Below are 56,387 nucleotides of genomic sequence, written 5' to 3'. Positions count from 1 at the left end.
CCACTTCTCGGCCAGCATCCGGGTCTCCGCCGCGCGGTCGAGCTGGTCCCGCGAGAGGTTGAGCAGCGCGATCGCCTTCGGTGTCACGTCCCTCGCCACACCGGCGAGGTACTTCTCATCCACCTCGATCACACCGAACCGGGCGTCCGAGCCGCCGGCCAGGGCCGAGGTGATGCCCGCGGGCATGTTGGCGCCGAGCGCGTTCGACACGACCGGGCCGCTGGCCCGCAGGGCCTCCGCGATGAGCCTGGTGGTCGTGGTCTTCCCGTTGGTCGCAGAGACGAGGACCACGTCCAGGTGCTGCGCCAGCTTCGCCAACAGATCGGGGTCGAGCTTGAGCGCCACCCGGCCGCCGATCACCGATCCGCTGCCTCGCCCGGCGGCGCGGGACACCGCTGCCGCGGCCTTGCCCGCCGTCACGGCCAGCTTGGCTCGCGGCGTCAGGGGCTCCGAGTTGCCTGACATCGTCCTTGATCCTCCTTGCATTGGTCCGGACTCAGCCTATCCAGCTCCGGCCGACGGCCCGTACCGCGGCACCGTCGGAAAAGGTGGAGGTCACGCACGAACGCGGGGGGAACGTACTCTGACGCCATGCGAAACCGGACGATCCCCGGCAGTACCGGACGCGTGAGGCCCATGAGCCTGCTCGCGGATCCGGTGCTGCACGCTCCCTGTGAGACCGTCACCGACTTCGGCCCGCGCCTCGCGGAACTCGTCGAGGACCTGTTCGCGACGATGTACGCGGCGCAGGGGGTCGGCCTCGCCGCGAACCAGGTGGGCGTGGGGCTGAAGGTCTTCGTGTACGACTGCCCCGACGACGAGGACGTCCGCCACCTCGGACACATCGTCAACCCCCGGCTGGTCGAGGCGGACGGCGTCACCGTCCGCGGCCCGGAGGGCTGCCTGTCCCTGCCCGGCCTGGAGGCCGGAACGGAACGCTTCGACCGTGCGGTGGTCGAGGGTGTGACGCTGGACGACGAACCGGTGCGGGTGGAGGGGACCGGCTTCTTCGCCCGGTGCCTGCAGCACGAGTGCGACCACCTGGACGGCCTGGTGTACGCGGACCGGCTGACGCCGTGGCGACGGGGGCGGTTGGCGCGGGCGGCACGGAAGGCGTCCTGGGGGACGCCGGAGCGGGTGGGGCGGCTGCGGTTGCGGGAGCGCGACGCGTGACGCGTGACGCGTGACGCGTGACGCGTGACGCGTGACGCGTGACGCGTGACGTCTGCGGCGGGCCTTTCCCCACCCGCCCTCCCCACAACCGGCTCCGCCCGGACCCGTACCGCGCTCCGCGCGGTGTATTCGGGGGCGCTGCCCCCGGACCCCCGCGCCTCAAACGCCGGCGAGGCTGAAGATGCCCCGCAGCGGCGAATCCGGCCCGGCTCTGGGAACACCCACCGCGGCCAGGCCGTAGGGGGAGTTCGAGGCCACCGCGCGAAGCGCGTTGCACCGCCCGTCAGGGCGGGACGGGGCCGGGGGCCTGCTCCGGTTTCGGGAAAGGGGCGGGGTGGGGGGACGGCTCGCCGCAGGCGGCACACGGACCCCTGCGCACGGCCGCCGGGCGGAGCGCTGTATACGGCCGTCAGGGCGGCAACAAGGCCGCCGGGGGCTGCCCGGTTCGGGAAGGGGCGGGGTGGGGGAACACGTCCCGCTAGAACCCCGGTCCCCCCACACGGTCCTCGACCGCGAACAGTCGCCCGCACAGCAGGTCCGTCAGGCTCGCCACCAACTCCGCCCGCGAGCACGGCCGTTCTCCCAGCCACCAGTCGCCCGCCGCGTGCATCATGCCGACGATGCCGTGGCCCCATACCCGGGCCACCAGGTCGCCTCCCGGGCCCAGGTCGACGCGGTCGGCGATGACCGTGCCCAGCTCCTCGCCGAGCCGACGCAGCAGCGGCGCCGAGTGGCGGCCCACGTCGAAGCCCGCCTCCGAGGGCTGGGTGTCCTCCGCCGGGTGCATCAGGAAGCGGTACACCTGCGGCCGCGCCTCGATCGCCGCCAGATACGTGTCGAGCGTGCCCGCGACCCGCTCGCGGCGGTCGACGTCCGCGTCCACAGCCACCTGCAGCGCCCTGAGCAGGGAGTCCGTGTGCCGCTTGGCCAGGGCCCGGTAGAGCCCGCCCTTGTCCCCGAAGTGACGGTAGAGAATCGGCTTGGTGATGCCCGCTTCCGCGGCGATGGCGTTCATCGAGGCTTGCGGTCCGTCGCGGAGTACCACCCGGTCCGCCGCTTCGAGCAGCTCCCGTCGCCGCTGGTCCCCGGACCGCTGCTGGTTGGTGGTCTCCATGATTGGTCTCTCCCCGCCCTTGCGAAATGCGTGACGCGCAAGGTAACACCCACCTGCGCGGATACGTGATCCGGTGGGGTCGGTTGACAGATGCTACTTACCGGTAACAGACTCTCGTTACCGCAAGTAACGCGCTGGTGGGCGCTGTAGGGCTGGAGGGGACATGACCGAGTTCACGCTCGATCTCAACGACGACCAGAAGCAGGTCCGTGAGTGGCTGAACGGATTCGCCAAGGACGTCATGCGTCCGGCCGCTGCCGAATGGGACGAGCGTGAGGAGACCCCCTGGCCGGTCATCCAGGAGGCCGCCAAGATCGGAATCTACTCCCTCGACTTCTACGCCCAGCAGTTCTTCGACCCCACCGGCCTCGGCATCCCCATGGCGATGGAGGAGCTGTTCTGGGGTGACGCCGGCATCGCCCTGTCGATCGTGGGCACCGGCCTCGCGGCCGTCGGCGTCATCGCCAACGGAACCGAGGAGCAGATCGGCACCTGGATCCCCCAGATGTACGGCGACGCCAGTGATGTCAAGGTCGCCGCCTTCTGCTCCTCCGAGCCGGACGCCGGTTCCGACGTCGCCTCCATGCGCACCCGTGCCGTCTACGACGAGGCCAAGGACGAGTGGGTGCTCAACGGCACCAAGACCTGGGCGACCAACGGCGGTATCGCCAATGTCCACGTCGTCGTCGCGGTCGTCGACCCCGAGCTGGGTTCCAAGGGCCACGCCTCGTTCATCGTTCCGCCCAGCACCCCCGGCCTGTCCCAGGGGCAGAAGTTCAAGAAGCACGGCATCCGCGCCTCGCACACCGCGGAGGTCGTCCTCGAGGACGTCCGGATCCCCGGCAGCTGCCTGCTCGGCGGCAAGGAGAAGCTGGACGAGCGGCTGGCGAGGGCCCGCGAGCGGGCGAAGGCCGGTGGCGGCGAGAGGGTGAAGAACGCGGCGATGGCCACCTTCGAGGCCTCCCGCCCGGCCGTCGGCGCCATGGCCGTCGGCACCGCCCGCGCCGCCTACGAGGTCGCGCTCGACTACGCGAAGACCCGCGAGCAGTTCGGCCGCCCGATCATCGACAACCAGGGCGTCGCCTTCCAACTCGCCGACATGCGCACCCAGATCGACGCCGCGAGGCTCCTGGTGTGGCGCGCCTCCTGGATGGCGACCACCGGCAAGCAGTTCACCTCCGCGGAGGGGTCGATGTCCAAGCTGTTCGCCAGCGAGACGGCCAAGAAGGTCACCGGCCAGGCCATCCAGATCCTCGGCGGCAACGGCTACACCCGCGAGTACCCGGTGGAGCGCATGCACCGTGACGCGGCCATCTACACCATCTTCGAGGGCACCAGCGAGATTCAGCGCCTGGTGATCGCCCGCACCCTGGCCGGCATGCCCATCCGCTGACGGCCGCCCCGCGCACGGCGAAGGCTCCGGTCCCCGACGGGACCGGAGCCTTCGCCCTACACCGCCTCAGGCGGACAGCAGCGCCTCGATCGCCGCCAGGATCTCGGGGGACTCCGGCTCGGTGCGCGGGCGGAAGCGCGTCACCGTGCCGTCGGCGGAGATCAGGAACTTCTCGAAGTTCCACTGCACGTCACCCGCCTCGCCGTCGGCGTCGGCGACCTTCGTCAGCTCCGCGTACAGCGGGTGCCGGGACGCACCGTTCACGTCCGTCTTCTCCAGCAGCGGGAACGACACCCCGTACGTCGCCGAGCAGAACGTGGCGATCTCCTCCGCGCTGCCCGGCTCCTGGCCCGCGAACTGGTTGCAGGGCACGCCCAGCACCGTGAGGCCCCGGTCGCCGAACTCCTTCTGCAACCGCTCCAGGCCCGCGTACTGCGGCGTCAGACCGCACTTGGAGGCCACGTTGACCACCAGGACGGCACGGCCCCGGTAGTCGCCCAGCGAGGCCGCCTCGCCGGAGAGGGTACGCAGCGGGATGTCGTACAAGGTCATCGAAGCTCCTCGGAGGGGACACAGTCGTCACGTCCGACAACACCGCCGGGCACGGCTGTCTTCCCGCGCGGCGGACCCGCTTTCAGCCGTCTACACCGGCCGGAACAGGCCTTCCTGCACCACGGACACCAGCAGTCGGCCCTCGCGGTCGTAGATCCGCCCACGGGCGAGGCCGCGGCCGCCGGTCGAGACGGGCGACTCCTGATCGTAGAGGAACCACTCGTCGGCCCGAAAAGGCCGGTGGAACCACATCGCGTGGTCCAGCGAGGCCATGTCGAAGCCCCGACGGCCCCAGAGCGGCTCGACAGGGATGCGCACCGCGTCGAGCAGGGTCATGTCGCTCGCGTACGTCAGCGCGCAGGTGTGCACCAGCGGATCGTCACCCAGAGGCCCCACCGCGCGCATCCACACCGCGCTGCGCGGATCCGCGTCCTTGATCTCGTCCGACGTCCAGCGCAGCCGGTCGACGTAGCGGATGTCGAACGGCTGCCGGCGGGCCATCCGCTCCAGCGCCTCCGGCAGCTCACCGAGGTGCTCCCGGATCTCGGCCGCCACCGTGGGCAGCGTCTCCGGCGCCGGGAAGTCGAGCCGCGGCGGCAACTGGTGCTCGATGCTGCCCGGCTCCGGCCGGTGGAAGGACGCCGTCAGATTGAAGATGGTGCGCCCCTCCTGCACGGCCGTCACCCGCCGGGTCGTGAACGAGCGGCCGTCCCGCACCCGTTCGACCTGGTACACGATCGGCACGCCGGGCCGCCCGGGCCGCAGGAAGTACGCGTGCAGCGAGTGCACCGGACGCTCGCCGTCGGTCGTGCGGCCGGCGGCGACCAGGGCCTGACCGGCCACCTGCCCGCCGAAGACCCGCTGGAGCGACTCGTTCGGGCTGAGCCCCCGGAAGATGTTGACCTCGATCTGCTCCAGGTCGAGCAGATCGACCAGACGCTCGGCCGGATTCGTCATCCCTTGAGTCCTCTTCCTCTTCAAGCGGAGCGGGCCGATCAGAGCTGTCCGACGGACGTGACCCGCACGATCGCCCGGCCCTCCTCGTCCGAGGCTGCCAGATCGACCTCCGCGCTGATACCCCAGTCATGGTCGCCGTTCGGGTCGGCGAACGTCTGGCGCACACGCCACAAACCGTGCTCCGGGTCCTCCTCGATGGCGAGGAGCTTCGGGCCGCGGGCGTCGGGGCCGGTGCCCAGGTCGTCGTACTCGTCCCAGTACCCGTCCATCGCCTCGCCCCACGCCTCCTCGTCCCAGCCGGACTCGGCGTCCATCTCGCCCAGGGCGCCGACCTGGTCGAGGGCCGCCAGCTCCACCCGGCGGAACATCGCGTTGCGCACCAGCACCCGGAACGCGCGGGCGTTCGCCGTGACCGGCTTGACCTGGTCCGCCTTCTCCTGCGCCTCCTCGGCGGTCTCCACCTCGGGGTTGGCCAGCTGCTCCCACTCGTCCAGCAGACTGGAGTCGACCTGGCGCACCATCTCGCCCAGCCAGGCGATCAGGTCCTGAAGGTCCTCCGTCTTCAGGTCGTCCGGGATGGTGTGGTCGAGCGCCTTGTACGCGCTCGCCAGATACCGCAGTACGATGCCCTCGGTGCGGGCCAGCTCGTACCAGGACGTGAACTCCGTGAACGTCAGCGCCCGTTCGTACATGTCCCGGATCACCGACTTCGGCGAGACCGGGTGGTCACCGACCCACGGGTGCGACTTCTTGTAGACGTTGTACGCGTGCCACAGCAGCTCCTCCAGCGGCTTCGGGTACGAGATGTCCTGGAGCCGCTCCATCCGCTCCTCGTACTCGACCCCGTCGGCCTTCATCCTGCCGACCGCCTCGCCCCGCGCCTTGTTCTGCATCGCCGCCAGGATCTGGCGCGGATCGTCCAGCGTCGACTCGACGACGGAGACCATGTCCAGCGCGTACGAGGGCGACTGCGGGTCCAGCAGGTCGAAGGCGGCGAGAGCGAACGTCGACAGCGGCTGGTTCAGCGCGAAGTCCTGCTGGAGGTCGACGGTGAGCCGGATCGTACGGCCCTCGGCGTCGGGCGTGTCCAGCTGCTCCACCACACCGCCGTCGAGCAGCGAACGGTAGATGGCGATCGCCCGGCGGATGTGGCGCAGCTGCGCCTTGCGCGGCTCGTGGTTGTCCTCGAGCAGCCGGCGCATCGCCTCGAACGCGTTCCCCGGCCGGGCGATCACCGACAGCAGCATGATGTTGGTGACCCGGAAACGGGACGTCAGCGGCTCCGGCTCGGACCCGATCAGCTTCTCGAACGTCGTGTCCGACCAGGCGACGAAGCCCTCCGGGGCCTTCTTCCTGACCACCTTGCGGCGCTTCTTCGGGTCGTCGCCGGCCTTGGCGAGCGCCTTCTCGTTCTCGATGACGTGCTCCGGCGCCTGGGCGACGACGAACCCCGCGGTGTCGAAGCCGGCCCGCCCGGCCCGGCCCGCGATCTGGTGGAACTCGCGCGCCCGCAGCGTCCGCACCCGGCTGCCGTCGTACTTGGTCAGCGCGGTGAACAGCACCGTACGGATGGGGACGTTGACGCCGACACCGAGCGTGTCTGTGCCGCAGATGACCTTCAGCAGACCGGCCTGCGCCAGCTTCTCGACCAGTCGCCGGTACTTGGGCAGCATGCCCGCGTGGTGCACGCCGATGCCGTGCCGCACGAAGCGGGACAGGTTCTGGCCGAACTTGGTGGTGAAACGGAAACTGCCGATGAGCTCGGCGATCCTGTCCTTCTCCTCGCGCGAACACATGTTGATGCTCATCAGCGACTGTGCCCGCTCCACCGCCTGCGCCTGCGTGAAGTGCACGATGTAGACCGGCGCCTGCTTGGTCTCGAGCAGCTCGGTCAGCGTCTCCGTGATGGGCGTCAGCCGGTACTCGTACGACAGCGGCACCGGGCGGGTCGCCGAGCGGACCACGGAGGTGGGACGGCCGGTGCGGCGTGTCAGGTCCTTCTCGAACATCGACACGTCGCCGAGCGTCGCCGACATCAGGACGAACTGCGCCTGCGGCAGCTCCAGCAGCGGGATCTGCCACGCCCAGCCCCGGTCCGGCTCCGCGTAGAAATGGAACTCGTCCATCACGACCTGTCCGACGTCGGCGTGCCTGCCGTCGCGCAGGGCGATGGAGGCGAGTACCTCCGCCGTGCAGCAGATGACGGGCGCGTCGGCGTTCACGGACGCGTCGCCGGTCAGCATGCCCACGTTCTCCGTGCCGAACAGCTTGCACAGGTCGAAGAACTTCTCGGAGACGAGAGCCTTGATCGGCGCGGTGTAGAAGGTGACCTGGTCGTTCGCCAGCGCCGTGAAGTGCGCGGCCGCCGCGACCAGGCTCTTTCCGGAGCCGGTCGGGGTCGAGAGGACCACGTTCGCCCCCGAGACCACCTCGATCAGCGCCTCCTCCTGAGCCGGATAGAGCGTGATGCCCTGGCCCTCCGCCCATGAGGAGAAAGCCTCGAAAAGGGCATCGGGGTCGGCGTTCGGCGGGAGCTGATCGATAAGGGTCACACCCCCATCTTGCCTGTCGCCGGGCCGGATCAGGGAACCGGCCGGGAACGGCAAGATCACGACCGATACGCTGCCCTGTCAACTGGGGTTCACCACAAGAGCAATGGGGCGGGAACGCACATGATGGGACCGGCACACTCGCTGTCCGGGGCGGCCGCCTGGCTGGGGGTGGGCGCGGCGACCGCCGCGGCCGGCCACCCGATGCCGTGGCCCGTCCTCGTCGTAGGAGCACTGATCTGCGCGGGCGCGGCCCTGGCGCCCGATCTCGACCACAAGGCGGCGACCATCTCGCGGGCCTTCGGACCCGTGTCCCGCGGGCTGTGCGAGATCGTCGACAAGCTCTCCTACGCCGTCTACAAGGCGACGAGGAAACAGGGCGACAAGCGCAGGACCGGCGGACACCGGACCCTGACGCACACCTGGCTGTGGGCCGTCCTCATCGGCGCGGGAGCCTCCGCGCTGGCGATCCTCGGCGGGCGGTGGGCGGTCCTCGCGATCCTCTTCGTCCACATGGTGCTCGCCGTCGAAGGTCTGCTGTGGCGGGCCGCACGGGTCTCCAGCGACATCCTGGTCTGGCTGCTCGGCGCCACCAGCGCCTGGATCCTGGCGGGCGTCCTGGACAAGCCCGGCAACGGCGCGGACTGGCTCTTCAGCGCGCCGGGCCAGGAGTACCTGTGGCTGGGCCTCCCCATCGTCCTCGGCGCCCTCGTCCACGACATCGGCGACGCGCTCACCGTCTCGGGCTGCCCGATCCTGTGGCCGATCCCGGTCGGCAACAAGCGCTGGTACCCGATCGGACCGCCGAAGCCGATGCGCTTCCGTGCGGGCAGCTGGGTGGAGCTGAAGGTCCTGATGCCTGCGTTCATGCTGCTGGGCGGAGTCGGCGGCGCGGCGGCACTGAACTTCATCTGACGGGGGCCGCCGCGCCGACGCCCGCCCCCTGCCGGTCGCGGTGTCTGCCCTGCCCGTCGTGGCGCCTGCCCTCGCGGCCCTGCCGCCTTGCCGTGCGCCCAAGGGCTTGTCCCGTAGTCCGCGGCCCGCCGGGGACTACGGGACAACCCTTACCCGTGCCAGGAGCGCCACAGCGCCGCGTAGGCGCCGTCCGCCGCCACCAGCTCGTCATGGCCGCCGAGCTCGCTGATCCGGCCGTCCTCGACGACCGCGATCACGTCCGCGTCGTGCGCCGTGTGCAGCCGGTGCGCGATCGCGACGACCGTGCGGCCGTCCAGGACGCGGGACAGCGAGCGTTCCAGATGGCGGGCCGCCCGCGGGTCCAGGAGCGAGGTCGCCTCGTCGAGGACGAGCGTGTGCGGGTCCGCCAGGACCAGGCGGGCCAGTGCGATCTGCTGGGCCTGGGCCGGGGACAGCGTGACGCCGCCGGAGCCGACCTCGGTGCCGAGCCCGTCGTCCAGGGCCCGCGCCCACCCGTCGGCGTCGACCGCCCCGAGCGCCGCCCACAGCTCGGCGTCCTCCGCCGAGGCCCGCGCGAGCAGCAGATTGTCGCGGAGCGAGCCGACGAACACATGGTGCTCCTGGTTGACGAGCGCCACATGCCTTCGCACCCGTTCCGCCGGCATCCGGGACAACTCGGCGGCGCCGAGGGTGACCTGACCGGTTCGCGGGGCGTAGATGCCCGCGAGCAGCCTGCCGAGGGTGGACTTCCCGGCGCCGGACGGACCGACGAGGGCCAACCGGGTGCCGGGCGGCACCTCCATGGAGACGCGGTGCAGTACGTCGACGCCCTCGCGGTACCCGAAGCGGACCTCGTCGGCGCGGACGTCGCGGCCACGGGGACGCAGCCCGTCGTCACCGGCCGCCGGCTCGATCTCCCGTACACCCACCAGCCGTGCCAGGGACACCTGGGCCACCTGGAGCTCGTCGTACCAGCGCAGGATCAGGTTCACGGGGTCGACCATCATCTGGGCGATCAGCGCTCCGGTGGTCAGCTGGCCGATGCCGATCCAGCCCTGGAGCACGAACACGCCGCCGATCATCAGCACGGAGGCGAGAACGGTCGCATGGGTGAGGTTGATGACGGGGAAGAGGACCGAGCGGAGGTACAGGGTGTACCGCTCCCATTCCGTCCACTCCTTGATCCGCCGGTCGGAGAGCGCCACCCGGCGCGCCCCGAGACGGTGCGACTCCACGGTGCGGCCCGCGTCCACGGTCTCGGCCAGCACGGCCGCGACGCCCGCGTATCCGGCGGCCTCCGAGCGGTACGCCGACGGTGCCCGTTTGAAGTACCAGCGGCATCCGGCGACCAGCAGCGGCACCGCCACCAGCACCGCGGGCGCGAGCGCCGGGGAGGTCACCGTCAGCCCGCCGAGGAGCAGGACCACCCAGAAGACGCCGATCGTCAGCTGCGGCACGGCCTCGCGCATCGCGTTGGCGAGGCGGTCGATGTCCGTGGTGATACGGGAGAGCAGATCGCCCGTACCGGCCCGCTCGAGTACGCCCGGCGGCAGGCCGACCGAACGGACGAGGAAGTCCTCGCGCAGGTCGGCCAGCATCCGCTCGCCCAGCATCGCTCCGCGCAGCCGCACCAGGCGGACGAAGAAGGCCTGGACGACGAGGGCGCCCGCGAACAGGGCCAGGGTGCGCTCCAGGTGCAGGTCGCGCGCGCCGTCCGCCGCCTTCTCCACGAGGGAGCCGAGGAGCCAGGGGCCGGCCATCGAGGCGACGACGGCGACGGTGTTCACGGTGACCAGGAGCGCGAACGCCTTGCGGTGACGGCGCAGCAGCTCGCTCACGTAGGCGCGGACGGTCGCCGGCGTGCCCACCGGCAGAGTGGTCGCCGTGCGCAGGGCCGCCGGGTCGTGCTCCGGCGGTGCCAGGCCGATCATGCGGTCTCCTCGATGTCGTCGGTGCCGGCCTTCGTGACAGCGGCTTCCGTGGCACCTCGCTGGGCGCCGACGAGCTGCTGGTCCGCTTCGGTCTCGCGGGTCACGACCGCGCGGTAGCGGGGTTCGGCGCGCAGCAGTTCGCGGTGCGCACCGATCGCCGTGACCGCGCCCTCGTGGACGAGGACGACCCGCTCGGCGCGGTCGAGCAGCAACGGAGAGGACGTGAACACGACGGTGGTGCGGCCCGCGCGCAGTTTCCGCACGCCCTCCGCGATCCGCGCCTCGGTGTGCGAGTCGACGGCGGACGTCGGCTCGTCGAGCACCAGCACCTCCGGGTCGGTGACCAGCGAACGCGCCAGGGCCAGTCGCTGGCGCTGGCCGCCCGACAGGGAACGGCCGCGCTCGGTGATCGGGGCGCCCATGGGGTCGTGGTCGACGGAGGCCTGCGCCAGGGCGTCGAGGACATCGCCGCACTCCGCCGCCGTCAGTGCCTGTTCGGCCGCCACCACGCCGGACGCCGGAACGTCGAGCAGCTCGGCGAGGGTGCCCGACAGCAGGACGGGGTCCTTGTCCTGCACGAGCACCGCCGTACGGGCCTCGTCGAGCGGCCGGGCGTCCAGCGCGACCCCGCCGAGCAGCACGGACGGCAGACCCTCGGGCTCCGCCGGGTGGCCGCCGAGGCGCTCGGCGAGCTTTCCCGCGGCGTCCGGGTCGCCGCAGACCACGGCGGTGAACACCCCGGCCGGGGCGAGGAGCCCGGTGGCCGGGTCGTACAGGTCGCCTGCGAGCGTGCCGTCGGCGGTGACCCGGTCGCACGTAACGTCCGCGGGCGTGCCGTCGCCCCCGGTGGTGACCGGTGCGTCTTCCGCGGCCGGGACCGGCGTGGCCTTCGCGGCGGCGGCCCGTTCGAGCGACAGCACCCGGGCCGCGCGTCGTGCCGACGGCCGGGAGAAGGAGTACGCCATGGCGATCTCCTCGAAGTGTCTCAAGGGGTAGCTCAGCAGCATCACCGCGCTGTAGACGGTGACCAGTTCGCCGACCGCGATCCGGCCGTCGCGGACGAGTCCGAGCCCGTGCCAGACGACCGCGATCAGCAGCAGCCCCGGCAGCAGCACCTGGACGGCGGTGATGGCCGACCACATGCGGGCGCTGCGGACAGCGGCCGTGCGCACCTCCTGCGAGGCCCGGCGGTAGCGCTTCAGGAACAGTTCCTCGCCGCCGATGCCGCGGAGCACCCGGAGGCCGGCGACCGTGTCGGAGGCCAGCTCCGTGGCGCGACCGGCCTTCTCCCGCTGGATGTCGGCGAGCGCGGTCGCCCGGGGGAGCAGCGGCAGCACGCCGAGGGCCAGCACGGGTACGCCGACGGCGACCAGGATGCCGAGGGCCGGCTGGTAGACCAGCAACCCGACGCAGACGATCACGACGGTGAGGGCGGCGGCGAGGAAGCGGGACACCGCTTCGACGAACCAGCCGATCTTCTCCACGTCACCGGTGGACACAGCGACCACCTCACCGGCGGCGACCCGCCGGGTGAGCGCGGAGCCCAGCTCCGAGGTCCGGCGGATGAGCAGTTGCTGGACCCGCGTCGCGGCGGCGATCCAGTTGGTGACGGCCGTGCGGTGCAGCATCGTGTCCCCGAGGGCGATGCAGACGGCGGCGACGGCGAGCAGGCCGCCGGCCACGGCGAGCGAGCGTCCGGACCCGTCCACGACGGCCTGGACCGCCAGGCCGACGCCGAACGGGAGTGCCATCACGGACACGAAGTGCAGCAGTCCCCAGGACAGTGAACGGAGTTGGCCGCGCAGCTGCCGGCGCCCCAGCCAGAGGAGGAATCTCGGTCCCGACCGGACGTCCGGCAGACCTGGATCGACGTACGGAAGGTCGCGAATCTGCATGATGTCCCGGATCGTTCGGAAGGGCGGCACAGATCTGCAAGAGTCCCGCTCCGTGGTGGGCGGCTGCAAACGATTTACGGCGCTCCGGCCGGGTGGGGACGGGTCGGTCAGCAGCGCGGCCCCGGGTTGTCGATCAGAGTGGAGAGCAGTCCGGCGAGCACCTCGCGCTGCTCGGCGGTGAGAGGCGCGAGCACGTCCTCCGCGGCTGCCCGGCGCGCGTCACGGAGGGCGCGCAGGGTGGCGCGGCCGGTGTCGGTCAGCTCGATGCGGATCACCCTGCGGTTCGTCGGATCCGGCACCCGCCGCACCCTGCCCACGGCTTCGAGTCCGTCGACCAGGCTCGTCACGGCGCGCGGCACCACCTCGAGGCGCTCCGCCAGATCGGCCATCCGGGGCGGCTCCTCGTAGTGCGCGACGGTGCGCAGCAGCCGCGACTGGGCGGGGGTGATCGCTATGTCGGCCGATTCGAGCTGGCGCTTCTGGCTGCGGTGCAGCCGGCGGGTCAGTCGGAGCAACTGCTCGGCCAGCAGGCCGTCGGCGTCGGGAGTGCGCATGCGGGAACAATATCAGGACCTTGTTCATTGTGAATACAGGTAACAATGAGCTAGGCTCTCGAAAGATCACACCGTCCTGACCGAGGAGACCATTGCGGCCCGAACACACCAACTGGACACCACCGCCCAAGGACCCCGACCAGCCGCCCGCCGAGGTGCGGCGGATCCTGCGGCTCTTCCGGCCCTACCGTGGCCGGCTCGCCGTCGTGGGTCTGCTCGTCGGCGCCTCGTCGTTGGTCTCCGTCGCGTCGCCGTTCCTGCTGCGCGAGATCCTGGACACCGCGATTCCCCAGGGGCGGACCGGGCTGCTCAGCCTGCTCGCCCTCGGCATGATCGCCACTGCCGTGATGACCAGCGTCTTCGGTGTGCTCCAGACGCTGATCTCCACCACCGTCGGTCAGCGCGTGATGCACGACCTGCGCACCGCGGTCTACGCCCAGTTGCAGCGCATGCCGCTCGCCTTCTTCACCCGCACGCGCACGGGTGAGGTCCAGTCGCGCATCGCCAACGACATCGGCGGCATGCAGGCGACCGTGACGTCGACCGCCACCTCGCTCGTCTCCAACCTCACGGCGGTCGTGGCGACCGTCGTCGCCATGCTCGCACTCGAATGGCGGCTCACCCTGGTGTCGCTGGCGCTGCTGCCGCTGTTCGTCTGGATCAGCCGCCGGGTCGGTCGCGAGCGGAAGAAGATCACCACACAGCGGCAGAAGCAGATGGCCGCCATGGCGGCCACCGTGACGGAGTCCCTGTCCGTCAGCGGCATCCTCCTCGGCCGCACGATGGGCCGGGCCGACTCCCTGACCAAGGCCTTCGCCGAGGAGTCCGAGCGACTGGTCGACCTCGAGGTGCGCTCGAGCATGGCCGGCCGCTGGCGGATGTCGACGATAGGGATCGTCATGGCCGCCATGCCGGCGCTGATCTACTGGGCCGCCGGGTTCGCGCTCCGCGGTGGCGGGCCCGCGATCTCCATCGGCACGCTCGTCGCCTTCGTCTCGCTGCAGCAGGGCCTCTTCAGGCCCGCGGTGAGTCTGCTCTCCACGGGTGTCCAGGTGCAGACCTCGCTCGCGCTCTTCCAGCGGATCTTCGAGTACCTCGATCTGCCGGTCGAGATCACCGAACCCGCGAAGCCCGCGTCGCTCGACACCATCCGGGGAGAAGTCCGTTTCGAGAAGGTCGACTTCGCCTACGACGCGGACCAGGAGCGGCCGACCCTCGACGGTGTCGACCTCACCGTCCCGGCCGGCGGATCGCTCGCCGTCGTCGGACCGACGGGCTCGGGAAAGTCCACCCTCAGCTATCTGGTCCCCCGCCTGTACGACGTCACCGAAGGCCGGGTCACGATCGACGGCGTCGACGTGCGGGACCTGGACTTCGAGACACTCGCCCGGGCCGTCGGCGTCGTGTCCCAGGAGACGTACCTCTTCCACGCGTCCGTCGCCGACAACCTGCGCTTCGCCAAGCCGGACGCCACGGACGAGGAGATCGAGGCGGCCGCCCGTGCCGCGCAGATCCACGACCACATCGCTTCCCTCCCCGACGGCTACGGCACCCTGGTCGGCGAGCGGGGCTACCGCTTCTCCGGCGGGGAGAAGCAGCGGCTCGCCATCGCCCGCACCATCCTGCGCGACCCGCCGGTCCTCATCCTCGACGAGGCGACCAGCGCCCTCGACACGCGCACCGAGCACGCGGTGCAGCAGGCGATCGAATCGCTCTCCCGGGGCCGGACCACGATCACCATCGCCCACCGGCTCTCGACCGTCAGGGATGCGGACCAGATCGTGGTGCTCGACGCCGGCCGCACGGCCGAGCGCGGCACCCACCAGCAGCTCCTCGAACAGGGCGGACGCTATGCCGCCCTGGTGCGCAGGGACGCACAACTGACGCCTGCCGTCCCCTGAGCGCCCGCTGTGTTCCTTCCGAGCGACCCGTCCGTGATCGCCGCAGCCGCGCACGGTGGTGCCGCCGCTCGTGTGACGGGGGAGCGGTCGCGTACCGGATGTCGTGTCGTCGCCGGTCAGGTCCCGTTTCCGGCGTACCCGCCGGGTTAGCTTGGCCGCATGACGAACAAGCCCTCGTCGCCGGGACGGTTCGGGCGCGCGTCCCGTCTGACGCGCCGTGGCCGACTGGTGCTGGTGGCGGGCGCCGTGGGGGTGGCGGTGGCCGCGGTCGCGGTGCCGCTGCTGACGCCGGAGCCCGAGAAACAGCACCGCCCGCCTCCGCCGCAGACCAGGACGCTGGTCATTCCGGAAGGCTGGCGTGCCACCCAGATCTACACGGCCGTCGACAAGGCGCTGGGGGCCGCGTCCGGTACCACCGGGAAGGCGGCCGTCACGACGAAACTGAACCTCCCGGCCGACGCCGGGGGAAACCCGGAGGGCTACCTCTTCCCGGCCACGTATCCCGTCGTCGACGGTACGACCACCCCGGCGAGTCTCCTGAGTTTCATGGTCAACACCGCCAACCAGCGCTTCGGTACCGACCGCATCGCCCAAGGGGCCCGTGGCATCGGTGTGACACCGCATCAGGCGGTGAACATCGCCAGCATCGTGCAGGCCGAGGCGGACACACCGGACGACATGGGCAAGGTCTCCCGCGTCATCCACAACCGGCTCGCCCAGGGCATGCCCCTGCAAATGGACTCGACCCTCAACTACGCGCTGGGTCGCAGCACTCTGGACACCACGACCGCCGACACCCGCCTGCAGAGCCCCTACAACACCTATGAGCGCCAGGGCCTGCCGCCCACGCCCATCGACAACCCGGGGGAGGAGGCGATGAACGCGGCGATCGCGCCTCCACCCGGCGACTGGCTCTACTTCGTGACCGTGAAGCCGGGCGACACCCGCTTCACCAGCAACTTCGACGAGCATCAGCGCCATGTCGCGGAGTTCAACGCCGTACGGGCCGAGGCGCGCGCAGGCGGCGGCTGACAGCACCTGCGGGCGTCCCCGATCAGTCGCCGGGTCCGCCCCGGGAGGCCCGCCGCGGGAAGGCCCGCCCCGGACCCGTCGGCCCGGCAAGGCCCGCCCCGAACCCGCCCGCCCGCCCGGGGGAATCTCTCAGATCAGGGCGGGTTCCGACTTCTCGGGCCGGGCCGGTTCGTGTGCGAGCAGACGGGTGATCTCCCGTACGGCGGCCCGCCCGGCACGGTTCGCACCGATCGTCGAGGCCGACGGACCGTACCCGACGAGGTGCAGCCGGGGGTCGCGCACGGCCCGGGTGCCGTCCATCCGGATCCCCCCACCCGTCTCACGCAGCCGCAGCGGGGCCAGGTGGTCGATCGCGGCCCGGAACCCCGTCGCCCAGAGGATCACATCGGCGTCCACGACCCGGCCGTCGTCCCAGGCGACACCCGTCGGCGTGATCCGGTCGAACATCGGCAAGCGGTCCAGCACTCCGGCCGCCCGTGCCCGCCGGATCGCGTCGGTCATCGGCAGGCCGGTCACGGACACCACGCTCCGCGGCGGCAGTCCGCGCCGTACACGCTCCTCCACCAGAGCCACGGCCGCCCGGCCCGCGTCCTCACCGAACGGCCCCTCCCGCCACACCGGGGGCCGTCGCGTCACCCAGGTCGTCTCCGCCGCGACATCCGCGATCTCCATCAGATGCTGAGTGCCGGACGCCCCGCCGCCGACAACGACCACCCGCTGCCCCGCGAACTCGGCCGGGCCCGGGTAGTCGGCGGTGTGCAGCTGCCGCCCGCGGAAGGTTTCCTGGCCCCGGTACCGCGGCCAGAACGGCCGCTCCCAGGTCCCCGTCGCGTTGATCAGGGCCCGCGCCGACCAGATTCCCTCCGAAGTCTCCACGGCCAGCCGCCCACCGTCCCCCTCCCGGACGGAGCTCACCGCGACGGGCCGGTGAACGCGCAGGTCGAAGCGCTCCTCGTAGGCGGTGAAGTAAGCGCCGATGACCTCGGAAGAGGGCCGCTCGTCATCCGCGTCCGTCAGTTCCATGCCCGGCAGCGCATGCATGCCGTGGACCTTGCCGTAGGTGAGCGACGGCCAGCGGAACTGCCAGGCACCACCGGCGCTCGGGGCCCGGTCCAGCACCACGAAGTCCCGGTCCGGCGTCAGGCCGGCGCGCCTCAGGTGGTACGCGGCGGACAGCCCTGCCTGCCCCGCGCCGACGACCACCACGTCCACTTCCCGAGCCACCATGTCGTTCACGTTTCTACCAACAGGGGGCATGGCCCGGATCTTCCCGCGGCGATGTGTGCACCTGGGGCGGCATCGAGCACTACGAGGAGCGCACCGCCTCGCGGGCATCACCGCGTTCCGGGCCGGAGTCCGCCTCGAGGCGGACCGACGCACGGGTGGGGAGCCAGAGGGTCGCCGCCGCGAGCAGTGCCACCACCGCGCATCCCGTCAGCACGGGCACGTTGCCGAGCCAGGCCGCGAGCGCGCCGCCGGCCAGCGCGCCGATCGGTACGGTGCTGATCAGAGCGGCCTGGACGAAACCGGCGACGCGGCCCTGCAGGCCGGCGGGAGTGACGAGTTGCTGGGTGGTGGTCATGGAGATCGCCCAGACGGTGGCGGTCAGCCCGAAGGCGAACTGGTAGGCGAGGAGTACGGGGAAGGCGAGCCCCAGCGCGGCGGTCGGGATCAGGAAGACGGCAGCGCCCGCCAGGACCGCGCAGAGCTGCGTCGCCCGCCACAGTCCGACGGTACGGGCGAAACGGCCCGCCAGCAGGACGCCGAGGACGGTGGCCACGCTGTGCATGGCATACATCGTCCCCAACTGCCAGGCCGGGAGATCGAGTTCACGGGTCGCGTAGTGCACCAGGAGTGCGTCGGCCGCTCCGCTGCCCAGATTGAGGCCGGCGCCTGCCAGGACCTGACGGCGCAGCTTGGGTTCGGCGCGGACCACCGCGAGGCCCGCCCGCAGTGCGGCCGCACCGGTGTCGTTCGCACTGGTGTCGTCCGCACCCGTGCCGTCCGCCGGGCGCTTCCGCTCGGCCGGCGTGTTCAGGGCGGCGGGGAGCGCGAGCAGCAGCAGCGCCTCTACGGTGTAGGCCGCGGAGCCCGCGAGGAGCGCCGGCGCGGGACCGGTGAGGGCGACGAGGACGCCTCCCAGCGCAGGTCCTCCGATCTGGCCCGCCGTGCGGGCACCGGTCAGGACGGAGTTGGCGGAGAGAAGCTGTCCGGGGTCCACGACACGGGGCAGTGCCGCCTGCAGGGCCACCGAGAGCGAGAAGGTCAGCGCACCGGAGACGGCGGCCACCGTGTACAGATGCGGCCAGCTGATCTGTCCCATGGCACCCGCGAGCGGCACCGAGCCGACCACCACGGCCTGCAGCGAGGTGAGTACCACGGTGAGCCGGCGCAGCCGGGCCCGGTCGGCCAGGACTCCGGCGAACGGGCTCAGCACCGCCCCGGGGAGGTAGGACAACCCCATGATCGCCGCCGCCTCTAACGGGCCGGCGTGCAGCTCGGTCACGGCCAGCAGGGCGAGGGCGAGCGTGGTGATCTGCCGCCCGACCGAGCTGGCGCTCTGCTCGGCGCAGAGCAGGAGGAACGGCCGGTGCCGCCACAGCGGACGTGAGGCGCACACCCTCAGATCCCTGTGCAGGGCGCCGGCCAGTGCCGGATGCGGGGCGGCAGGGCCACCGCCCACCCGTCGGTGACGAGCACCAGTCGCTCGCGGACGAGAATGCCGACGGCCTCGCGCTGGACCTGGTTCAGCCCCGCCACGGCGGTGGCGTCCAGAGTGGTGCGGAAGGCGGCGAGCAGATCGGGGTGGTCGAGGGTGAACCGTGCAGCGACCGGCGGTTCCCTGCGGTCGAGGACGGTGACGAAGCCGGGCCCGTTGCGGTGGTACAGCTGCCCGTACGCTCGCCGGGCCCGCCACTCGGCCACCGCGGGCGGTTCCCCGGGCAGGGCCACCGGTGCCGGGAGGTGCCGCAGCAAGGTGACGTCGTACGTCGTCTCCCGGGACTCGGTGCACAGCGGGTCACCGGGGTCCGGTTCCCACACCACCGCCAGGTCGTGGCTCAGGCACTCGCGCAGGAACTGGACCTCCACCGCGGCCCGGCGTCCGCCGGCGCCCAGCCGCAGTGGGCGGTCCACCAGGACCTGTCGTCCGGTGAGCCGGTGGGGAACCTCCGCCGGCAGGGCCGCGGCGGGACGGGCCGGACGGGCCGGAGGTGCCGGGGGCGGCCGGAGCGCGGCCGGACGAGCCGGGGGCGGGGGCGGGTGAACGGCGGTCATCCGACAGCCTCCTGCTGTTCGACGGACGCGGCGGGGTGGAGGGGCTCGACGGGCCCGGCCGCGCACTCGATCGCCCGTCCGTCCCCCTCGGCGAAGCGGACGGGGACATGCCAGGTCGGCAGCGACACGTACGTCCGGTCGTCTCGGTAGAGCAGACCGAGAAGGACGCCCTGCTCGAGCCATCGCGCGAGCCTGTCGGGAGTCGGCCCTTCCGCGCCGTCGGTCAGCAGCCGGTGCAGTGCCTGAGCTGTCCTGCCGTGCTCCAGATGACGCAGGGCGGCCGCCTCCCAGCCGGTCAGCCGGTGGCTCCGCCGCGGCCAGCCGTGCCTGCGGTCGTGGACCAGGAGGACGTCCTCGCTGCCGCTCTCGAGCTCCAGGACCAGCGTGGACGTGGGATAGCCGGTGCGCCATTCCCCGACCGCCCGGGTCAGCCGCTCCTCGACGGCGCCCCCGATGCCTGCGGGCGGGGTGTCGAACAGGTAGACCAGGTCGGCGAGTTCATCGTCGGGGAGGTCGTAGACATGCCCGTACATCTCGGCCGGACGCCGCTCGGCGAAGCCGAGCGCGGGATCGGTGAAGTGGGGACTGAAGCGTTCGAGCTGGATGCGGAAGGCGCCACCCGGCGGCTGCAGATGGACCAGCGCGGGCAGTTGCTCCAGCACAGCGGTGTAGTCCGAGTCATGCTCGCCCGGGAATCCGTAGAGGTAGTTCCAGGAGCAGGTGAGCCCGTGGTTGTCGCACTCGCGGAGCGTACGGATGTTGCGGGCGCCGCTGACGCCCTTGTCCATGAGGTCGAGGACTCTGCTGCCCAGGCTCTCGATACCGGGCTGGATGTGGACCGCGCCGGACCGGCCGAGCAGGGCCAGTTGTTCCGGTGTGAGGTTGGACTTCACCTCGTAGTGCATCCGCAGGTCCCAGCCGCTTTCTGCCGCGCTCGGCAGGAAGTCCTTGAAATAGGCCATGTCCATGATGTTGTCGACGGTGATGATGTCGAGAATCCGGTGACGGCGTACGAGCCGGTCGATCTCGCTCCACAGACGCTCGCCGGGTTTGGCACGGAAGGACATGGCCGAGCCGTTGAGCCCGCAGAACGTGCAGTGGTGCTTCTCTCCCCACCAGCAGCCACGGGCGCCCTCCACCACCAGCTTGGGGTGGATGTACCCGGCCACCGGGGAGGAGTCGAGAGCCTCCTGCCAGAGGTCGTAGTCGGGCGAGGGGATGTCGGCGGGCGCGACGGTGCGCCGGGTCTCCGTGTTGGCCCGCGAGGTCGCGCCGTCCCACCAGCACAGGCCCGGTATCCCGTTAGGCACGGCGGCGCGGTCCGGCGCTTCGATGTGCGCCAGAAGCGCGGGCAGGACGTACTCCCCCTCACCGCGCACGACGTAGTCGACGAACGGGTGGTTGCGGTGCAGGGCGTGCCCCATCGGACCGTCGCAGTTGCTGCCGCCGAAGACGATCGTGAGCGCCGGGCGGCGGCGCTTGAGCTCCTGTGCCAGCGCGAGCGAGGACACGTTCTGCATGAACGTACTGGTGAACGCGACGACATCGGGATCCCCGGCAAGGAACTCCGCGGCCGTCTCCGCGATGAACTCCGCGGCGTGCTCCCGCATTTCGGACGCGGTGCCGATGTCGATGCCCCGCCGCTCGGCGTACTCCGCCAAGCGTGTGACTCCCCAGTCCGGGTCGTCGTGGAGGACACCGGAGAAGACCCAGTCCCCGAGCCCGTCGAAGATCGACTCGCTGCCCACCACGATGTGGTCGTCCGGCCTGATCCGCCCCCCGGTGCGCTTGAGCAGGAACTCCGCCCAGCGCAGTGATCCGTGGAACTCCAGCACTTCGTCGTCCGGCCGGGCTTCGGCCAACAGCGCGTGGAGCAGGCCGATCTGCAGTGACGGCAGCTCGATCGGCTGCCACGGCATGGTCGTGAGCTGGATGCGCATGCGGTCCCCCTCGCGCCGAAGGGGCGCCGGTCCTCGCCCGGCGCCCCCTCCTTCTCCGGTCAGCGTGTCGGCCGCTTCTCGATGGTGTGCCGTTCCCGGGTCCTGGCCTCTTCGCGGACGATGACCTTCTTGATCTCCATGCTTCCTCCGTCAGTCGCTTCGCCGGACGTTCCAGAGCATGTACCCGTACCCCTGAGACACGATCTTGAGCCTCAAGTGGCCTCACCGTAGGCAGAGTTGAGATTGATGCGCAATGGCGGCACCGGCCATCCGGCCGTCCCGCGACTCCCCCTGCCCCGGGACCTGCCGACACCGAGCGACCTCGGCGGGACCGCCTCTCGACGGCTCGTCCGCGACGCCGGTCCCGGGCGTGCCGGAGGGGCGGGTGACCGGGCCGGGGGGGAGAGAGGTCGGGGGCCAATCCCGGAACCTTCACCACCGCGACCGTGACCATCAGCACCGGCTCCGACGAGACGGTCACCGATCCGACCGGTGCCTTGAGCGTTTCCTCAGGGAGAACGCCGACGGTGCCGACGACCTGCTCAACCTTTTCGTCCCGCCGCACGCGACGCTCCCCGTGGTCGGCGGCCGGCTGGAACTGGGCACCCGGCAGTCCGTGTGCCTCGTCGAGTCGAGGGTCGGCGACGTCTTCGGACCACCGGAAGTACAGCCTGCTGTACCCCGAACCGGGCGGCTGACGGGCTCGGCGGCGGGGGACGGCGGTTCCTAGAGTCGCTTGCGACAACGAAGCCCCTGGGAACACCACGACGAGGGAGCACCCCGTGATCACCCCCGATCCTTACCACCTGGCCGGCGTCGGCCGGCCCCCCGCGGGGCCGTCGGACGACGGCCCCCGCATCGGAGCCGTCCGCATTCTGCTCTGGCTCGTGCTGGTGATCAGCCTGGTGGGCAACATGGTCGCCTCGTACAGCGACAGGGCGGCACTCGTCCACCTCGTCTGCGGCGTCGTGACCGGGCTCAGTGTGATCGCGCTCGTGACGCAGCGTCTGCGGGGGCGGCGGCGATGAATACGGCAGTCGAAGGACTCGGGTTCCACCGGACCGGAACGCCGCAGCATCCCGCCATCACGATGACGGGCGTCAGCAAGGTGTATCCGGGCGGAGTACGTGCCCTGGACAACGTGTCCCTGACGGTGGAGTCAGGCACGTTCCTTGCCGTAATGGGGCCGTCCGGGTCGGGCAAGAGCACGCTGATGCACTGTGCGGCGGGCCTCGACGCCCCGTCGCAGGGGAGCATCCGCATCGAGGGGCAGGAGATCGGCGGGCTGAACGAGACCCGCCGGACCGAACTGCGCCGCGAACGCGTCGGGTTCGTCTTCCAGTCCTACAACCTGGTGCCCTCGCTCAGCGTGTCGGAGAACATCACCCTGCCTCTGCGACTGGCCGGGCGAGCCCCGGACCCCGAGTGGGTACGGATGCTGATCGAGCGGGTCGGCCTGGCCGACCGGCTGTCTCACCGGCCGGCCGAGCTCTCCGGCGGGCAGCAGCAGCGGGTCGCCCTGGTCCGGGCCCTGGTGGCGAGGCCGGCCGTGGTGTTCGCGGACGAGCCGACGGGCGCGCTCGACGTGCGCAGCGCCCGCCAGGTACTGGACCTGCTGCGTGACCTCGTCGACGACTTGCGGCAGACGGTCGTGATGGTCACCCACGACCCCGCCGCCGCGGCGCGGGCACACGAAACACTGGTCATGGCGGACGGACGGGTCGTGGACAGTCTGCCGATGCCCACCGCTTCCGAGCTGGCCGGCCGTCTCGCCGCGCTGGGAGAGGGCTGACCGTGCTGCGTCTCGCGGTGGAGACGGCCAAGGACCGGATCACCTCACTACTGGCGGTGTTCTGCGCGGTGCTCGGCGCGGCAGCACTGCTCACGGCCACCGGCGTGCTGGCCGAGTCGGGGCTGCGTTCCCATCTGCCGCCCGGGCGGTTCGGCGGCGCGGACATCGTGGTCTCCGCCGACCAGACGGTCCACCCGGCAGGGGAGTTGCCGATCGCGCTGCCGGAGCGCGGCACCGTACCGGCGGACCTGGCCGGCGAACTGGCCGGCGTGCCCGGTGTCACCGCCGCCGTGGGGGACATCGGCTTCCCCGCGGGCGTCGTCGACGCCGAGGGCCGCGCGGTGTCCACCTCCGATCCTCGGACGGCCGGGCACGGCTGGTCCTCCCTGAAGCTGCTGGAGCGGCCGGGGACCGAGGGCAAGGAGCCGACCGCTTCCGACGAGGTCGCCGTGGACAGCGCTGTCGCCGCTGCCGCAGATGTCCGACCGGGGGACCGTATCCGTGTGGTGGCAGCGGGCAGGTCCGCCGTCTACCGTCTGACCGCTGTGGTGGACGCCGCCGGAGCCGGCCTCCTCTTCTCCGATCGGACAGCCGCCCGCCTCGCCGGCCGCGACAGCGGTCCCAAGGCCGGGACCGTAGACCTGATCGGACTCCGTACCGCCCCCGGCGCAGCGGACACGGTCGCGACCGACGTCCGCGACGCGCTGCGCGGCAAGGGGCTGGTGGTGGCCACCGGTGCCGAGCGGGGCGACCTCGTGGCGCCCGACGCGGCGGCGGCTCGCTCCCTGCTGATCCTTCTCGCCGGCTCCCTGTCCGGCGTCATCCTGCTGATCACCGGATTCGTCGTAGCCGGCGCGCTGGGGGTGTCGATCGCCGGACAGCGCCGTGCGCTGGCCCTGATGCGGGCCGTCGGCGCGACCCCGAAGCAGATCCGCCGCCTCGTCGCCGACCAGGCAACCGTGGTCGCGGCCGTGGCCCTCGTGCCCGGTGCGGGTCTCGGCCACCTCCTGGCCGGAGGGTTCCGCCGCCAGTTGGCCGACCGGGGTGTGCTTCCCGCCGACCTGCCGCTGACCGTCAGTCCGCTGCCCGCGATCGCCACCGCCGTGCTGCTGGTGCTCGCCGTGCAGGTGTCGGCCCGGTGCGCCGCGAGGCGCACTTCCCGGCTGCCGGCGACCGAGGCCGTGGCCGAGTCGCGCAGCGAACCCGCCACCCCTTCGCGTGCCCGCACCTTCATCGGTCTGCTGCTCGTCGCCGCCGCGACCACGCTCTCCGTCACACCGCTGCTGTCCCGTACCGCCCTCGGCGCGAGCACCGCCTCCCTGGCCGGGATCGTCGGAGCGATCGGCCTGGCCATGGCGGGCCCCGCCCTGGTCCGCGGGGGCGGCGAGATGCTGGCCCGGCGGCTGCGGCCCGGGGTGTCGGCGGCGACCTGGCTGGCGGTGTCCAACGTCCGCGGGTACGCCCTGCGTCTCGCCGGGATCGTCAGCGCCCTGGCCATGATGGTCGCCTTCCTCCTGACGTACACGCTCGCTCAGACCACCCTGCAGGCCGCCACTTCGCAGGATGTGCGCACCGGCACACTCGCCCAGCACCGTCTGAGCGCACCGGGCCTCGGCGGTCTGCCCGACGGCACGCTCGACGACATCCGGCGCACCGACGGCGTGAAGGCCGCGGCTCCTGTCAGCAGCACCACCGCGATCTGGTCCTTCGAGGAACTGGGCGACCCCGCGGCCGAGTCCTCCACCGCGATGATTCTCACTCCGGCAGCGTCCGGTGTCCTCGACCTCGGCGTGAGTTCCGGGACACTGAGCGGTCTCACCGGGGAGACCGTCGCGATCGGCAGTGACGTCGCACGCTCCCGTGGCACTGCGGTGGGAGACCGGGTGAGTCTCGTCCTCGGCGACGGAACCCTCGTGAGTCCCCGGGTCGTCGCCGTCTACAGCCGGGGCCTCGGCTTCGGCCCACTGGTGCTCTCCCACGACCTCGTGCGCGGTCACACCACCACCGGTCTCGCCCAGAGCATCCTGGTGCGCACGGACGGCAGCGCGATGACCGACGACCGCCTCGCCGCTCTCACCACCTCCCACGCGGGCCTGGTGCTCGAGCCGGCGGTGGCTGACGCTCCCGAGAACCTGAGCGACGCCCCACCCGAGGTGTGGATCAACCTCGCCACCATCGCGATCCTCCTCGGCTACCTCCTCCTGAGCATCGCCAACAAGATCGTTGCCGCCACCGCGCAGCGCCGGAACGAGATCGCCATCCTCCGCCTCACCGGCACCACACCCCGTCAGGTCCTGGCGATGATGCGGCGCGAGGCGGCGGTGATCGCCGGTGCGGCCCTGGTCGCGGGCCTGGGGCTGTCCGCGGTTCCCCTCGCCCTCCTCGGCACCGGATTCCTGAACCGTCCCTGGCCGGCGGGCCCGTCCTGGCTGCTGCCCGCGCTCGCGGTCACCGTCGCGGCCGTCGCCTTTCTCAGCACCGAGCTGCCCACCCGCCGTACCCTGCGCACCAGTCCGGCGCACGCGCCGGCAGAGCGCGGGTAGCGGGATCCGCTGCCGGTGTCTTCACCGAAGCCGATCGTGTGATCGGAGCGCACGGGCCGGCCGCCACCGCTACGGGCGGAGCGGCCGGCGCGTCCTGGTCATGGACGCATCGCCCGATCGCCGGTCGGCCGGTCCTCGGTGCTGCCGCCCGGCACGTTCTCCAGGACCTTCGCCGGGACCTTCTCCGGGGCCTTCTCCGGGTCGGTGAACATGCCTTCCGAACTCGCCATGGCCACGGCGGCGAGTGAGTTGCCGGCCACGTTCAAAGCGGTCCGTGCCATGTCGACAACGAAGTCGACGGCCAGCAGGACGGCGACGCCCTCCGCGGGCAGCCCGATGGCCGTCGAAGCGGAGAAGAGCACCACGATCGAGGCGGACGGCACTCCCGCGATGCCCTTGGTCACCCAGCACCACTCCGACCACGAGCGCGATCAGTACCTGCACGCCGAGAGGCGGCATCGATATCCTGCGTCTGCTGTTCCCGGCACCGCCGACCTCCGGCGCGGCGGCTGCTTTTGCATTCCACATGAGGGACAGGTCCTTTCCGTCTCCGGTGGAGTGCTATTCGGCGGGATGGTGCGACCCGCGTCAAGGGGGTTGCCGCAGCCCATGCGTCCTGTGCATAGCGCCTGCTGGAAACGGCATTGGACACCTGATTCATCCGGGGATTGACTGGCGGCACATTCATCCGGAGGCAAGCAGCAGGGGAGATCTTCCATGGTTCAGACCGCACGTTTCGCTCGCTTTCCCCTGGGGCTCTTCCCGACCGCGCTCGAGCCGATGGAGCGGCTGACCGCGCATCTGCGGGAGAGCCATTCCGTAGTTCCCAACCTCTGGATCAAGCGCGACGACTGCACCGGTCTGGCGACCGGCGGCAACAAGACCCGCAAGCTGGAGTTCCTGGTGGGAGAGGCGGTCCAGCAGGGGGCCGACGTGCTGATCACCCAGGGAGCCACCCAGTCCAACCATGCCCGGCAGACCGCGGCGGCCGCGGCACGCGCGGGCATGGAGTGCAAACTCTTCCTCGAGAAGCGCCAGACACGGGACGAGGAGTACGAGCTCTCCGGCAACGTGCTCCTCGACGAACTCCTCGGGGCCGAGGTCGTCGACCGTGTGCCGGCCGGGACCGACATGCAGGAGGTGATGGAGCTGCTGGCGGACGAGCTGCGTGTGCGCGGGAAGCGGCCGTACGTCATCCCCGGCGGCGGGTCCAACCCGTTGGGAGCGGTGGGGTACGTCCAGTGCGCCCAGGAGCTCGAGGCGGCTCCCGTTCCCGTCGACTGGGTGGTGCACGGAACCGGAAGCACGGGAACACAGGCGGGTCTTGTCGCCGGATTCCGGGCGATGAACAGTCCGGCGAAGGTGCTGGGGGTCAGCGTCCGGCAGAAGGAGGACGCTCAGATCGACGCGGTGCTCGGCCTGGCCGAGCGCACGGCCGACCTCATAGGAGCCGAAGGCACGGTCACGAGGAAGGACGTTCTGGTCGACGACCGCTGGGTCGGCGGCGGGTACGGGGTTCCGACCGACGCCATGACAGAGGCCGTCCGCCTGGTCGCGTCCCTGGAGGGTGTCCTGCTCGACCCTGTCTATTCGGGCAAGGGATTCGCCGGCCTTCTGGGAAACATCGCCGACGGACGCTTCGCCGCGGACGACAACGTCGTCTTCCTGCACACAGGCGGGAGCGCGGCCCTGTTCGGTTACCGCTCCACGTTCCAGACGGCATGAGCACATTCCGCGAGGACCACCTGGTCGGCATCCTCGGCGGTATGGGGCCGGCCGCGACAGCCGCGTTCTACACCAAGCTCGTCGAGCGGACTCCCGCGATCCGGGACCAGGACCATCTTCGTGTGGCGATCTGGGCCGACCCGACCGTCCCCGACCGGGTGGGAGCGGTGCTCGGCGGCAGCAGCGACCCCTACCCCGCGATGCTGGCCGGCGCCAGGCGGTTGTACGCCCTCGGAGCGACCGTGGCGGTCATGCCGTGCCACACCGCGCACGCGTTTCTGCCGGCCCTCGTCAGGGACACGGGCCTGCGGTTCCTCGACATGGTGGCCGAGACGGTCGCCGAACTCGAGAGGCGCGGCGGGGCGGTCGGCAGCGTTGGGCTGCTCGGCACCCGCGGGACGATGTCGACGGGCCTCTACCAGAACCGTCTGCAGGAAGCGGGTTTCGACGTCGTGCTGCCGCCCGAGTGGGTGCAGGTGCAGGTGGACCGTGCCATCGAGAAGGTCAAACAGGGCGACTCGATGGCGGCTGCCAGGAACCTCGACACCGCGCTCAAGGCGATGGCGCGGGCCGGTGCCTCCCCGGTCGTGCTCGCGTGCACCGAACTCCCGCTGGCGGCACGGTACCTGTACGGATCGCGGCACTCGGTTCTGCTCGATCCGACCGATCTGGCAGCCGACGCGGTCATCCGCGAATGCCGCGGCACACGTCCGGCCCGGACCCCACGGGCCGCCGGTTAGCGCGCGCCTTCACGAAACGGCGGCGCCGGACGTCCCGAAGCCGGCGATCACCGCGAACCTGCGTATCCGGGCCATCCTGCGCCGCACCGCCGGCCGGCAGCCGGAGAACCGGCTGGCGGTCGGTGACTCACCCTGGATCCCGAAGGCCATCAGGTGACGCGTGGCGGACGGGTGATACCGCTTTCTCCGACCGGGTTCGGCCTGCCGCGGGTGCTGATGGAGCATGCCGGCCAGATGCTGTCCAAGCAGCAACTGCCGGAGTCCGTATGGCACTACGACTTCGGCGGCGGCGACAGCATCTTCGCCTCGTACATCAGCTACTTGCGGCGCGAGGTGGACGTCCATGAGCCCGAACTGATCCACACGGTGCGCACAACCGGCTACGTGCTGCGCAGGCCCCGCAGTGAACGGCCCCGTGGCACGCGGGATCCGGGGCCTCTCGCTGCCGGCCGGCTGCTCGTGATCACCGTACTGCTGCTGGTGGCCGCACTGTTCGGCAGCACCGGACTCGCCGTCGACCAACTCCGGCGCGGCGCGGCCGCCCGCGTTGCCGCACCTCGACGGCGCCGCGGTCGCCCGCCATGCGCATGGCCGTTCGGTCAGGTGCCGGCCGCCGCACGTTCGGCGGCACGGTGCCAGACGGCGGCCGCCCGCTCGGGCATCCTGTCGTGGCGGACTCTGTAGAGCCGGATCTCCAGCCTCGCCGTCAGCGACGGGTCACCCACCTGCTTCAGTGTGCCGGCGGCGAGGTCGGAGGCCACCAGAGACCCGGGCAACCACCCGACACCCATGCCCGAACAGACGAGAGCGGCCAGCGCGGACGTGAAGTCGCTCTGGGCGACGGGCAAGAGGTGCAGATCCCGCTCCGCCAGAACGCGCTCGGTCACCCGCCCGAGGAAAGCGCCCTGGCTGTGAGTGACCATGGGTACGGGGCGACCGGCGGTGCCGGGCAGTGCGAAGTCCGGTTGCCTGCCGCTCACGGCCGAGTACGGAGCCAGAAGATCGTCCGCCACGACGATCCACTCGACATCGACGGCGGGGACGCTCAACGGGAGCGCCGGATCGGCGTAGGCCAGCAGCAGGTCGCAGCCCCCGTGGATCAGGGCGTCGTAGGCGTCCAGCGTGTTGGACGGCAGCAGAACGCATGGCGTCGGCGGCTGATCGGCGGACTCCGTCCACCACTGCGCGAAGAACGTCGTCGCCAAGGTGTGCGTGGCCGCTACACGCACCGATCCTTTCGGTGACCGCTGCCGACCGCGGATCTCGTCACGGACCGTACTGAGAGCGCCTACGGCCTCGATCGCACCGGCCCGCACCTTGACGCCCGCCGGTGTCAGCCCGGCCGGATACGTCGATCGATCCACCAGAGGCTCGCCGAACCAGATCTCGAGCGCCCGGATCCGTCGGCTGAAGGCCGGCTGGCTCACGTGCTGCGCCTCTGCGGCGCGTGTGAAACTCCCGTGCTCGGTGAGCGCGAGGAAGCTCTCGAGCCAGCCAATGTCCACGGAGGGAGCGTAGATGGGCGGTCCGCGGTTGTGAAGCGTGTCGCCGTGCGCGCACGGGTGGCTGAGCCGGACACGCTGGTCCTCCTGCCTGGTGCCGAGCGGGGGAGTGAGGACGTACGGGGCCTCTGAGCGGTGCCACCGGACGGCACCCTCGGGGGAGTCCCCACTCGAGGCGGTAGTGCCTGTGCTACCCCGGCTGGGCAGTGGACGGGATCGCTGGGCGAACGGCGCCAGGACAGGCTGGTGCCCATCAAAGGGAGTCATCCAGCAGGGAGTTGTCCAGTGGTTCAGCATCGCACCTCGAAGTCCCGCAACCACCGCAAGACGGTCCTGGCGGTGTCCGTGCTCGGGGCGATCGCCGGGCTCGTCGCGGTGGGCGCGCCCCTGGCGAGCGCCGGACAGGACCAGGCCAAGCCCCGTGCGGCGGTGCAGCAGAGCCTGGACCGCCTCGTACGCGACGACGGTTTCCCCGGTGCGCTGGCCTCGCTGCGCGACTCCAAGGGCAACTTCCGCAACTACACCGCCGGCGTGGGCGACCTGGAGACCCGCTCCAAGGTCCCCGTGGACGGACAGGTGCGGATCGCCAGCACCAGCAAGCTCTACACGGCGACCGTCGTCCTGCAGCTCGTCGGTGAGGGCAGGATCGACCTCGACGCGAGCGTCGAGACGTATCTGCCGGGTCTGGTCCGCGGTGAGGGGATCGACGGCAGGAAGATCACCGTCCGGCAGCTGCTACAGCACACCAGCGGACTGCCCGACTACACGGCGACCATGCCGGACTTCTCGAAGTGGCGGAACACCTACGTCACGGCCCACGACCTGCTCGACATGGCTCTGAAGGAGAAGGCGTCGTTCGCTCCGGGCAACGGCTGGGAGTACAGCAACACCAACTACACCGTCGCCGGGCTCATCGTGCAGAAGGTCACCGGCCGCCCGATCGGTGAGGAGATCACCAACCGGATCGTCGAGCGCATCGGCCTGCGCCACACCTACTGGCCAGGCGCCGGCGACCGGAGCATCCGCGAACGCCACCCGCACGGCTACGCGTCCGACACCCCCGGCGGGCCGCTGTCGGACGCCACAGAGGCCGACCCCTCCTGGGGCGGAGCGGCCGGTCAAATCATCGCCCGCCCGAGCGATGTCAACCGCTTCCTCACCGCTCTGATGGACGGCGAGCTGCTGAAGCCGCGGCAGCTGAAGGAGATGCGGACCACCGTCCCGGCCAAGGGCCTCCCCGACGGCTGGCGGTACGGGCTGGGCATTGTCGAGATGCCGCTGAGCTGCGGCGGGGTCGCCTGGGGCCACGGCGGCGACTTCGACGGCTACGAGAACCGCAACGGCGTCACGGACGACGGCCGGGCGGCCACGGTCGCGGTGACGGCCCTGCCGTCCGGCGTGCAGGCGGCGGAGCACGTCAACGCCGCCCTCGACACCGCTCTGTGCGCTCGCTGACCAGACCTCCGTCACCTCCGCACTCGCCCGTACTTCAGCTACTCACAAGGGGAAACACCATGTCCGATCGTCGTCACAAGCTGCTGGTCCTGAGCGGTGTCGTCGCAGCTCTCACGCTGACCGTGCCCGCAGCGAACGCCACGGAGAACCGTCCGGGCGCCGGCGTGGAGAAGAGCCCGGACGCGCTGACGGTCCGGTACGACGACGCCGTGGAGAACGGCCTGGACGAACTGACGGACCGGTACGACGACGCTGTGGAGAAGAGCCTGGACGAACTGACGGGCCGCCGCGACGCCGCGGTGATCAAGAGCCTGCGCGCACTGGTTGCCGAGGACGGCTTCCCCGGCGCACTGGCTTCGCTGACCGACAGCAGAGGCCGCACTCGCAACTACACGGCCGGCGTGGGCGACCTGGAGACGGGAGCCAGGGTCCCGCTCGACGGTCAGGTACGGATCGCGAGCAACACCAAGATGTTCACCGCCACCGTCGTCCTGCAGCTTGTCGGTGAGGGCAGGATCGACCTCGACGCGAGCGTCGAGACGTATCTGCCGGGTCTGGTCCGCGGTGAGGGGATCGACGGCCGGAACATCACCGTCCGGCAGCTGCTCCAGCACACCAGCGGACTGGCCGACTACGACGAGGAGGTGGTGCAGGACTACCTCACCAAGCAACGGCACCGCTATTTCGAGCCCCGTGAGATCCTCGGCCTGGCCCTGAAAAAGAAGGCGCTGTTCGCGCCCGGCGCCGGCTGGAGTTACAGCAACACCAACTACGTGCTGGCCGGCCTGCTCGTGGAGAAGGTCACCGGCCGCCCGGTCGGTGAGGAGATCACCGACCGGATCATCAAGCCCATCGGGCTGCGGCACACGTACTGGCCGGGCGTCGGCGACCAGACGATCAAGGGCCGGCACCCGCACGGCTACTTCGCCACCGCTCCCGACGCCCCTTACACCGACGTCACCGAGCAGGATCCCTCTGCGAGTTGGGCCGCCGGCCAACTGATCGGCACCCCCAGCGACCTCAACCGCTTCCTCACCGCCCTGCTGGACGGCGAGCTGCTGAAGCCTCAGCTGCTCAAGGAGATGCAGACAACCGTCGAGGCCCCCGACCTCGACACGGTCGGCGACGGCCGCTACGGCCTCGGTATCTCCACCTTCAAACTGAGCTGCGGCGGGTTCGCCTGGACCCACGGCGGCAACGCTCCCGGCTTCACCACGCGCAACGCGGTCACGGCGGACGGCCGGGCCGCCACCATCGCGGTCACCGCCCTCCCGACATCGCTCCCCGCCGCGCAGCACGTCGAGAAGGCCCTCGACACCGCACTCTGCAGCTGACACACCGCACGGCCGATGGCCCGCGCGCGGAACAACGCCGCAGGTGGACCCGCCGTCCATTCGCCCCGCTGGATCTCATCCGGCGGGGCAAAGTGCCGTGAACGACGAGAAGCGGTCACGTGCACACCCGCACCGAAGCGCTTCCACATCCGGCAGTCCGTTCATGGCGTCAGAGTACGAACAGGAAGTCGGCTCGTCAGTCTGTGAGGTCCTGCGCATAGGTCATGACCTGCTCGGCGCTCGAGGCGGGCTCCACCGGGGCGGCGGTGGACCCTGCCTCGAGCCGGAGCCTGCCTCAGGCGCGGCGCTGTTCGTTCTCGAGGTAGCGCAGGACCGCGGCAACGCGACGGTCCACCCGGTCGGTCGGCGACAGGTCGAGCTTGCCGAAGATGCTGCGGATGTGTTTGTGGACGGCGCCGTCCGTGACGAACAGCCGTTCGGCGATGGCGGAGTTGCCGAGTCCTTCGGCCATCAGTGCGAGGACGTCGCGCTCGCGCGGGCTGAGCCGTTCCAGCCGGGTGTCGTCACGGCTGCGGGTGAAGAGCTGCGCGACGACCTCCGGGTCGATGGCGGTACCACCGTCCGCGACACGTCCCAGCGCCTCGAGGAACTCCTCGACCCGGCCCACGCGTTCCTTGAGGAGGTACCCGAGGCCGACGACCCCGCCGGTGAGCAGTTCGGTGGCGAAGCTCTGTTCCACGTACGCGGACAGGACGAGGACGCAGAGGTCCGGTCTGCGGCGCCTGGCCTCCACCGCCGCGCGGATCCCCTCGTCGGTGTGGGTCGGCGGCATCCGGACGTCGAGGATGGCGACGTCCGGCTTGTGTTCGTCGATGGCGTCGAGGGCCGCGTCGGCGGTGCCGGCGGTTGCCACCACGTCGAGGGACTCCGCGCGCAGCAGCAGGGCGAGTCCCTCCCGCAGCAGAGGGTCGTCCTCGGCGATCACGATCCGCATGGAAGTTCCACCTTCAGTGTTGTGGGTCCGCCGGAAGGGCTGAAGACGTCGAGAGTTCCGTCGTGTGCCGCGATGCGCCGGCTGATGCCGAGGAGCCCGGAGCCGCCGTTCTCGTCCGCGCCGCCCCTGCCGTCGTCGGTGATGTCCAGGAGCAGCATGCCATCGGTGCTGCGGACGGTGACCATTGCCGTCTTCGCCTGGCTGTGCTTGGCGATGTTGGTCAGCGCCTCGGCCACGACGAAGTAGGCGGTCGCCTCGACGGACGCGGCGCACCGGTGCGGCACATCGACGTCGATCCGGCACGGCACCGGGCAGGACGCGGCGAGTCCGGTGAGCGCGCCGGTGAGCCCCCGGTCGGCCAGCACGGGAGGGATGATGCCCCGGACGACCGTCCGGAGTTCGGAGAGCGCCTGCTCGGCGGCCGAATGCGCGCGTTCGAGGAGTTCTTCTGCGCCGGACGGGTCGCGGGCCACCATCCGGCGGGCGGCACCCAGCAGCACGGTGACGCTCACCAGCCGGTTCTGCGTGCCGTCGTGCAGTGACCGCTCGATACGGCGCAGTTCGGCGGCGTGGGCGTCCAGGGCGGCGGCCCGGGTGGCGGTGAGTTCCGCGATCCGCAGGGACATGTCCGCGTCGGGCCCCGCCGACAGCAGCCGCCGCCCCGGCCGGTCCTGAAGGTCCGCCATTCCCGGTGCGAGGCCCACGATGACGGCGATCCAGCCCACTCCCAGCAGAGCCACGGGCAGGGCGTCGAACCAGTTGTGCGCGACGCCCAGCCCCAGCGACGTACTGGTGGTGTCCGCGGGGCTGAGCCACCACCACAGCGGGAAGGTGGTGTCGCGGACCGCGGAGACCGGCATGAGGAATCCGAGCAGGCCGAGGAGCAGGCCGAGCGTCGCGTGGCGGACCAGCCAGCGCAGTTCCCGGCGGGTGGTGGAATCCGTGACGGCCGCGCGCAGCCGGGTCGGCGCCGGTCCCGGGCCGACCAGTTCGGGCCCCCAGCGGGTGAGCCGGCGGCGCTCGCGCTCGGCGACGGCGTGCAGGGCGTGCAGCGCGCTCGGTACCAGCAGCAGTCCCACCCCGGCCAGGCACGCGACGGCGGTCACGGCCAGCCAGATCAGGGCGGCCAGTGCCGGCAGCGCGGTCCGCAGCCCACTGACCAGCCTCTTGAGGGACTTGAGAGCGGCAAGCGAAGCGGGCAGGGCGATGGCCTTGATTCCGGAGTCGGGTCCGCCTGCGTCGCGGGTGCTGCCGCGATGTGTGCCCCCGGGCCGCGAACGGTCCTCCCGTGCCCGACGCCTGTGCGGTCCCGTTCCGGCTCTGTGTGCACCGGCCCGTTCGTCCGCCACCGGCTCGTCCCTCTGGTTCACCATGCGCGTCCTTCCGGCGACGATCCCGCACCGCCGGGGCGGTCGGCCGTCAACTCAGCAGTGAAGGCTACAGCCCGCCGATTCCGACGCCCCCGGGGCCGGCCGCTCGGCGTCACGGGACCGTCCTGCCGGTGTCCCGGAGGTTGGTGGTGTGGGTCATCCGCCGTTTGCGTCTCTCGTCGGTACGACGGTGATCGTCTCCCGCCGTTCGGCCGGGTGGGTGGGTGTGAGCCCACCGACCGGGAGCAGCATTTCAAGAGGGAAGGAGAGGGACGTGGCCAGGGGCCCTCGGGCGGCGGCGACATTCCTTCCGCCGCGTTTCAACACATGCGGCGGGGCCCGCGTATCCCCTGATGAACGTCGTCTCCGGAGATGGGGAAGCACCATGAAGTCCTGGCGCGCAGCGGATGCGAGCGGACGTGGCTGTGAGCGGTAGCCCTCTGCGGTGGTTTCGCGGCCGGACGGCGACGACCGACCCGGAGCCCGCCGGATTCCGGACCGAGCGCGACGTGCAGTCCGCCTACGATCTGTACGGTGGCGAACTCTTCGGATTCGCGTTCAAGGCGCTGGACGACAGGCAGCTCGCCGAGGACGTGGTGCAGGAGACCTTCATCCGCGCCTGGAGGTCGCCTCGTGGCTACGACCCTGCCCAGGGCAGTCTGCGGACCTGGCTGTTCGCCATCGCCCGGAACGGTGTGGTGGACGCCATGCGGCGGCGCAAAGTCCGTGAAGGACCGGGCCTTTCGTCGTGGGACGTCGTGTCCGAGTCGTCGTCGGCGTTCGACGGCGTGGATCAGCTTCTCGACCGGATCCAGCTCGGGGAAGCATTGGAGCGGCTGAGCCCGCAGCACAGGGAGGCGGTGGTGGAGGTGTATTTCGGCGGTCGTACCTGCGCCGAACTGGGTGAGGAGCTGGGTATTCCGGCATCCACCATGCGCAGTCGCCTCTACTACGGTGTGCGGTCGCTGCGGCTTGTCCTGGAGGAGAACGGGTGGCTGGCGCCATGAACAAGGAATGTTTCCCCTTCCGACCCCTCCTGACCGAGCATCTGCTGCTCGGAACGCCGTTGCCGAAAGAACTCTCCCGGCATCTCGACCAGTGCCTCGACTGCACCCGTGAAGCCGGTGAGACCGAAGACGTGGTCCGGACACTGCAGCGGGTGAACCCGTTGGCGGGCTGGGCCCGTTCACCGGCTCCGGAACTGCACGCGCGGCCGTCGAGGGAACTGGGGGACCGGATCCGCCGGGAGACGGCCGGAGGGAAGACCGCCCGGACCACTCGCGGGAGGCGGATCGCTCTGGGTCTCGCCGCTGCCTGCGTCACCGCCACCGCGGTGATCATTCCCCTCAACATGCCGGACCAGGAGAGCCGGGCGCCCGAGGCCACGTCAGTCGTGCTGGTGCGCCAGGGGAAGATGATCGACCGGCCGTACGGCACCGAGGTCCCGGTGGCACTGTCGGGTCTCAGGGCGGGGGAGACCTATCACATGGTGACGGTCAACGCCGACGGCAGGCGCATCTCCGGCGGCAGCGTACGGGCCGAGAACGGCGAGCAGTTCTCCTTCCGCATGGTGACGGCCATGGACAAGGACACCATCACCGAACTGATGGTGGAGGACGAGGACGGGCGCATCGTGACCCGCGTACCCGTGCGACCCTCCCCGGCCTGACCAGCCGAAGCAACACGACCTGGCGCCGAACTTTCCTGGCGGTCAGGCGATCCGCCATACCCGAAACACCTTGGAGAAGAGTATGCCTTCTGCACGTCGTGCCACCTGGATGCTGGTCGCCACGCTGGGGGTGGGGGCCGGCGGGCTGGCCGCCACGTCCATCGCGCAGGCCGAGCCCGCAGGGAAGGCCGGCACCGTCCGTGCCGACGAGGCGGCCGGGCACCGCCCGATTCCGATCTCGGGCCGGGACCGCCTCTACACCGCCGACCAGTCGTCCAACACGGTGTCGGTGATCGACCCTTCCACGAACAAGGCGCTGGGGACGATCGCGCTGGGCGACCAGCGGGTCGGCAGCGCTTTCAGTCCGCAGTACGGCGGCGACTCGGGTGTGCACGGGCTGGCGATCTCGCCCGACCAGCGGCGCCTGGCCGTGGTGAGCGTGTCGAGCAACACCGTCCACATCGTCGACACGCGGACCAACAAGGTCCTCAGCACCACCGACGTCGGCCGTGCCGCCCATGAGGGCAGCTTCACCTCCGACGGCAGGCAGTTCTGGGTCGCGAACCGGGGCAGGGACACGGTCTCGGTCGTCGACGCCGTGCACGGAGGCGTCATCGCCAATGTGCGCGTGGGCGAGGGGCCGTCGAAAGTGCTCATGAGCCCGGACGGCAGGAAGGCGTACGTCAACCACACCAGCAAGCCCGAGATCACCGTGATCGACGTGCGCTCCCGCAAGGTCAACAAGCCCATCACCGGCCTCGGTGCCACGTTCTCCTCCGACCAGGCGATCTCCCCCGACGGCAAGCGGATCTGGGTCTCCCACAAACGTGACGGCAAGATCACCGTGGTGGACCTGGTCCGCGAGAAGGCCGTCACGGTCCTCAACACCGGCCCCGACACCAACCACCCGCAGTTCGTCGACAACCGCCAGGGGAAGTTCGTCTATCTGACCATGGGAGGGCTGGACCAGACCTGGGTCTACCAGCGGACCGATGGCGCGCCGCGGCTCATCACCAAGATCAAGAACCGTGGGCACGCACCGCACGGAGCCTGGGCGAGCGGTGACGGCTCCCGTCTGTACGTGGGCCTGGAGAAGTCCGACGCGGTCGACGTCATCGACACGGCCACCCGCAAGGTGATCGACACCATCGCCACGGGACAGGAGCCGCAGGCCATCGTCTACGCCACCCGGGTCGCCCGCCCCGGCAGCGCGCAGGGCCTCGGCCGTCAGGGCCTCGGCCAGCAGGCTCACAACGTTCCCACCGTCCTGCCGGACGGCACGGCCGGTGACACTCTCGACCCGGTCAAGGGCCGCGTCCTGGAGGCGACCATCCGCCCGGTGAGCGGGCTCGACATGATCCAGCTCCAGGCACGCGGGCTGAAGCCGAACACCGTCTACCAGGCGTACGCCGTGGCCGCCGACGGCAAGAAGACCCCCGTGCGCTCGTTCCCCACCGACGCGAACGGCAAGACGCCCATGGCACTCGCCTTCGGCGCCTTCGACGGCGAGAGCATCTCCATCGAGGTGAAGGGCGAGGCGACCCCGGTCCAGAAGGCGGCGTTCGCCGCTCAGGGGAGCATGCACGGTCACGCGGTGAAGACCGCCGACCTCCTGTACTGCGACTGCTGCTGATCCCGGCGCTCGACCGAGAGGACGTTCCCATGCCCCGCCGCACCCGACGGCACATCTCCCCCTTGATCACCGTTGCCGCCGGTGCGGCGGGAGCAGTACTGCTCTCGGCCGGGTCGGCCGCGGCGCACATCAGGGTCATCGGCGATGTCATCCCCGGAAAGCCCGCCACCCTCCAATTCCGTGTCCCCAGTGAGCTGGTGGACGCCACCACTGTCCGTATCGCCGTCGCCGTCCCGCCGGAGCTCGCGGTCACCGCCGTGCCGGCCCTCGAGGGATGGAAGGAGCAGACCGTCGCCGGGCCCGCGGGCAAGGGCACCCAGGTGGTCTGGACGGCGGAGTCCGGCCACGCGATCGAGCCGGCCGCCAGCCAGACGTTCAAGGTGAAGGTCGGCCCCGTACCGGACCAGTACTCCCTGACCTTCGACACGGCGCAGACCTACTCCAACGGCACCACCGCCGCGTGGAATCAGAGGCAGACCGGCTCCGAGGAGCTGGAGTTCCCCGCACCCGTACTCGTCATCAACCCCAGTGCCAGTCCGCCGCCCGCAGCGACGCGTGACTCCCCGCCGCCGGCCGAGCAGCGGACGGCACCCGCACCGTCCGTCGCAGCTGCGCCCACCGCCTCGGGCGACACCCAGGAGACGGAGTCGTCCGCCGGCCTGTGGGCGATCGGTGCGGGAGGCATCGCGGTCGCCGCGATCCTCGTCGTCGGGCTCCGGCGGCGCCGGAACAACGTGACATCACGGTCATGACACGTGTCGCCGTGGGCGGTGTCCTGGGCCCTCGGACGGCGTGACCGGGGACGGCCGGTTCTGCCGGACAACTGGCCGTTGCCCGGCCTCTCATCGCCTCGGAAGGGCCTCTTCGATGCCCGATACGCTCTACGCCCCCGCCCCCGCCGAAGCTGACGCGCCGCAGAGTTCCGCCGGCCGGCGAGCCGGAGCGGTCATGTCGACCAACGCGGTGCAGTACGGGCGGTCCGGCATGGCAGTCGCACTTGCCCTCGTCGGTGAGACCCTGCGGATCGATGTCACGGACCTCGGAGAGCCGATGTCACGTCCCGCACCGCTGTCGGACGACGAGCACGGCCGTGGTCTCGACACAGTCGGCTCAGGGCGTTGTCTCTGCGCCGGGCTCCGCCGGTGCCGCCGGCCGCGCGTTCTGCCTGCCCGGCACACGGCCGGGCCTGTTCGCCCTACTTGGAGTCGACCCGTCCGAGCGAGTCGGGGCTGATGGCCAGTGCGTCGCGTGCGGCCTTCCAGGCCGAGTTCCCGGGGTAGAGCTCGCTGCGGAGGTAGGCCCCGGTGAGACGGGCGAGGGCGGCGACCCGCTCGGGGCTCTCGTCCGTGGTCTCGGCGGCGTCGTATCCGGAGACCCCGCCGAGCCCGTGCTCGGCGTCGAACAGGGTGAGCAGCGACTTGGGGCCCGGGGCGAGCGTGTACGGATCGGCGTGCCAGTCCGGGCCGGCGACCGTGAGGAAGGCGGAGTCGTCCTTGTCGCCGGCGACCACCAGCGTGGGTGCCGTCATGGTGGAGAAGTCCGTGGTCAGGAAGAACGAGTAGTTCTCGACGGTGAACTCGGTGAGGGCGTCACCGCCCCGTCCGGGCGCGGCGAGCAGCACACCCGCCTTGATCCGGGGTTCGGCCAGGTCCACCTCGGTTCCGTCGTGCGGATCGGTGAGGCGGGCGCCCAGCAGCAGGCTCGCGGTGTGCCCGCCCATCGAGTGCCCGGCCACGGCGACCCGGCTGTGGTCGAGGCGCCCGAAGAGCTGCGGGACGGCGGCCTCTATGACGTCGAACTGGTCGAGGATGCGCTTCATGTCCTCGGCCCGGGTGCGCCAGTGCGCTTTCGTCCCGTGAGCCCCGGGATCCGGGCTCAGCGTCCTGGAGTCCAGATGCGTCGGCTGGATCACCACGAAGCCGAGTTCGGCCCAGAGGTTCGCGAGAGGGGCGTAGCCGTTCAGCGAGGAGAGGTTGTTCGAGAAGCCGAGACCGTGCGACAGGAGGATGACCGGCAGTTCGCTACCGGTCACCGGGGCGGAGACGCGCAGATGCAGGTCCACGGCGCGGTCGGGAGCCGGGAGTACCACCGGGCTGACCGACAGGACAGGTGTGGGCGAGCCGGGAGTGCCGGTGGCGTAAGCGGGATTATTCATGATGAGCGTGCCTCTCGACGACCCCTGCCGCCGGTCCTGGCCGGCGGCGGCGGGTATGGCGGAGCGCCCGCCTTCAGCTACGCTAAAAGCGGATCAATGTTCCACTTACGATACGGAACGGTGATCCGTTTCGTAAATCGTCACGGGAAGGAGTGCGTTGTGCCGACTGCAGGCCAACCCAAGGGGGCGTCCGCCCGCAGCAAGAGGGCGGACGCGGTACGCAACCAGCAGACCCTGCTCGACGCCGCCGCGGAGGTGTTCGTGACCTCGGGAATCGATGCGCCGATCCGGGAGATCGCAGCCCGGGCGGGGGTAGGGCTGGGAACGCTCTACCGCCACTTCCCGACCCGGGCGGACCTCGTCACCGCCGTCTACCGCCACCAGATCGAGGCATGCGCCGAGGCCGGCCCGAAGCTCCTGGCCGACGCGGCCTCCCCGTTCGACGCGCTGCGGCAGTGGGTGGACCTGTTCGTCGACTTCCTGATCACCAAGCACGGGCTCGCGGACGCCCTGCAGTCCGACAATGACCGCTTCGCCGCGCTGCACACCCACTTCCTCGACCGCCTGATGCCCGTCTGCGCCCAACTGCTCGACACCGCGGCCGCCGCCGGCGACATCAAGCCCGGTGTCCAGCCCTACGAACTCATGCGCGGCATCGGCAACCTCTGCATCGGGCAGGACACCGATCCCCGCTACGACCCCCGCCGGCTGATCGAGCCACTTCTCCAGGGCTTGCGCCCACCGCACTCACCCGACGGTGACGACACGCGTTGACCTCGTCAGCCTCGACGAGGTCAACGCTCCCTCCTCATCGCGCTGACGCAGGCGCAGACGCCGACGCCGACGGCATCGAGCGCCTGGTGGGCACGGACGCGCGGCGCGGGGATCCGACGACAGGCCACGCCGGTGAAGCGCGCGGTCCCGCTCTGCTTCGGCAGCACCCGCTCCTCACTTCGCGTTCCGTACCCGTCGGTGGCAGCCGTACCCGGGTACCGCGCGAGACCGCCGCGCTCGCGCCGGACGAGACGGTCCCGCTCAGCGGAAACCTGGAGGGCAACTCGCTGACAGCCGTCGACCCCGCCCCCCCGCGAGACGATCGGCACCGTGAAGGGCGGCGGCCTGAAGGGCTCCCGCCAGGCCATCGGCTTCAGCGCCGACTCGAAGACCGCGTGGGTCCTCAACGAAGATCTGACCGTCGCCGAGGTCGACGCGGAGGACCTCGAGGTGACCCGTGTCCTCGGCAAGCGCTGACCACCCGCAACGGGCTGCTGCCGGGCCGCCGAGCGGCCGGCGGCGGGCAACCGAGGCTCCAGGAGGCCGGCTTGCTCGAGAGCACTGAGCGGGGCCGCCGACGAACTGAGGGATGAAGAAGTCCGCCGAGAGCCGGTGGGGGCTCTTGGCGGACCTCGACGTGCTCCGCGTCGAGGCGGAGAAGCGCGACCGGCCAGGTGTCAGGCGCGTCGCCCGTCCGGTGGCTCACATCGTGGCGACCTCCCTGCGGGCCGGCCCCGGCGCAGCCGGCTCTTTCGAGGAAGTGTCCACAGCGCCATCCTGCCGAGGAGACCGTCCCGCAGCACCAGGACGTGGAACAGCACGGCCAGCATGTGCAGTGTGAAGAGAAGGAAGAGCGCGTAGCCGAACACCAGATGCGCCTCGCGCAGTGCGGCGAACAGCGCCGGATCCGCGGGCGCGATGGCGGGCAGACGTACACCACCCACCACGAGCGGGGTGTCGGACGCCGACACCATGGCCCAGCCGATCAGAGGCTGGGCCACCATCAGTCCGTACATGAGGCTCTCGGACGCCGTGGCCGACCAGCGTTCGACCCGGCTCATCGACGGGGGATGCGGGGGTGCCCGGTGGGTGAACCGGTTCACCAGCCGGATCACAGCCAGTGCGAGGACGGCGACACCCAGCGGCTTGTGCACCGAGAGGAGAAGGCGGTAGTCGCCCAGCGAGGCCACCATGGCCGCCCCGATGAAGAGCATGGACACAATGGCAACGGCCATCACCCAGTGCAGCCAGCGTGAGAAGTACGTGAACTGTGCCCGGGCCTCGGTGGGGGCTTCGGCGGCCTCGGGAACCTCGGGGATGTCTTCGGTGTCAGTCATCGATCTCTCCGGACACCTGCACCGCGCTCCTGCTCGCGGGCTCGCCGGCACGTCGCGCGAAGGACTGCGCGTACGCCGCGGAGCGGGCGCTGAGCAGCGGGTCGCTGGACGGAGCGATCCCGCGGGGCACCACTGTGGGATCGAAGTTGACGTCCCGTGAGTTGCCCGCCGCTTCGGTGTTGACGGATGTGAGAGTGAGAACCCCGGTGTCGATCGTGCGGCGTGTGCCCGGCCAGGGCAGGGTGGCGTCGTCGACGGGATCTTCAGGACGGCCGATGGTGAGTACCAGCCGCCACCGCAGGGGGCCGCCGTGGAATGCGCTGATCAGCGTGTCGAAGAGCTGATTCCTGCCGAGCTGTCCCGCGACGGCCGGACGCACCGGCTGGAGAGGGACCAGCGACCAGCGGACTGGGACGGTACCGCCCGAACTGTTCGTGAAGTGGAAGGCGTTGAGCCCGTTGAACGTGCTGTCCGCGAAACCCGAGGTGGGCGGGTGCTTCTTCGCCAGCTCCATCGCCCGCACCGTCTCGGGATGCTCGGCCAGGAAGGCGGCGGCCTTCGCCGGATCCGGTCTACCCGTACCGGGTACCACCTTGAAAGCAAGCATCCGGTCGTAGAAGCCGCGAGGCGTACGATCCTGGAAGACGGGCAGGTTGATCATCGCGGTGCGCCACTGCTCACCGCCGGGAAGGTCGAACCGCAGTCCGAGACCACGCACTGTTTTCGTGGCGTCGGCCACGTCGGGGGTCCCTCCGGACAGCGAGAACCTGCCGATCACCGGCGTCCGTCTGCCGGCCTCGAAGACCACCGCCTCCGACACCGCGCTTCCGGCCCCGTTTCCGGAGAACGAACCGGTGACGCTGACACCCTTCGCGTGGTTCCTTCTGAACCCCGGATGCTTGCCGAAGACGCTTTCGAAACCATCCGTCAGCCGAGCAGGTGTCAGCTCGTCCGGGGGCAACCGGCCGCCCGCGTATAAGAACGCCCCGATGTCCACCGCCCCGACCCCGGCCACCGCCCCCAGACCGAGCAGCGCGGTCCTGCGGCTCGGCGCGGTGCACGCGGGCCCAGGGGACCACACGTCCTCTTGCTCCACCAGATATCTCCTCTCGATTTCCGCCCGTCGGCGCGCTGGACGATGACGTGTCGGGGGATACGCGCCGAAGTGCCGCAGTGTTGACGACACAACGAAGAAAGGCACGTCACAGCCGGCGAACTCCGGCGCCGGGGGGCCGCCGGGGCTCGGCCCTACTGCTCGAGGCCGACCAGTCGCGCGCTGCTGCTCCACAGATCAGCGGCGGCGACCTGGGATGTGACGATCCGCGTCCTTCCCTTCTCGTAGTATCCGCCGGATTGCCAGCTCCGGCCCGGTTCGGTCGTGGCCAGCCACAGCATCTGCCGGGCGCCCTTGTCGGGCGATTGGAAGAAGAGGCGTGGAACGGGTGACCTGAACAGCGTGCCGACAGGGCTCCTGCTGCTCCGGGCGAAGTTCGAGGACACGCCTCCCGGGTGGAACGCCGCCGCGGACAGCCCTCGCGAGTGGAACCTGCGATGGAGCTCCTGTGTGAAGAGGATGGTCTTCGGCGCCGGTGGTGTCTGCGGCATGATTCCGTCCTTCGGTCGGTTTCGCGTTACGTTGCGTCGAGGACTGCGTTGAGGGCTGCGTTGAGGGCTGCGCCGAGGGGGGACGACCGCGGCGCGCGGGTCCCCGCGAAGCTGTGCCGGGCAGGTTTCAGAGGCGACCCGGGCTGAATCCGCCCGGGGCAGCCTGCACGGCAAGGGCGGTTCAGCGCAGCGTGGTGAACCATTCGTGACCGTGCTGTTCAGACATGCACTTCTTCCTCCGGCTCCGAAGCAGCTGTCCGGGAAGGAACCGTGACCGGTGCCATCGGGCCGGCCGCGCGCAGGTGGCCGACGAGGCGCCCCGGATCGGTGACGTCCCGCCCGGTGAGCTCCCGCGCGATCACGGAGTGCAGCAATTGCCGGGACGAGGGACTCAGCGCGTCGAGCAGGACTTCGCGGACCATGTCCGGCAGCAGGTAGTGGCCTCCGGCCTGTACTCCGGGATCCGAGCGCCAGACGACGAGCCTCCCGGCCACCGAGCCGTCGACCAGTTCCAGCAGCCGCTCGTGCTTCACGCCCAGAACAGACGTGAGAAGACCGATGTCCAGCAGCCCTCCGTCAACGGCGGCGTGGGTCAGCATCGTTCTCACCGGATCGGGGCGCTCGGCCAGCCGTGCCTGGACGATGCTGCGGACCGAGGCCGGCACCCGCGCGCCCTCTCCGGTGCGTTGACGGGGCGGAAGCTTCAGCAACTCGCCGAGGACGAACGGATTGCCCGCGCTGCGCCGGTGCAGCGCCTGCGCCTCGGCGGACGAACCGCTTTCGCCGCGGCCCGCGAGAATCGCGGCCACGTCCTCGGCTTTCAGGGGCTCGAGCTGCAGCCAGGTCGTACGAAGCCGGGCCAGCTCCGCGAGCAGTGCGCCGGCGGGAGGGCATTCCGTGTCCCGCACGGCGCATACGATGACGACCGGTACGTCCCGCAACAGTCTGGCCAGCCGGCACAGCCGGCCGTAGACGTCGGACGTCGCCCAGTCCAGGTCGTCGACGACACACAGCGTGGGTGCCCACGCGACCTCCCGGATGAGCGTGGTCAGCACGTCCTCGTCGCTGCGGTCCCTCGTGCCGGTGTCGGGGCCCTGCTCTTGCAGTCCGTCCAGGAGCTGGGTGATCGGGCAGCGGAAGGTCACTCCGTGGCTGCCGTCCAGGACATGTCCGCCGCTGGCCCGGGTGACGGCGAAACCGGCCTCGGCGGCCTGCGCGGCGAACTCGTCGAGCAGCCGGGTCCTGCCGGATCCCGGCTCGCCACGGATCACGGCCCACCGAGTGCCGCCGGCCGCCGCATCCTCCAGCACGGCATGGAGCCGGCCGGTCTCCTCGGTGCGGCCCGCGAAAGGCATCCCGGCGACAGGCTGAGCCCCGGACAGGGTCGTGGCCGACCGGGGCGGCCGTGGTAAACCGAGAACGGCGGTGTCGTGCCTCAGGACGGCGAGGTGCAGATCACGCAGGCCGGGGCTCGGGTCGAGGCCCAGCTCACGGGCCAGTGTGCCGCGGAACCGATCGTACTGACGGAGCGCCTCCACCGGCCGCCCGGCGGCGTAGAGGGCGCGCATGAGCAGCGCCCAGGAGGTCTCGCGGAGCGGGGCGCCGATGGTGAGTTGCTCGGCGGCGTCGACGGCCGGCACCAGGTCGCCCTGTCGGATGAGGATCGTGGTCCGGAGCTCCTCGGCGTCCTGGCGGGCGGCGTGGAGGCGGGCACTCTCACGTACGGCGAAGGAGTGCTCGGCGGCCTCCCCCAGGGCCGCCCCCCGCCACAGGCCGAGTGCGGCGTCTATCTCCGATCGAGCACGCGGCAGTTGTTGCTGCCCGAGCGCATCGCGGGCCCTGACCACGGAGGCTTCGAAGGCTGTCGTGTCCCGTGCGTTCCGGGGCACGCGCAGGGCGTAGCCGGAGGGGCCGCTGACCAGCACGGAGGACCTGCCCTCCCGGACGGGGTCCAGGACCGAGCGCAGTCGGCTGATGTGTGCGCGGATGGAGGACACCGCTGCCGCGGGCTGGTCGCTTCCCCACAGGGTGTGACGCAGCTCCGTCAGGGAGACGGCTCGGCCGTCCTCGATGAGGAGGCGGGTGAGCAGTACTCTGCGTTGCCGCGGGCCCAGGTCGAGTGCGTCCTGCCCCCGCAGCACCACGACAGGCCCCAGCACGCCGTACCACAAGCATTGGTCCTGGGTCGCGTTCACCGGGTCGGCTCGATTCCCGCCGACGCTGTGCGCGGGCCACGTTTTCGGGACGACATGCTCGTCGCGGGGATACGCGGGTCCGGGTCGTTCTGTTGAAGGACAGGGCAAGGGCGCGGCGTGCACCTCGCCCAATGAGCGTCCTGTACGGCGATGGCGAGCCCGCTGCACAGGCGGCCGGGCCGGAACCGGACTCGGCCCGGACCGGACGGGCGGGTGTCGCATCCAGGCTCCGTTTCCCAGGACGGCGGCTGGCGCTTCATCAGGATCCCCCAAGAGTGTGAAGACAGAAGCGGTGGTCGTTGGTGGCTGTGGCTGTGGCTGTGGCTGTGGCTGTGGCTGTGGGCGTGGGCGTGGTGCGTGCATTGCCGGGGCGAGTGGCTCCGCCGGTCCGTGGTGCGACAACGATGTCCCGCATCCGAGGAGTGACCGATCCTTCGGGCACGGCGTTGACGGCGCCGGGCGCAGCTGAGGACAGACAGTGAACCGGGGTTGCGGTGACGTCACCCGCGGCGCATGGCCCGGCCGTGCCCGGAACGAGGCGCCGCCGGTCGGATCGACAACTGCTCATGCCCGGTCTACGCGGCACAGCAGGAAAGTGTTGAACAGGCGCCCGCACACGCATGGAGAGCCGTCGTCATCCGCGGTCGGTGGCGCACGGATGCACGTCGATGAGGGTGCTCACCCGGTCCTTCGACGACTTCATGGCGGACTGTGCCACGCTCACAACCGGGCCGGTGCCGCCGATGCCGTATCCGATCACTCCGGTTCGGCCCGTACGGAAGGTGCCTTCACCAACTGGTCCGACGGCCTGCCGGGATCCGGGCGGCGGCCGTCCGACTCCTGTCGCCACAACCGGTGTTCCCGGTCCGCCCACGCCGGTGACACCGTCCCGCTCCACATGCCTTCACGGGCCCCGGGGTCACCGGACGCCTTCCAGACGTGGGCGGCCACGACCGCCACGATCGCCGACGCGAGCCAGTCATGGACGAACGTCGCCCCCATCCGCAGGGCCAGGGGCCAGAACTGTGGGAACCAGAGCATGAGTCCGGTCCCCACCATGACGATGCCCGCACCCGCCGTCCACGACGCGTAGACCTTCTGGCCGGCGTTGAACTTGCCCGAGGGGACGTCCGACCTGCCGCGCCGCCGCACGGCGGCCTTCAGCCAGCGGCGGTCATGGTCCTCGAACCGGCTCAGCCGGCTCAGGTCCGAGCGCAGCGCACGGGAGGCCAGCCCCAGCAGCACCGGTACGGGGAGTCCGATACCGGACCACTCGTGCAGGACGACCATCAGCCTGCGTCGGCCGACGAGTTCGGCCAGTGGCCCGATGTACAGGCACGCCGCGGTGGCGACGCACACCGCGGCCAGGGCGGCGGTGCTCTGGTGGACCCGGCGTTCTGCCGGAGTGAATCTCAGGAGCCGGGCCCGGCCGGAAGGGCCCGCGGGTGCGGCGGTGTCAGACGGTCGGGGCATCGTCACGTCCGTTCGAGCGGCCGACCCACGCGTCGATGTCGTAGCCCAGGCGCTCCCAGTAGCCGGGGATCACATCCTTGGTGACGGAGATGCCCGAGAGCCATTTCGCGGACTTGTAGAAGTACATCGGGGCCACGTAGAGCCGTACGGGGCCACCATGGGCGTGGGTGATCGGCTTGTCCTCCATGGAGGTGGCGACGATCACGTCGGGCCGGCGAGCCTGCTCCATGGTGAGGCTCTCGGTGTACTCGCCGTCGAAGCAGGTGAACCGGACCGCCTTGGCCTCCGGCGACACCCCGGCGGCATCGAGGATCGTGGACAGCCGCACCCCCGCGAAGGGGGTCTTCGGCACTCGCCAACCGGTCACGCACTGTACGTCGAGGACGGTCCGTTCCTGAGGGAGCGCGGCCAGATCGGACATCCGGTAGGTGGCGGGCCTGTCCACCAGCCCGTCGACCGTGAGGCGGTAGGTCGTCGCGTTCTTCTCGGGAACGGAACCGGTGACCGAGTAGTAGCGGAAGTGATTCCCCGGAAGCAGACCCGACAGCCCTGTCGGATCCCTCTCCGCGACGGTGTCGATGCCGTCGGCGATCACGCGCTGAACGGGACCGCCGGCGACGACGCCCAGAGCGCCCAGGCCGACCATGCCGAGCAGGACGCGCCGCCCCACCGGGGTGCCGCGGCGGTCGGCATCGCCTTCTTGGAGAGGTGCCGGCACCTCGGAATGACTGCTCATACCCCTGTGTACGCACCATGGCCCGGACCTGTTGAACAGGCGTCGGCAGGCAGGGCGAAGAGCCGTGCGCGCGAGGGGCCGTCGGTTGCCGGGCGGGCGGGCCGCCTGCCGAGCGTTCGGCAGCGACGCGCCGGCAGGCAGCGGGCCACGGCGGCAGCGCAGGCAGACCGCGCCCAGCCGTCTCGTACGCCGAGCCTGCCCTCCCCGGGGCCCCGTTCAGCTCTCCGCGTGCTTCTTCAGGGCCTCACCCAATGCCGTGCATCCGTCCTTGATCTGGTTCACGACGCCGCCCGTCACGGGGACGAGAACTCCGCGGAGGGTCTCGTGCTGTTCCAGAACGGTCCGTCCGGCCGCGTTGCCGACCAGGCGGAAGCAGTGCTCCGTGTCCATCAGCCCCGGCACCTTCAGCCGCGAGGCCCAGCGCAGTTCACTGCCGGGGCTCACCCGGACGATGCGGCACCGGGAGGTCGCGGCCTGCCCACCCGGCAGTACGGCGTGCAGCGTGATGACCTCGCCCTCGGCGACCACACCCTCGGCACTGCGGTAGTAGGGGTTCCAGTCCCGGTGACCATGAAGGTCGGTGAGTATCCGCGCGCAGGAACCAGTCCTCGGCATCGGCGAGCCGGGGCCGTGCCGCCGCCCGGGTGACGAGCCGCGCAACCCTGGCACTTGGGACGGCGGCGGCAGGGTCCGGCGTCACGCGAAAGGGCGGCCACCGGCTCGGGCTTCATGGGACGGCACGGGCGAGTGGGCCGGGATCCGGGTCCTCAGGCGGTGTTCCGGCCCGGCCGTACGACGGTCGCCAGGACCGTGACCGGTTCGCCGCGTTCGAAGCGCAGGGTGAAGGGGATGCGCTCGCCCTCACGCCAGTCGGTGTCCGGACGGACGGTCACGTTGACGCCGTGCGGATCCATGGTGAGTCCCTCCCTGGCCGGGATCGTGGCGCTCGTCGCGGGTTGGCGATAGGCGGCTCCGGAATCGGTCATGCGATGGCGGCTCAGCTCGGGCGGGACCGCCGTGCGCGGCGAGGAGACGGCGAGCAACCGGTCGGCCGAACCACCGGTGTTGGTGATCGTGAAGAAGGCCGCCGTCTCCGGGGTTGCCCCGAACCTGAGGAAGACGTACCCGCCCTTGACGGCGACTCGTGAGGGGCTGCCCGCGTTGCCGTGCGTGGTCCAGACCCCGAGCCCCACGAGCCCGAGCGCGCAGGCGAGAACAGGGGCGGCGACGGCGGCGAGCGAGGTGCGCAGCCGAGGGGGCAGGGAGTTCTTCACGGCCGGTTCTTCCTGGAGGCGGGGACGTCGACTGGGTCGGAGGTCACAGCACGGTGCGGGCGGTGCCCGGGCCGAGCGGTGGCGCGGTCGGGAGAGGGCTGCCAGTGACGCAGCCGGAGACTGCCGAGGACGACGAGCACGGAACTGAGCGACATCGCGACGGCGGCGAGCATGGGGTTGAGCAGTCCGACCATCGCGAGTGGGACGGTGACGGCGTTGTAGCCGAAGGCCCACACCAGGTTTCCCCGGATCGTGGCAAGGGTGCGGCGGGCGAGGCGTACGGCGTCGCCGAGGGCCTCGATGTCGTCGCGTACGAGGGTCACGTCGGCGGCGCCGATGGCGACATCGGTGCCGGTGCCCATCGCGATCCCCAGGTCGGCCCCGGCGAGTGCGGCCGCGTCGTTGACCCCGTCCCCGACGACAGCGACCCGCAGCCCTTTCTCCTGCAGTTCCCTGACGAGTTCGGCTTTGCGCTCGGGCGTGCAGCGGGCATGCACCTCGTCGATGTGGAGCGCGGAGGCGACGGCGTGGGCCGGGGCGGCCTGGTCGCCCGTGGCGAGGACGAGGCGCACGCCGAGGCGGCGCAGCCGGTCCACGGCGTGGTAGCTGCCGGGCCGTACGACGTCGCTGAGGGCGACGACCGCTTCGGGCCGGCCTTCGACATGTACGACTACGGGGGTCTGCGCCGCGGCCAGGGCCTCGGCGAGCGCCGCGCCGAGTGCTTGGGGGAGTTCGCCCGCGGGGGTGCGGACTTCGACGAGGGTGCCGTCGACCCGGCCGCTCACACCGCTGCCGGGAGTGGCGGCGAAGTCGGTGAGCGAGCCGGGCCGTACGGCATCGGGGCCGAGGGTCCGCTGTGCGTGCGCCACGACAGCGCGGCCCAGGGGGTGTTCGGAGCCGCTCTCGACGGCGGCGGCCAGCCGTAGCGCCTCGTCTGCCACGAGACCGTCCTCGCGGCAGGTCACCCGGACCACGCTGAGGCGGCCGGAGGTGAGGGTGCCGGTCTTGTCCAGGACGACGGTGTCGATCTGCCGCAGGGTTTCGAAGGCCTGGGGGCCGTTGACGAGGAGGCCGAGCTGGGCTCCTCGTCCGGTGGCCGCCATGAGTGCCGTGGGCGTGGCGAGTCCGAGCGCGCAGGGGCAGGCGACCACGAGGACGGCGACGCATGCGGTGACAGCGGCCTGGGCGTCGGCTCCGGCGCCCAGCCAGAATCCGAGCACGGTGACGGCGAGGGTCAGCACGATGGGCACGAACACCCCGGCCACGGCATCGGCGAGTCGCTGCGCGCGGGCCTTCCCGGCCTGCGCCTCGGTCACGAGGCGGGTGATGCGGGCGAGCCGGGTGTCGGCGCCGACGGCGGTGGCGCGTACGAGCAGCAGGCCGCCCGCGTTGACGGCGCCACCCATGACGGGCGAACCGGCCGAGACCTCCTCGGGCTGCGTCTCCCCGGTCACCAGGGAGAGATCGACGGCGGAGGCGCCCTCGGCGACCACACCGTCCGTGGCGATCCGCTCGCCGGGACGTACGACGAAGTGCTGCCCCACGGCCAGCCGTTCGACGGAGATACGACGCTCGGCAGCGCCCTCGCGGACGGTCACCTCCTTGACCCCCAGCTCGGCGAGCGAGCGCAGGGCCGCTGAGGTGCCGCGCCTGGCGCGGGCCTCCAGATGACGACCGAGGAGGACGAAGAGCGGGACGCCGACCGCCGCCTCCAGGTAGATGCCGGCGGCGCCCTCCGAGGCGGAGGGCAGCAGGGTGAACTCCATTCGCATGTCCGCGGCGCCGGCCCCGCCGAGGAAGAGCGCGTACGCGGACCAGAAGAAGGACGCCAGGACGCCGAGCGAGACAAGGGTGTCCATGGTCGCCGCGCCGTGCCGCAGTCCGCGCAGCGCCCGCTGGTGGAAGGGCCGGGCGCCCCAGAGGGCGACGGGCGCGGCGAGGACGAAGCACAGCCACTGCCAGTTGCGGAACTGGAGCATGGGCACCATCGAGAGCACCAGGACGGGGACGGACAGCAGCGTTGTCACGACGAGGCGTTGGGGGACGGCCCGCCCCGTGGCCTCGGCGTCGTCCGCGTCCTGTCGGCCGCTCTGTGGGCCGGCCTGCGGTTCGGGAAGTGCCGCGGTGTACCCCGCCTTCTCGACCGCCTCGAGCAGCGGCGCCGTACCGAGTCCGGCCGGGTGGTGGACGCGGGCTCGGCCGGTGGCGAGGTTGACGCCGGCACTGACCCCCTCCAGCATCTCGAGCTTCTTCTCCACCCGGCGCACGCAGGCGGCGCAGGTCATGCCACCCACCACCAAATCCGTCGTGACGAGCGAGCCGGCCTCGGTCTCCGGTGCCATCAGCGACCGTGCCCCATGCCGCCCATGCCGCCCATGCCGCCCGTGCCGGGGTCCTGGTCCGACGAGACCCCTCGCATGTCCGGAGCGACCGGACCGGCGAGACGGCCCACGCCGTACGAGAGGGCGAAGACAGCCGCGAGCAGCAGCACGAAGCCCGCGAGAACGGCGTAGGGAAGGGAAGGAGCGGAAGGCCGTCCGGTGGGGGGCGGCACAAGATGATTCATGGAAGTGGCTCCGGCTCGGTGAAGGGCCGTGAGCAACGGGACACGGCCGTACGCACCAGAGGTCGGGCCGGGGAGTGCGGGAGTTCCCCGGGCCACGGGTGAGTCACATCACATGGTGGGCTTCTGTCGCGTCCGTACGGCTCCGCCGTGGTGCCCGGCACCGACCGCACCCGGCGGGCCGGGCCTCGTGCTCAGTTCCGGCGTGTGGAGCCGCGGACGACGACGGTGCAGGGTACGACCAGGTTGGCCGGCTCCTTGCCGTCGAGTACGTCGATCAGTGTCGTCACGCACTCGGCGCCGAGCCTGCGGGCGTCCAGGCTGAGGGCGGTCAGGGGGACATCCCAGTCGGTGGTTCCGGTGGACTGGTCGCTCTCCCGCATGACGCTGATCATGAGGTCGTCGGGGACGGCGAGGCCGAGCCGCCGGGCGGCGACGACCAGGGCCTGCCCGTAGGTCTCGTTGAGGCCGTGCACCGCGTCGGGGCGGGAGGGGCCGGTCAGCAGGCGTACGGCTGCCTCCACGGGATCCTCCGCGGCAGCGGGGGTTTCGACGAGGGGAGACTGCCCGGTCCCGGCGCACCACTGGCGGTAGAGGCGCTCGCAGTCCTGGGTGTAGGCGTCGGGCTCGGAGCCGGAGAGGAGGCCGACGCGGGTGGCGCCGGACTCCCGCAGATGACCGAGGATGTCGGCCATGCCGTGTTCGAGGTCGCTCTCCACGGTGGGCACGCCGTCGTATCCGGGGTCGATGGGGCGTCCGTCGGTGACCACAGGAATGCCGCGGCGCGCGCAGTCGGCGAGCAGCGGGTCCTCGAGCGCGGGGTCGACGATGATCAGCCCGTCGGTGGGGACGCGCGCCCACAGCCCGGAGGCCGGGTCACCGGGGACGACGACGAGGGCGTAGTCGTGTTCCACGGCGGTCATGGTGGCGCCCGCCGAGAAGGCGGCGTAGTAGGGGCGGTAGGTGCTGGCCCAGGGGAGGTCCGACATGTGGCCGACGACGAGTCCGAGGATGCCGGTGCGTCCGGAGACCAGGCCGCGGGCCACGGGGTCGGGCCGGTAGCCGAGCTCCGCCGCGGCGCGGCGCACCCGGTCACGGGTGGCCGGCGCGATCTGGCCCTTGCCGCGCAGGGCGTGGGACACGGTGGTGATCGACAGGCCGGTCGCTTCGGCCACGTCGCGGATGCCGATGCGCCGTCCCGGTCCTCTGCCGTGCTGCGGTGTGCGGCTGGTCATGCCTGTGCCGTCCCTCCGTGTCGTCCTCGGGCGCGGCAGCGACCGCACTCCCCGGTGACCGCGCTCCCCGGCGGCCATGCTCCACGAGCCCGCCGGAGTTCGTTCCCGACTTCCGGCGCCCAAAACGTTTTGGTCTCGCCGAGCTCTGACTATTGACGTGCCCAAAACGTTTTGGGCACTCTAGCGCACCACCGGTTCCCGGCACTCCCCAAGGAGCTCCATGCGTACCCTCCGTACCCTCGCCATGCCCGTACTCAGCGCCGCGCTGTTGACGGCCCTCACCGCCTGCGGCGGCTCCGCGTCCGGCGGCGGCACAGACTCCTCGGCGCACACCACCGACTCCAAGGGGTCCCGCACCTACGGCCAGTGCGAGGTGACCGGCGTCCGGGGCTCGATCGACCTCAAGACCGTCGAGAAGGACACCCTCACCGTCCTCGGCGACCTGCCCAGTCCCGGCTGGTGGAACGGCGACACCGCCCGTCAGATCGACAACGGCTACGAGTACTGCATGGCCGCGAACATCGCCTACCGGGCCGGCCTGCCCAAACTGACCGTGCGCAACGTCTCCTTCGACGCACTCGTCGCAGGCAAGGCGGACGGCTTCGACCTGGCGCTGGCGGAGATCTCCATCACCGACGCCCGTCGCAAGGTCGTCGACTTCTCCGCGCCCTACTTCGCCTCCAACATCGGAGTCCTGGTGAAGTCCGGATCCAAGGTCACAGAGGAGAACATCGCGGGCCTGCGACTCGGCGTGAAGCAGGGCACCACGGGCGCCGACTTCGTCCGCGACCACGTACGCCCGAAGAACCCGCCGAAGGTGTTCGCCGGAGACGTCGAACTGCAGGCCGCCGTCCAGGCCGGCCAGATCGACGCCGCGCTCACCGATGTCGCGATCGTGCTGGGCAAGGCGAACTCCTCGCAGGGCAAGTTCGAGGTCATCGGCCAGTACGAGACCGGGGAGTCGTACGGAGCGCTCTACCCCAAGGGCAGTGCGAACACCGCCGCCCTCGACGCGGCCATCGAGGAGCTGAAGAAGGACGGCACGCTCGGCAGACTCGCCTCGACCTACCTGACCAAGGCCTTCGGCGGCGACCCCGAGGCGATCCCGCTGTGGAGCGCCAAGTGACCGTGACCTCACCCCTGCTGACGGCCGGCCGGAGAGATCCGTCGAAGAGCGCGCCGCCTCGGCCGGCCCTGCCGCTCGCCGGCGCGGCGGTGACGGCCGTGCTGGCCACCGTGGCGCTGACCGCGGTCACCGCCCAGTCCGCCGGCCGGGTGCTGCCCGGCACACCGGTGATCCTCGGCGCCGCCGTCGTGACCGTAGCCGTTCTCACTCTGCTCAGACCCGCGTTGCGAGCGGTCCGCTCGGCACGCACCGCCGCCACGGCGTGGAACGAGGACCGGCGCTCCGATGCCCGCCGGGCCGCGTCCGAGGCACGCGAGGACGCCTGGACCGTGCTCGGCTGGTGCCTGGCCTTCCTCGTACTGCTCGGCGCCGTCTGGTTCCTGTGCAGCAACGACCGCGCCGTGCAACGCACCTTCTTCGACGGCTCCGTCATCGGTCTCAGCTTCCGGGAGATCGCGTCCGCCTTCGGCACCAACCTCTACATCGCCGTTGTCGCGCAGGTGCTGATTCTCGCCTGGGGACTGGCACTCGCCCTCGCACGCATGGCACCGGGCCGGGCCGGCCGGCCGCTGCGCCTCCTGGCGACCGCCTACATCGACGGCTTCCGCGCCGTTCCGGCGATCATCATCATCTACCTGATCGGCTTCGGACTGCCCCTCGCCGAAGTGCCCTTCCTCAGTTCGCTGAGTCCGGTCTGGTTCGCGATCCTCGCGCTCACCCTCACCTACGGCGCCTACGTCGCCGAAGTCTTCCGGGCCGGCATCGAATCCATCGCCCCCGGCCAGAGCGCCGCCGCACGGTCCCTCGGCCTCTCGCAGAGCGCCACACTGCGCCACGTCGTACTGCCCCAGGCAACCCGCCGTGTCGTCCCGCCCCTGCTCAACGACTTCATCAGTCTGCAGAAGGACACCGCCCTGGTGAACGTCATCGGCACGATCGACGCCTTCAACCAGTCGAAGATCTTCGCATCGAACCACTTCAACCTGTCCTCGGTCACCGTGGTCGCGGCGCTCTTCGTCCTCATCACGATTCCGCAGGCCCGGCTCGTGGACCGACTCACCGCCCGGCAGCAGCGGCGTGGCAAGGGGGCCTGACATGGCATTCATCGAGATCGACGCCGTGCACAAGAGCTACGGCGGCACTCCGGTACTGCGCGGCATCGACCTGGAAGTCGAACAGCACCAGGTGGTGACCCTCATCGGCGCCTCCGGCAGCGGCAAGTCGACGCTGCTGCGGTGCATCAACGGCCTCGAGGACATCAGCGCGGGCGAGATCAGGGTCGCCGGTGAGGGCGCGTCCGGCCGCGGCACCGACGTGGACCGGCTCCGCCGCGATGTCGGCATGGTATTCCAGCAGTTCAACCTCTTCCCGCACATGAACGTCGTGCGCAACGTGGCTCTCGCACCGATGCGCGTGGCGGGAGTACCCCGGGCCGAGGCGGAGGAACGGGCCCGCACGCTCCTCGCCCGCGTCGGCCTCGCCGACAAGGCCGACCGCATGCCCGACCAGCTCTCCGGCGGACAGCAACAGCGCGTGGCCATCGTCCGCGCACTGGCCACCCAACCGCGGGCCCTGCTCCTCGACGAGATCACCTCCGCCCTCGACCCCGAACTCGTCGCCGAAGTCCTCGCCATCGTCCGTGAACTCGCCGACGCCGGCATGACCATGCTGCTGGCCACCCACGAGATGGGCTTCGCCCGGGAGGTGTCGCACAAAGTGTGTTTCCTGCACCAGGGAGTCCTGCTGGAAGAAGGACCGCCCGAGCAGATCTTCGGCGACCCGCAACAGGAACGCACCCGCGCCTTCCTGCACCGCATCGTCGAAGCGGGGCGCCTGTGAGTTCCCTGAGTCAACCTCTAGGCCGCCAGAGGTGTCTCCGTGCCGTTGATCTTGTTGTTGGTTCGGTGGATCTCGGGGTCGTAGCAGGTTCCGGTGTGCCAGCAGGCCCACATCACGCGCAGCCAGGATCGGGCGAGGATGCGGGCGGCGTGGGGATGGCGTTTCTTGTCCGCCC

50 protein-coding genes and 1 pseudogene (1 of these 51 running past the window's edge) are annotated in these 56,387 nt (G+C 70.9%); 23 read left to right on the top strand and 28 right to left on the bottom strand.

Features of this window, described 5'->3' with window-relative positions; genetic code table 11:
* On the bottom strand, window positions 1–465 hold the 5' portion of the coding sequence (locus tag ACFYV1_RS29780) for a MurT ligase domain-containing protein (RefSeq protein ID WP_389398708.1). It extends 774 nt beyond the left edge of the window; the window shows 465 of its 1,239 coding nt (coding positions 1–465); its start codon is at window positions 463–465; its stop codon lies beyond the left edge, outside the window.
* A gap of 126 nt (window positions 466–591) precedes the next feature.
* Between ACFYV1_RS29780 and def the strand changes: the two genes are divergently transcribed.
* Complete coding sequence (gene def / locus ACFYV1_RS29775) at window positions 592–1,173, top strand: peptide deformylase (protein ID WP_389398707.1); 582 nt, start codon at window positions 592–594, stop codon at window positions 1,171–1,173.
* A 478-nt stretch (window positions 1,174–1,651) separates the two neighbouring features.
* On the opposite strand, the gene ACFYV1_RS29770 is transcribed toward def, so the two are convergent.
* Entirely contained in the window at window positions 1,652–2,287 is a 636-nt protein-coding gene (locus tag ACFYV1_RS29770; RefSeq protein WP_389398706.1) for a TetR family transcriptional regulator, read from the bottom strand.
* A 163-nt stretch (window positions 2,288–2,450) separates the two neighbouring features.
* Here ACFYV1_RS29770 and ACFYV1_RS29765 point away from each other — a divergent pair, with 163 nt between their 5' ends.
* Entirely contained in the window at window positions 2,451–3,680 is a 1,230-nt protein-coding gene (locus ACFYV1_RS29765; protein ID WP_389398705.1) for an acyl-CoA dehydrogenase family protein, read from the top strand.
* Window positions 3,681–3,746: 66 nt separating this feature from the next.
* Here ACFYV1_RS29765 and ACFYV1_RS29760 read toward each other — a convergent pair whose 3' ends face one another.
* The 3 genes from ACFYV1_RS29760 to ACFYV1_RS29750 form a co-directional block, all read right to left on the bottom strand.
* The gene (locus ACFYV1_RS29760) at window positions 3,747–4,232 is read right to left on the bottom strand and encodes a glutathione peroxidase (protein ID WP_389398704.1); all 486 of its coding nucleotides are present in this window, start codon (window positions 4,230–4,232) and stop codon (window positions 3,747–3,749) included.
* Between the two features lie 90 nt (window positions 4,233–4,322).
* Window positions 4,323–5,189 (bottom strand): acyl-CoA thioesterase, encoded by an 867-nt coding sequence (locus ACFYV1_RS29755; RefSeq protein ID WP_389398703.1) that lies wholly within the window; start codon window positions 5,187–5,189, stop codon window positions 4,323–4,325.
* A 38-nt stretch (window positions 5,190–5,227) separates the two neighbouring features.
* Window positions 5,228–7,741, bottom strand: a complete 2,514-nt coding sequence (locus tag ACFYV1_RS29750) for a DEAD/DEAH box helicase (RefSeq protein ID WP_389398702.1) — start codon at window positions 7,739–7,741, stop codon at window positions 5,228–5,230.
* A 120-nt stretch (window positions 7,742–7,861) separates the two neighbouring features.
* Between ACFYV1_RS29750 and ACFYV1_RS29745 the strand changes: the two genes are divergently transcribed.
* Window positions 7,862–8,653 (top strand): metal-dependent hydrolase, encoded by a 792-nt coding sequence (locus tag ACFYV1_RS29745; protein WP_389398701.1) that lies wholly within the window; start codon window positions 7,862–7,864, stop codon window positions 8,651–8,653.
* Window positions 8,654–8,802: 149 nt separating this feature from the next.
* Here ACFYV1_RS29745 and ACFYV1_RS29740 read toward each other — a convergent pair whose 3' ends face one another.
* From ACFYV1_RS29740 to ACFYV1_RS29730, 3 genes are all read right to left on the bottom strand, one after another.
* Complete coding sequence (locus ACFYV1_RS29740) at window positions 8,803–10,584, bottom strand: ABC transporter ATP-binding protein (RefSeq protein WP_389398700.1); 1,782 nt, start codon at window positions 10,582–10,584, stop codon at window positions 8,803–8,805.
* Window positions 10,581–12,479, bottom strand: coding sequence for an ABC transporter transmembrane domain-containing protein (locus tag ACFYV1_RS29735; RefSeq protein WP_389398699.1), 1,899 nt, complete (start codon window positions 12,477–12,479; stop codon window positions 10,581–10,583). Before ACFYV1_RS29735 ends, ACFYV1_RS29740 begins: the two co-directional genes overlap by 4 nt.
* 107 nt (window positions 12,480–12,586) lie before the next feature.
* Window positions 12,587–13,033, bottom strand: coding sequence for a MarR family winged helix-turn-helix transcriptional regulator (locus ACFYV1_RS29730; protein ID WP_389398698.1), 447 nt, complete (start codon window positions 13,031–13,033; stop codon window positions 12,587–12,589).
* A gap of 92 nt (window positions 13,034–13,125) precedes the next feature.
* Here ACFYV1_RS29730 and ACFYV1_RS29725 point away from each other — a divergent pair, with 92 nt between their 5' ends.
* Complete coding sequence (locus tag ACFYV1_RS29725) at window positions 13,126–14,934, top strand: ABC transporter ATP-binding protein (protein ID WP_389398697.1); 1,809 nt, start codon at window positions 13,126–13,128, stop codon at window positions 14,932–14,934.
* Between the two features lie 159 nt (window positions 14,935–15,093).
* Window positions 15,094–15,966 carry an endolytic transglycosylase MltG gene (gene mltG, locus ACFYV1_RS29720; protein WP_389398696.1) on the top strand — a complete coding sequence of 291 codons (873 nt, stop codon included), beginning with the start codon at window positions 15,094–15,096 and terminating at the stop codon, window positions 15,964–15,966.
* Between the two features lie 129 nt (window positions 15,967–16,095).
* Here the strand turns inward: mltG and ACFYV1_RS29715 are convergent, their stop codons facing one another.
* From ACFYV1_RS29715 to ACFYV1_RS29700, 4 genes are all read right to left on the bottom strand, one after another.
* Complete coding sequence (locus ACFYV1_RS29715; RefSeq protein ID WP_389398695.1) at window positions 16,096–17,193, bottom strand: FAD-dependent oxidoreductase; 1,098 nt, start codon at window positions 17,191–17,193, stop codon at window positions 16,096–16,098.
* A gap of 79 nt (window positions 17,194–17,272) precedes the next feature.
* Window positions 17,273–18,586, bottom strand: a complete 1,314-nt coding sequence (locus tag ACFYV1_RS29710) for an MFS transporter (protein ID WP_389398694.1) — start codon at window positions 18,584–18,586, stop codon at window positions 17,273–17,275.
* Window positions 18,587–18,588: 2 nt separating this feature from the next.
* Entirely contained in the window at window positions 18,589–19,242 is a 654-nt protein-coding gene (locus ACFYV1_RS29705; RefSeq protein WP_389398693.1) for a DUF5825 family protein, read from the bottom strand.
* Entirely contained in the window at window positions 19,239–21,182 is a 1,944-nt protein-coding gene (locus ACFYV1_RS29700; RefSeq protein WP_389398692.1) for a RiPP maturation radical SAM C-methyltransferase, read from the bottom strand. Before ACFYV1_RS29700 ends, ACFYV1_RS29705 begins: the two co-directional genes overlap by 4 nt.
* Window positions 21,183–21,628: 446 nt before the next feature.
* On the opposite strand from ACFYV1_RS29700, the pseudogene ACFYV1_RS29695 reads away from it, so the two are divergent.
* The 4 genes and pseudogenes from ACFYV1_RS29695 (at window position 21,629) to ACFYV1_RS29680 (ending at window position 25,517) form a co-directional block, all read left to right on the top strand.
* A pseudogene (locus ACFYV1_RS29695) lies at window positions 21,629–21,912 on the top strand (hypothetical protein).
* Window positions 21,913–21,964: 52 nt separating this feature from the next.
* Entirely contained in the window at window positions 21,965–22,210 is a 246-nt protein-coding gene (locus ACFYV1_RS29690) for a hypothetical protein (RefSeq protein WP_389398691.1), read from the top strand.
* Window positions 22,207–22,974, top strand: a complete 768-nt coding sequence (locus ACFYV1_RS29685) for an ABC transporter ATP-binding protein (RefSeq protein WP_389398690.1) — start codon at window positions 22,207–22,209, stop codon at window positions 22,972–22,974. The genes ACFYV1_RS29690 and ACFYV1_RS29685 overlap by 4 nt, the downstream gene beginning before the upstream one ends.
* Before the next feature lie 2 nt (window positions 22,975–22,976).
* Window positions 22,977–25,517, top strand: a complete 2,541-nt coding sequence (locus ACFYV1_RS29680; protein ID WP_389398689.1) for an FtsX-like permease family protein — start codon at window positions 22,977–22,979, stop codon at window positions 25,515–25,517.
* A gap of 98 nt (window positions 25,518–25,615) precedes the next feature.
* Here the strand turns inward: ACFYV1_RS29680 and ACFYV1_RS29675 are convergent, their stop codons facing one another.
* Window positions 25,616–25,921 carry a cation:dicarboxylate symporter family transporter gene (locus ACFYV1_RS29675; RefSeq protein WP_389398688.1) on the bottom strand — a complete coding sequence of 102 codons (306 nt, stop codon included), beginning with the start codon at window positions 25,919–25,921 and terminating at the stop codon, window positions 25,616–25,618.
* Window positions 25,922–26,234: 313 nt separating this feature from the next.
* Here ACFYV1_RS29675 and ACFYV1_RS29670 point away from each other — a divergent pair, with 313 nt between their 5' ends.
* From ACFYV1_RS29670 to ACFYV1_RS29660, 3 genes are all read left to right on the top strand, one after another.
* On the top strand, window positions 26,235–27,242 hold the full coding sequence (locus ACFYV1_RS29670; protein WP_389398687.1) for a D-cysteine desulfhydrase: 1,008 nt from the start codon (window positions 26,235–26,237) through the stop codon (window positions 27,240–27,242).
* Window positions 27,239–27,982: an aspartate/glutamate racemase family protein gene (locus tag ACFYV1_RS29665; protein WP_389398686.1), complete on the top strand. Its 744-nt coding sequence runs from the start codon at window positions 27,239–27,241 to the stop codon at window positions 27,980–27,982. Before ACFYV1_RS29670 ends, ACFYV1_RS29665 begins: the two co-directional genes overlap by 4 nt.
* A 171-nt stretch (window positions 27,983–28,153) precedes the next feature.
* Window positions 28,154–28,666: a helix-turn-helix domain-containing protein gene (locus ACFYV1_RS29660; protein ID WP_389398685.1), complete on the top strand. Its 513-nt coding sequence runs from the start codon at window positions 28,154–28,156 to the stop codon at window positions 28,664–28,666.
* Here ACFYV1_RS29660 and ACFYV1_RS29655 read toward each other — a convergent pair.
* Complete coding sequence (locus ACFYV1_RS29655; RefSeq protein ID WP_389398684.1) at window positions 28,582–29,487, bottom strand: LysR family transcriptional regulator; 906 nt, start codon at window positions 29,485–29,487, stop codon at window positions 28,582–28,584. The two genes, ACFYV1_RS29660 and ACFYV1_RS29655, sit on opposite strands and share 85 nt — an antisense overlap.
* Before the next feature lie 282 nt (window positions 29,488–29,769).
* On the opposite strand from ACFYV1_RS29655, the gene ACFYV1_RS29650 reads away from it, so the two are divergent.
* Together ACFYV1_RS29650 and ACFYV1_RS29645 are read left to right on the top strand one after the other, a co-directional pair.
* Complete coding sequence (locus tag ACFYV1_RS29650; RefSeq protein WP_389398683.1) at window positions 29,770–30,939, top strand: serine hydrolase domain-containing protein; 1,170 nt, start codon at window positions 29,770–29,772, stop codon at window positions 30,937–30,939.
* Window positions 30,940–30,998: 59 nt separating this feature from the next.
* The gene (locus ACFYV1_RS29645) at window positions 30,999–32,273 is read left to right on the top strand and encodes a serine hydrolase domain-containing protein (RefSeq protein WP_389398682.1); all 1,275 of its coding nucleotides are present in this window, start codon (window positions 30,999–31,001) and stop codon (window positions 32,271–32,273) included.
* Between the two features lie 295 nt (window positions 32,274–32,568).
* Here ACFYV1_RS29645 and ACFYV1_RS29640 read toward each other — a convergent pair whose 3' ends face one another.
* Window positions 32,569–33,228, bottom strand: coding sequence for a response regulator (locus ACFYV1_RS29640; protein WP_389398681.1), 660 nt, complete (start codon window positions 33,226–33,228; stop codon window positions 32,569–32,571).
* Window positions 33,216–34,601, bottom strand: coding sequence for a sensor histidine kinase (locus ACFYV1_RS29635; protein ID WP_389398680.1), 1,386 nt, complete (start codon window positions 34,599–34,601; stop codon window positions 33,216–33,218). The genes ACFYV1_RS29640 and ACFYV1_RS29635 overlap by 13 nt, the downstream gene beginning before the upstream one ends.
* Before the next feature lie 422 nt (window positions 34,602–35,023).
* Between ACFYV1_RS29635 and ACFYV1_RS29630 the strand changes: the two genes are divergently transcribed.
* The 4 genes from ACFYV1_RS29630 to ACFYV1_RS29615 all read left to right on the top strand — a co-directional run bounded on the left by ACFYV1_RS29630 (window position 35,024) and on the right by ACFYV1_RS29615 (window position 38,652).
* Window positions 35,024–35,605, top strand: a complete 582-nt coding sequence (locus ACFYV1_RS29630) for a sigma-70 family RNA polymerase sigma factor (RefSeq protein WP_389398679.1) — start codon at window positions 35,024–35,026, stop codon at window positions 35,603–35,605.
* Entirely contained in the window at window positions 35,590–36,267 is a 678-nt protein-coding gene (locus tag ACFYV1_RS29625) for a hypothetical protein (protein ID WP_389398678.1), read from the top strand. The genes ACFYV1_RS29630 and ACFYV1_RS29625 overlap by 16 nt, the downstream gene beginning before the upstream one ends.
* A gap of 82 nt (window positions 36,268–36,349) precedes the next feature.
* A complete protein-coding gene (locus tag ACFYV1_RS29620) occupies window positions 36,350–37,900 on the top strand; it encodes a YncE family protein (protein ID WP_389398677.1) in 1,551 nt (516 codons plus the stop codon).
* Between the two features lie 29 nt (window positions 37,901–37,929).
* Window positions 37,930–38,652 (top strand): DUF1775 domain-containing protein, encoded by a 723-nt coding sequence (locus ACFYV1_RS29615; protein WP_389398676.1) that lies wholly within the window; start codon window positions 37,930–37,932, stop codon window positions 38,650–38,652.
* Between the two features lie 443 nt (window positions 38,653–39,095).
* Here the strand turns inward: ACFYV1_RS29615 and ACFYV1_RS29610 are convergent, their stop codons facing one another.
* On the bottom strand, window positions 39,096–40,055 hold the full coding sequence (locus tag ACFYV1_RS29610) for an alpha/beta hydrolase family protein (protein WP_389398675.1): 960 nt from the start codon (window positions 40,053–40,055) through the stop codon (window positions 39,096–39,098).
* A 120-nt stretch (window positions 40,056–40,175) separates the two neighbouring features.
* Here ACFYV1_RS29610 and ACFYV1_RS29605 point away from each other — a divergent pair, with 120 nt between their 5' ends.
* Window positions 40,176–40,829, top strand: a complete 654-nt coding sequence (locus tag ACFYV1_RS29605; RefSeq protein WP_389398674.1) for a TetR/AcrR family transcriptional regulator — start codon at window positions 40,176–40,178, stop codon at window positions 40,827–40,829.
* A 330-nt stretch (window positions 40,830–41,159) separates the two neighbouring features.
* Complete coding sequence (locus tag ACFYV1_RS29600; RefSeq protein ID WP_389398673.1) at window positions 41,160–41,306, top strand: hypothetical protein; 147 nt, start codon at window positions 41,160–41,162, stop codon at window positions 41,304–41,306.
* Between the two features lie 200 nt (window positions 41,307–41,506).
* Here the strand turns inward: ACFYV1_RS29600 and ACFYV1_RS29595 are convergent, their stop codons facing one another.
* The 11 genes from ACFYV1_RS29595 to ACFYV1_RS29545 all read right to left on the bottom strand — a co-directional run bounded on the left by ACFYV1_RS29595 (window position 41,507) and on the right by ACFYV1_RS29545 (window position 53,247).
* Complete coding sequence (locus ACFYV1_RS29595; protein WP_389398672.1) at window positions 41,507–42,166, bottom strand: cytochrome b; 660 nt, start codon at window positions 42,164–42,166, stop codon at window positions 41,507–41,509.
* A complete protein-coding gene (locus tag ACFYV1_RS29590) occupies window positions 42,159–43,262 on the bottom strand; it encodes a catalase family peroxidase (protein WP_389398671.1) in 1,104 nt (367 codons plus the stop codon). The genes ACFYV1_RS29595 and ACFYV1_RS29590 overlap by 8 nt, the downstream gene beginning before the upstream one ends.
* A gap of 152 nt (window positions 43,263–43,414) precedes the next feature.
* On the bottom strand, window positions 43,415–43,771 hold the full coding sequence (locus ACFYV1_RS29585) for a hypothetical protein (protein ID WP_389398670.1): 357 nt from the start codon (window positions 43,769–43,771) through the stop codon (window positions 43,415–43,417).
* A 218-nt stretch (window positions 43,772–43,989) separates the two neighbouring features.
* A complete protein-coding gene (locus ACFYV1_RS29580; protein WP_389398669.1) occupies window positions 43,990–45,966 on the bottom strand; it encodes a BTAD domain-containing putative transcriptional regulator in 1,977 nt (658 codons plus the stop codon).
* Window positions 45,967–46,722: 756 nt separating this feature from the next.
* A complete protein-coding gene (locus tag ACFYV1_RS29575) occupies window positions 46,723–47,439 on the bottom strand; it encodes a cytochrome b/b6 domain-containing protein (RefSeq protein WP_389398668.1) in 717 nt (238 codons plus the stop codon).
* Window positions 47,423–48,175 carry a molybdopterin-dependent oxidoreductase gene (locus tag ACFYV1_RS29570; protein ID WP_389398667.1) on the bottom strand — a complete coding sequence of 251 codons (753 nt, stop codon included), beginning with the start codon at window positions 48,173–48,175 and terminating at the stop codon, window positions 47,423–47,425. Before ACFYV1_RS29570 ends, ACFYV1_RS29575 begins: the two co-directional genes overlap by 17 nt.
* Before the next feature lie 216 nt (window positions 48,176–48,391).
* On the bottom strand, window positions 48,392–48,790 hold the full coding sequence (locus ACFYV1_RS29565; RefSeq protein WP_389398666.1) for an SRPBCC family protein: 399 nt from the start codon (window positions 48,788–48,790) through the stop codon (window positions 48,392–48,394).
* A 152-nt stretch (window positions 48,791–48,942) separates the two neighbouring features.
* On the bottom strand, window positions 48,943–49,449 hold the full coding sequence (locus ACFYV1_RS29560; RefSeq protein WP_389398665.1) for a copper chaperone PCu(A)C: 507 nt from the start codon (window positions 49,447–49,449) through the stop codon (window positions 48,943–48,945).
* Window positions 49,446–51,791 carry a heavy metal translocating P-type ATPase gene (locus ACFYV1_RS29555; protein ID WP_389398664.1) on the bottom strand — a complete coding sequence of 782 codons (2,346 nt, stop codon included), beginning with the start codon at window positions 51,789–51,791 and terminating at the stop codon, window positions 49,446–49,448. The genes ACFYV1_RS29560 and ACFYV1_RS29555 overlap by 4 nt, the downstream gene beginning before the upstream one ends.
* Complete coding sequence (locus tag ACFYV1_RS29550) at window positions 51,791–52,015, bottom strand: hypothetical protein (RefSeq protein ID WP_389398663.1); 225 nt, start codon at window positions 52,013–52,015, stop codon at window positions 51,791–51,793. Before ACFYV1_RS29550 ends, ACFYV1_RS29555 begins: the two co-directional genes overlap by 1 nt.
* A 191-nt stretch (window positions 52,016–52,206) precedes the next feature.
* Complete coding sequence (locus tag ACFYV1_RS29545) at window positions 52,207–53,247, bottom strand: LacI family DNA-binding transcriptional regulator (RefSeq protein ID WP_389398662.1); 1,041 nt, start codon at window positions 53,245–53,247, stop codon at window positions 52,207–52,209.
* 220 nt (window positions 53,248–53,467) lie between these two features.
* Between ACFYV1_RS29545 and ACFYV1_RS29540 the strand changes: the two genes are divergently transcribed.
* From ACFYV1_RS29540 to ACFYV1_RS29530, 3 genes are read left to right on the top strand one after another with little or no spacing between them, the layout of a single operon-like run.
* Window positions 53,468–54,373, top strand: coding sequence for an ABC transporter substrate-binding protein (locus ACFYV1_RS29540; protein ID WP_389398661.1), 906 nt, complete (start codon window positions 53,468–53,470; stop codon window positions 54,371–54,373).
* On the top strand, window positions 54,370–55,467 hold the full coding sequence (locus ACFYV1_RS29535) for an amino acid ABC transporter permease (protein WP_389398660.1): 1,098 nt from the start codon (window positions 54,370–54,372) through the stop codon (window positions 55,465–55,467). Before ACFYV1_RS29540 ends, ACFYV1_RS29535 begins: the two co-directional genes overlap by 4 nt.
* A 1-nt stretch (window position 55,468) precedes the next feature.
* Window positions 55,469–56,212, top strand: coding sequence for an amino acid ABC transporter ATP-binding protein (locus tag ACFYV1_RS29530; protein WP_389398659.1), 744 nt, complete (start codon window positions 55,469–55,471; stop codon window positions 56,210–56,212).
* The last annotated feature ends 175 nt before the right edge of the window (window positions 56,213–56,387 follow it).

Source organism: Streptomyces sp. NPDC003023, assembly GCF_042888225.1.
Lineage (GTDB): Bacteria > Actinomycetota > Actinomycetes > Streptomycetales > Streptomycetaceae > Streptomyces.
This window is presented reverse-complemented; position numbering and strand designations above follow the sequence as displayed.

Excerpts from the sequence above, each read along its gene's own strand:
- def (WP_389398707.1), top strand. The coding sequence starts at position 592 with ATGCGAAACCGGACGATCCCCGGCAGTACCGGACGCGTGAGGCCCATG.
- ACFYV1_RS29770 (WP_389398706.1), bottom strand. The coding sequence starts at position 2,287 with ATGGAGACCACCAACCAGCAGCGGTCCGGGGACCAGCGGCGACGGGAG.
- ACFYV1_RS29765 (WP_389398705.1), top strand. The coding sequence starts at position 2,451 with ATGACCGAGTTCACGCTCGATCTCAACGACGACCAGAAGCAGGTCCGT.
- ACFYV1_RS29760 (WP_389398704.1), bottom strand. The coding sequence starts at position 4,232 with ATGACCTTGTACGACATCCCGCTGCGTACCCTCTCCGGCGAGGCGGCC.
- ACFYV1_RS29755 (WP_389398703.1), bottom strand. The coding sequence starts at position 5,189 with ATGACGAATCCGGCCGAGCGTCTGGTCGATCTGCTCGACCTGGAGCAG.
- ACFYV1_RS29745 (WP_389398701.1), top strand. The coding sequence starts at position 7,862 with ATGATGGGACCGGCACACTCGCTGTCCGGGGCGGCCGCCTGGCTGGGG.
- ACFYV1_RS29740 (WP_389398700.1), bottom strand. The coding sequence starts at position 10,584 with ATGATCGGCCTGGCACCGCCGGAGCACGACCCGGCGGCCCTGCGCACG.
- ACFYV1_RS29735 (WP_389398699.1), bottom strand. The coding sequence starts at position 12,479 with ATGCAGATTCGCGACCTTCCGTACGTCGATCCAGGTCTGCCGGACGTC.
- ACFYV1_RS29730 (WP_389398698.1), bottom strand. The coding sequence starts at position 13,033 with ATGCGCACTCCCGACGCCGACGGCCTGCTGGCCGAGCAGTTGCTCCGA.
- mltG (WP_389398696.1), top strand. The coding sequence starts at position 15,094 with ATGACGAACAAGCCCTCGTCGCCGGGACGGTTCGGGCGCGCGTCCCGT.
- ACFYV1_RS29715 (WP_389398695.1), bottom strand. The coding sequence starts at position 17,193 with ATGGTGGCTCGGGAAGTGGACGTGGTGGTCGTCGGCGCGGGGCAGGCA.
- ACFYV1_RS29705 (WP_389398693.1), bottom strand. The coding sequence starts at position 19,242 with ATGACCGCCGTTCACCCGCCCCCGCCCCCGGCTCGTCCGGCCGCGCTC.
- ACFYV1_RS29700 (WP_389398692.1), bottom strand. The coding sequence starts at position 21,182 with ATGCGCATCCAGCTCACGACCATGCCGTGGCAGCCGATCGAGCTGCCG.
- ACFYV1_RS29685 (WP_389398690.1), top strand. The coding sequence starts at position 22,207 with ATGAATACGGCAGTCGAAGGACTCGGGTTCCACCGGACCGGAACGCCG.
- ACFYV1_RS29670 (WP_389398687.1), top strand. The coding sequence starts at position 26,235 with ATGGTTCAGACCGCACGTTTCGCTCGCTTTCCCCTGGGGCTCTTCCCG.
- ACFYV1_RS29665 (WP_389398686.1), top strand. The coding sequence starts at position 27,239 with ATGAGCACATTCCGCGAGGACCACCTGGTCGGCATCCTCGGCGGTATG.
- ACFYV1_RS29645 (WP_389398682.1), top strand. The coding sequence starts at position 30,999 with ATGTCCGATCGTCGTCACAAGCTGCTGGTCCTGAGCGGTGTCGTCGCA.
- ACFYV1_RS29640 (WP_389398681.1), bottom strand. The coding sequence starts at position 33,228 with ATGCGGATCGTGATCGCCGAGGACGACCCTCTGCTGCGGGAGGGACTC.
- ACFYV1_RS29635 (WP_389398680.1), bottom strand. The coding sequence starts at position 34,601 with ATGGTGAACCAGAGGGACGAGCCGGTGGCGGACGAACGGGCCGGTGCA.
- ACFYV1_RS29620 (WP_389398677.1), top strand. The coding sequence starts at position 36,350 with ATGCCTTCTGCACGTCGTGCCACCTGGATGCTGGTCGCCACGCTGGGG.
- ACFYV1_RS29615 (WP_389398676.1), top strand. The coding sequence starts at position 37,930 with ATGCCCCGCCGCACCCGACGGCACATCTCCCCCTTGATCACCGTTGCC.
- ACFYV1_RS29610 (WP_389398675.1), bottom strand. The coding sequence starts at position 40,055 with ATGAATAATCCCGCTTACGCCACCGGCACTCCCGGCTCGCCCACACCT.
- ACFYV1_RS29595 (WP_389398672.1), bottom strand. The coding sequence starts at position 42,166 with ATGACTGACACCGAAGACATCCCCGAGGTTCCCGAGGCCGCCGAAGCC.
- ACFYV1_RS29585 (WP_389398670.1), bottom strand. The coding sequence starts at position 43,771 with ATGCCGCAGACACCACCGGCGCCGAAGACCATCCTCTTCACACAGGAG.
- ACFYV1_RS29575 (WP_389398668.1), bottom strand. The coding sequence starts at position 47,439 with ATGCCCCGACCGTCTGACACCGCCGCACCCGCGGGCCCTTCCGGCCGG.
- ACFYV1_RS29570 (WP_389398667.1), bottom strand. The coding sequence starts at position 48,175 with ATGAGCAGTCATTCCGAGGTGCCGGCACCTCTCCAAGAAGGCGATGCC.
- ACFYV1_RS29565 (WP_389398666.1), bottom strand. The coding sequence starts at position 48,790 with ATGCCGAGGACTGGTTCCTGCGCGCGGATACTCACCGACCTTCATGGT.
- ACFYV1_RS29555 (WP_389398664.1), bottom strand. The coding sequence starts at position 51,791 with ATGGCACCGGAGACCGAGGCCGGCTCGCTCGTCACGACGGATTTGGTG.
- ACFYV1_RS29550 (WP_389398663.1), bottom strand. The coding sequence starts at position 52,015 with ATGAATCATCTTGTGCCGCCCCCCACCGGACGGCCTTCCGCTCCTTCC.
- ACFYV1_RS29545 (WP_389398662.1), bottom strand. The coding sequence starts at position 53,247 with ATGACCAGCCGCACACCGCAGCACGGCAGAGGACCGGGACGGCGCATC.
- ACFYV1_RS29540 (WP_389398661.1), top strand. The coding sequence starts at position 53,468 with ATGCGTACCCTCCGTACCCTCGCCATGCCCGTACTCAGCGCCGCGCTG.
- ACFYV1_RS29530 (WP_389398659.1), top strand. The coding sequence starts at position 55,469 with ATGGCATTCATCGAGATCGACGCCGTGCACAAGAGCTACGGCGGCACT.